Source organism: Pseudomonas sp. MDT1-85 (assembly GCF_054898065.1).
Genome location: NZ_CM142715.1, coordinates 5,958,760 through 6,013,833 on the forward strand (window position 1 = coordinate 5,958,760; position 55,074 = coordinate 6,013,833).

General features: G+C 59.8%; 55 protein-coding genes, 3 pseudogenes and 1 riboswitch (2 of these 59 cut by a window edge). Of the genes and pseudogenes, 30 read left to right on the forward strand and 28 right to left on the reverse strand.

The annotated features are described in order from the left end of the window. Positions 1-43: the start of a c-type cytochrome gene (locus tag ACYZT2_RS26835; RefSeq protein WP_008074839.1), read on the reverse strand. The gene continues 407 nt to the left of window position 1, outside the view; the window shows 43 of its 450 coding nt (coding positions 1-43); it begins with the start codon at positions 41-43; the stop codon falls past the left edge of the window. Between the two features lie 128 nt (positions 44-171). Between ACYZT2_RS26835 and mltA the strand changes: the two genes are divergently transcribed. Continuing rightward, positions 172-1,344, forward strand: coding sequence for a murein transglycosylase A (gene mltA, locus ACYZT2_RS26840; protein ID WP_461968749.1), 1,173 nt, complete (start codon positions 172-174; stop codon positions 1,342-1,344). A gap of 117 nt (positions 1,345-1,461) precedes the next feature. On the opposite strand, the gene ACYZT2_RS26845 is transcribed toward mltA, so the two are convergent. Continuing rightward, complete coding sequence (locus tag ACYZT2_RS26845) at positions 1,462-1,845, reverse strand: MAPEG family protein (protein WP_461968751.1); 384 nt, start codon at positions 1,843-1,845, stop codon at positions 1,462-1,464. Positions 1,846-1,895: 50 nt separating this feature from the next. Next, positions 1,896-2,729 carry an EamA family transporter gene (locus ACYZT2_RS26850; RefSeq protein ID WP_461968753.1) on the reverse strand — a complete coding sequence of 278 codons (834 nt, stop codon included), beginning with the start codon at positions 2,727-2,729 and terminating at the stop codon, positions 1,896-1,898. Between the two features lie 298 nt (positions 2,730-3,027). Here ACYZT2_RS26850 and ACYZT2_RS26855 point away from each other — a divergent pair, with 298 nt between their 5' ends. Further along, a complete protein-coding gene (locus ACYZT2_RS26855; RefSeq protein WP_461968755.1) occupies positions 3,028-4,197 on the forward strand; it encodes an MFS transporter in 1,170 nt (389 codons plus the stop codon). Between the two features lie 22 nt (positions 4,198-4,219). Here ACYZT2_RS26855 and ACYZT2_RS26860 read toward each other — a convergent pair whose 3' ends face one another. Further along, positions 4,220-5,107: a formate/nitrite transporter family protein gene (locus ACYZT2_RS26860; protein ID WP_461968757.1), complete on the reverse strand. Its 888-nt coding sequence runs from the start codon at positions 5,105-5,107 to the stop codon at positions 4,220-4,222. Between the two features lie 195 nt (positions 5,108-5,302). Next, positions 5,303-5,700 (reverse strand): annotated as a pseudogene (locus tag ACYZT2_RS26865) (acyl-CoA thioesterase). A gap of 198 nt (positions 5,701-5,898) precedes the next feature. After that, a riboswitch (S-adenosyl-L-homocysteine riboswitch) is annotated at positions 5,899-5,997 on the forward strand. A gap of 23 nt (positions 5,998-6,020) precedes the next feature. On the opposite strand from ACYZT2_RS26865, the gene ahcY reads away from it, so the two are divergent. The 4 genes from ahcY (at position 6,021) to ACYZT2_RS26885 (ending at position 11,560) form a co-directional block, all read left to right on the forward strand. Then, a complete protein-coding gene (gene ahcY, locus ACYZT2_RS26870; RefSeq protein ID WP_461968759.1) occupies positions 6,021-7,430 on the forward strand; it encodes an adenosylhomocysteinase in 1,410 nt (469 codons plus the stop codon). Positions 7,431-7,623: 193 nt separating this feature from the next. Then, positions 7,624-8,469: a methylenetetrahydrofolate reductase [NAD(P)H] gene (gene metF, locus ACYZT2_RS26875; RefSeq protein ID WP_461968761.1), complete on the forward strand. Its 846-nt coding sequence runs from the start codon at positions 7,624-7,626 to the stop codon at positions 8,467-8,469. 181 nt (positions 8,470-8,650) lie between these two features. Continuing rightward, positions 8,651-9,466, forward strand: coding sequence for a substrate-binding periplasmic protein (locus ACYZT2_RS26880; protein WP_461973280.1), 816 nt, complete (start codon positions 8,651-8,653; stop codon positions 9,464-9,466). Between the two features lie 222 nt (positions 9,467-9,688). Then, positions 9,689-11,560: a DEAD/DEAH box helicase gene (locus ACYZT2_RS26885; protein WP_461968763.1), complete on the forward strand. Its 1,872-nt coding sequence runs from the start codon at positions 9,689-9,691 to the stop codon at positions 11,558-11,560. A gap of 251 nt (positions 11,561-11,811) precedes the next feature. On the opposite strand, the gene ACYZT2_RS26890 is transcribed toward ACYZT2_RS26885, so the two are convergent. Then, positions 11,812-12,405, reverse strand: a complete 594-nt coding sequence (locus tag ACYZT2_RS26890; RefSeq protein ID WP_461968765.1) for a YceI family protein — start codon at positions 12,403-12,405, stop codon at positions 11,812-11,814. A 32-nt stretch (positions 12,406-12,437) separates the two neighbouring features. Then, entirely contained in the window at positions 12,438-12,989 is a 552-nt protein-coding gene (locus ACYZT2_RS26895; protein WP_461968767.1) for a cytochrome b, read from the reverse strand. 285 nt (positions 12,990-13,274) lie between these two features. Between ACYZT2_RS26895 and ACYZT2_RS26900 the strand changes: the two genes are divergently transcribed. Then, positions 13,275-14,204: a YncE family protein gene (locus tag ACYZT2_RS26900; RefSeq protein ID WP_461968769.1), complete on the forward strand. Its 930-nt coding sequence runs from the start codon at positions 13,275-13,277 to the stop codon at positions 14,202-14,204. Between the two features lie 92 nt (positions 14,205-14,296). On the opposite strand, the gene ACYZT2_RS26905 is transcribed toward ACYZT2_RS26900, so the two are convergent. After that, positions 14,297-16,147 carry an FAD-dependent oxidoreductase gene (locus tag ACYZT2_RS26905; RefSeq protein WP_461968771.1) on the reverse strand — a complete coding sequence of 617 codons (1,851 nt, stop codon included), beginning with the start codon at positions 16,145-16,147 and terminating at the stop codon, positions 14,297-14,299. Between the two features lie 222 nt (positions 16,148-16,369). On the opposite strand from ACYZT2_RS26905, the gene ACYZT2_RS26910 reads away from it, so the two are divergent. Continuing rightward, entirely contained in the window at positions 16,370-17,776 is a 1,407-nt protein-coding gene (locus ACYZT2_RS26910; protein ID WP_461968773.1) for an adenosylmethionine--8-amino-7-oxononanoate transaminase, read from the forward strand. Positions 17,777-17,833: 57 nt separating this feature from the next. Then, positions 17,834-18,553 carry a 16S rRNA (uracil(1498)-N(3))-methyltransferase gene (locus ACYZT2_RS26915; RefSeq protein ID WP_095127107.1) on the forward strand — a complete coding sequence of 240 codons (720 nt, stop codon included), beginning with the start codon at positions 17,834-17,836 and terminating at the stop codon, positions 18,551-18,553. Positions 18,554-18,605: 52 nt separating this feature from the next. Here ACYZT2_RS26915 and ACYZT2_RS26920 read toward each other — a convergent pair. Beyond that, positions 18,606-18,698, reverse strand: a pseudogene (locus tag ACYZT2_RS26920) (transporter substrate-binding domain-containing protein); the annotation flags it as partial. Between ACYZT2_RS26920 and ACYZT2_RS26925 the strand changes: the two are divergent. Then, positions 18,690-18,989 (forward strand): annotated as a pseudogene (locus ACYZT2_RS26925) (hypothetical protein); the annotation flags it as partial. The pseudogenes ACYZT2_RS26920 and ACYZT2_RS26925 overlap by 9 nt on opposite strands. A gap of 13 nt (positions 18,990-19,002) precedes the next feature. Here the strand turns inward: ACYZT2_RS26925 and trhA are convergent. The 3 genes from trhA to ACYZT2_RS26940 all read right to left on the reverse strand — a co-directional run bounded on the left by trhA (position 19,003) and on the right by ACYZT2_RS26940 (position 20,928). Further along, positions 19,003-19,620 carry a PAQR family membrane homeostasis protein TrhA gene (gene trhA, locus ACYZT2_RS26930; RefSeq protein ID WP_461968775.1) on the reverse strand — a complete coding sequence of 206 codons (618 nt, stop codon included), beginning with the start codon at positions 19,618-19,620 and terminating at the stop codon, positions 19,003-19,005. A gap of 290 nt (positions 19,621-19,910) precedes the next feature. Next, a complete protein-coding gene (locus ACYZT2_RS26935) occupies positions 19,911-20,336 on the reverse strand; it encodes a hypothetical protein (RefSeq protein ID WP_461968777.1) in 426 nt (141 codons plus the stop codon). Beyond that, entirely contained in the window at positions 20,299-20,928 is a 630-nt protein-coding gene (locus tag ACYZT2_RS26940; RefSeq protein WP_461968779.1) for a nucleotidyltransferase domain-containing protein, read from the reverse strand. Before ACYZT2_RS26940 ends, ACYZT2_RS26935 begins: the two co-directional genes overlap by 38 nt. A gap of 545 nt (positions 20,929-21,473) precedes the next feature. On the opposite strand from ACYZT2_RS26940, the gene ACYZT2_RS26945 reads away from it, so the two are divergent. Beyond that, positions 21,474-21,851, forward strand: a complete 378-nt coding sequence (locus ACYZT2_RS26945; protein ID WP_123357313.1) for a DUF6124 family protein — start codon at positions 21,474-21,476, stop codon at positions 21,849-21,851. A gap of 151 nt (positions 21,852-22,002) precedes the next feature. Here ACYZT2_RS26945 and ACYZT2_RS26950 read toward each other — a convergent pair whose 3' ends face one another. The 6 genes from ACYZT2_RS26950 to pilG form a co-directional block, all read right to left on the reverse strand. Beyond that, a complete protein-coding gene (locus ACYZT2_RS26950) occupies positions 22,003-22,461 on the reverse strand; it encodes a chemotaxis protein CheW (RefSeq protein ID WP_461968781.1) in 459 nt (152 codons plus the stop codon). Further along, complete coding sequence (locus tag ACYZT2_RS26955) at positions 22,454-28,357, reverse strand: Hpt domain-containing protein (RefSeq protein ID WP_461968783.1); 5,904 nt, start codon at positions 28,355-28,357, stop codon at positions 22,454-22,456. The genes ACYZT2_RS26950 and ACYZT2_RS26955 overlap by 8 nt, the downstream gene beginning before the upstream one ends. A 37-nt stretch (positions 28,358-28,394) precedes the next feature. Beyond that, on the reverse strand, positions 28,395-30,443 hold the full coding sequence (locus ACYZT2_RS26960; RefSeq protein ID WP_461968785.1) for a methyl-accepting chemotaxis protein: 2,049 nt from the start codon (positions 30,441-30,443) through the stop codon (positions 28,395-28,397). 141 nt (positions 30,444-30,584) lie between these two features. Beyond that, complete coding sequence (locus tag ACYZT2_RS26965) at positions 30,585-31,139, reverse strand: chemotaxis protein CheW (protein ID WP_461968787.1); 555 nt, start codon at positions 31,137-31,139, stop codon at positions 30,585-30,587. A gap of 10 nt (positions 31,140-31,149) precedes the next feature. After that, positions 31,150-31,515: a twitching motility response regulator PilH gene (pilH, locus tag ACYZT2_RS26970; RefSeq protein ID WP_008068134.1), complete on the reverse strand. Its 366-nt coding sequence runs from the start codon at positions 31,513-31,515 to the stop codon at positions 31,150-31,152. Between the two features lie 57 nt (positions 31,516-31,572). After that, positions 31,573-31,977 carry a twitching motility response regulator PilG gene (pilG, locus tag ACYZT2_RS26975; RefSeq protein ID WP_007939368.1) on the reverse strand — a complete coding sequence of 135 codons (405 nt, stop codon included), beginning with the start codon at positions 31,975-31,977 and terminating at the stop codon, positions 31,573-31,575. 233 nt (positions 31,978-32,210) lie between these two features. Here pilG and gshB point away from each other — a divergent pair, with 233 nt between their 5' ends. From gshB to ACYZT2_RS27010, 7 genes are all read left to right on the forward strand, one after another. Continuing rightward, positions 32,211-33,164: a glutathione synthase gene (gshB, locus tag ACYZT2_RS26980; RefSeq protein ID WP_461968790.1), complete on the forward strand. Its 954-nt coding sequence runs from the start codon at positions 32,211-32,213 to the stop codon at positions 33,162-33,164. A gap of 77 nt (positions 33,165-33,241) precedes the next feature. Then, positions 33,242-34,141: a TonB family protein gene (locus ACYZT2_RS26985; protein WP_461968792.1), complete on the forward strand. Its 900-nt coding sequence runs from the start codon at positions 33,242-33,244 to the stop codon at positions 34,139-34,141. Positions 34,142-34,356: 215 nt separating this feature from the next. Further along, positions 34,357-34,929, forward strand: a complete 573-nt coding sequence (locus ACYZT2_RS26990) for a YqgE/AlgH family protein (RefSeq protein ID WP_461968794.1) — start codon at positions 34,357-34,359, stop codon at positions 34,927-34,929. Then, the gene (ruvX, locus tag ACYZT2_RS26995; protein WP_007897947.1) at positions 34,929-35,366 is read left to right on the forward strand and encodes a Holliday junction resolvase RuvX; all 438 of its coding nucleotides are present in this window, start codon (positions 34,929-34,931) and stop codon (positions 35,364-35,366) included. The genes ACYZT2_RS26990 and ruvX overlap by 1 nt, the downstream gene beginning before the upstream one ends. 99 nt (positions 35,367-35,465) lie before the next feature. Beyond that, positions 35,466-35,969: a bifunctional pyr operon transcriptional regulator/uracil phosphoribosyltransferase PyrR gene (gene pyrR / locus ACYZT2_RS27000; RefSeq protein ID WP_461968796.1), complete on the forward strand. Its 504-nt coding sequence runs from the start codon at positions 35,466-35,468 to the stop codon at positions 35,967-35,969. A gap of 26 nt (positions 35,970-35,995) precedes the next feature. After that, entirely contained in the window at positions 35,996-37,000 is a 1,005-nt protein-coding gene (locus ACYZT2_RS27005) for an aspartate carbamoyltransferase catalytic subunit (RefSeq protein WP_007897943.1), read from the forward strand. Further along, the gene (locus tag ACYZT2_RS27010; protein WP_461968798.1) at positions 36,997-38,268 is read left to right on the forward strand and encodes a dihydroorotase; all 1,272 of its coding nucleotides are present in this window, start codon (positions 36,997-36,999) and stop codon (positions 38,266-38,268) included. Before ACYZT2_RS27005 ends, ACYZT2_RS27010 begins: the two co-directional genes overlap by 4 nt. 112 nt (positions 38,269-38,380) lie before the next feature. On the opposite strand, the gene ACYZT2_RS27015 is transcribed toward ACYZT2_RS27010, so the two are convergent. After that, the gene (locus ACYZT2_RS27015; RefSeq protein WP_461968800.1) at positions 38,381-38,812 is read right to left on the reverse strand and encodes an NINE protein; all 432 of its coding nucleotides are present in this window, start codon (positions 38,810-38,812) and stop codon (positions 38,381-38,383) included. Between the two features lie 250 nt (positions 38,813-39,062). Between ACYZT2_RS27015 and ACYZT2_RS27020 the strand changes: the two genes are divergently transcribed. Next, positions 39,063-39,683, forward strand: a complete 621-nt coding sequence (locus ACYZT2_RS27020; protein ID WP_253546472.1) for a C40 family peptidase — start codon at positions 39,063-39,065, stop codon at positions 39,681-39,683. A gap of 105 nt (positions 39,684-39,788) precedes the next feature. Here the strand turns inward: ACYZT2_RS27020 and ACYZT2_RS27025 are convergent, their stop codons facing one another. After that, on the reverse strand, positions 39,789-40,823 hold the full coding sequence (locus ACYZT2_RS27025) for a type IV pilus twitching motility protein PilT (protein WP_461968803.1): 1,035 nt from the start codon (positions 40,821-40,823) through the stop codon (positions 39,789-39,791). A gap of 57 nt (positions 40,824-40,880) precedes the next feature. On the opposite strand from ACYZT2_RS27025, the gene ACYZT2_RS27030 reads away from it, so the two are divergent. From ACYZT2_RS27030 to ACYZT2_RS27075, 10 genes are all read left to right on the forward strand, one after another. Next, positions 40,881-41,591 carry a YggS family pyridoxal phosphate-dependent enzyme gene (locus ACYZT2_RS27030; protein ID WP_461968805.1) on the forward strand — a complete coding sequence of 237 codons (711 nt, stop codon included), beginning with the start codon at positions 40,881-40,883 and terminating at the stop codon, positions 41,589-41,591. Positions 41,592-41,627: 36 nt separating this feature from the next. Then, the gene (proC, locus tag ACYZT2_RS27035; protein WP_461968807.1) at positions 41,628-42,446 is read left to right on the forward strand and encodes a pyrroline-5-carboxylate reductase; all 819 of its coding nucleotides are present in this window, start codon (positions 41,628-41,630) and stop codon (positions 42,444-42,446) included. A gap of 24 nt (positions 42,447-42,470) precedes the next feature. Beyond that, positions 42,471-43,058, forward strand: a complete 588-nt coding sequence (locus tag ACYZT2_RS27040; RefSeq protein ID WP_367373313.1) for a YggT family protein — start codon at positions 42,471-42,473, stop codon at positions 43,056-43,058. After that, the gene (locus ACYZT2_RS27045; protein ID WP_461968809.1) at positions 43,058-43,354 is read left to right on the forward strand and encodes a DUF167 domain-containing protein; all 297 of its coding nucleotides are present in this window, start codon (positions 43,058-43,060) and stop codon (positions 43,352-43,354) included. The genes ACYZT2_RS27040 and ACYZT2_RS27045 overlap by 1 nt, the downstream gene beginning before the upstream one ends. 182 nt (positions 43,355-43,536) lie before the next feature. Beyond that, positions 43,537-44,676: a homoserine O-succinyltransferase MetX gene (gene metX, locus ACYZT2_RS27050; RefSeq protein ID WP_461968811.1), complete on the forward strand. Its 1,140-nt coding sequence runs from the start codon at positions 43,537-43,539 to the stop codon at positions 44,674-44,676. 7 nt (positions 44,677-44,683) lie between these two features. Beyond that, entirely contained in the window at positions 44,684-45,304 is a 621-nt protein-coding gene (gene metW / locus ACYZT2_RS27055) for a methionine biosynthesis protein MetW (protein ID WP_461968813.1), read from the forward strand. Between the two features lie 26 nt (positions 45,305-45,330). Then, complete coding sequence (locus tag ACYZT2_RS27060; protein ID WP_461968815.1) at positions 45,331-45,765, forward strand: DUF4426 domain-containing protein; 435 nt, start codon at positions 45,331-45,333, stop codon at positions 45,763-45,765. After that, the gene (gene rdgB, locus ACYZT2_RS27065) at positions 45,762-46,358 is read left to right on the forward strand and encodes an RdgB/HAM1 family non-canonical purine NTP pyrophosphatase (RefSeq protein WP_461968817.1); all 597 of its coding nucleotides are present in this window, start codon (positions 45,762-45,764) and stop codon (positions 46,356-46,358) included. The genes ACYZT2_RS27060 and rdgB overlap by 4 nt, the downstream gene beginning before the upstream one ends. Further along, positions 46,355-47,560 (forward strand): radical SAM family heme chaperone HemW, encoded by a 1,206-nt coding sequence (gene hemW, locus ACYZT2_RS27070; RefSeq protein ID WP_448725484.1) that lies wholly within the window; start codon positions 46,355-46,357, stop codon positions 47,558-47,560. The genes rdgB and hemW overlap by 4 nt, the downstream gene beginning before the upstream one ends. 9 nt (positions 47,561-47,569) lie before the next feature. Beyond that, positions 47,570-47,893 carry a DUF3392 domain-containing protein gene (locus tag ACYZT2_RS27075; RefSeq protein ID WP_007897907.1) on the forward strand — a complete coding sequence of 108 codons (324 nt, stop codon included), beginning with the start codon at positions 47,570-47,572 and terminating at the stop codon, positions 47,891-47,893. A gap of 132 nt (positions 47,894-48,025) precedes the next feature. On the opposite strand, the gene trmB is transcribed toward ACYZT2_RS27075, so the two are convergent. The 4 genes from trmB to ACYZT2_RS27095 form a co-directional block, all read right to left on the reverse strand. Further along, the gene (gene trmB / locus ACYZT2_RS27080) at positions 48,026-48,751 is read right to left on the reverse strand and encodes a tRNA (guanosine(46)-N7)-methyltransferase TrmB (protein WP_461968820.1); all 726 of its coding nucleotides are present in this window, start codon (positions 48,749-48,751) and stop codon (positions 48,026-48,028) included. A gap of 9 nt (positions 48,752-48,760) precedes the next feature. Continuing rightward, a complete protein-coding gene (locus ACYZT2_RS27085) occupies positions 48,761-49,555 on the reverse strand; it encodes a thiazole synthase (RefSeq protein ID WP_461968822.1) in 795 nt (264 codons plus the stop codon). Between the two features lie 63 nt (positions 49,556-49,618). Continuing rightward, positions 49,619-49,819: a sulfur carrier protein ThiS gene (gene thiS / locus ACYZT2_RS27090; RefSeq protein WP_461968824.1), complete on the reverse strand. Its 201-nt coding sequence runs from the start codon at positions 49,817-49,819 to the stop codon at positions 49,619-49,621. A gap of 188 nt (positions 49,820-50,007) precedes the next feature. Continuing rightward, positions 50,008-50,376, reverse strand: a complete 369-nt coding sequence (locus ACYZT2_RS27095; RefSeq protein ID WP_461968826.1) for a DUF423 domain-containing protein — start codon at positions 50,374-50,376, stop codon at positions 50,008-50,010. A gap of 73 nt (positions 50,377-50,449) precedes the next feature. Between ACYZT2_RS27095 and mtgA the strand changes: the two genes are divergently transcribed. Next, positions 50,450-51,172 carry a monofunctional biosynthetic peptidoglycan transglycosylase gene (gene mtgA / locus ACYZT2_RS27100; RefSeq protein ID WP_461968828.1) on the forward strand — a complete coding sequence of 241 codons (723 nt, stop codon included), beginning with the start codon at positions 50,450-50,452 and terminating at the stop codon, positions 51,170-51,172. Between the two features lie 181 nt (positions 51,173-51,353). Here the strand turns inward: mtgA and rpoH are convergent, their stop codons facing one another. From rpoH to ftsY, 4 genes are all read right to left on the reverse strand, one after another. Beyond that, positions 51,354-52,208, reverse strand: coding sequence for an RNA polymerase sigma factor RpoH (gene rpoH / locus ACYZT2_RS27105; protein WP_007897890.1), 855 nt, complete (start codon positions 52,206-52,208; stop codon positions 51,354-51,356). A 113-nt stretch (positions 52,209-52,321) separates the two neighbouring features. Next, on the reverse strand, positions 52,322-53,350 hold the full coding sequence (gene ftsX / locus ACYZT2_RS27110) for a permease-like cell division protein FtsX (RefSeq protein WP_461968830.1): 1,029 nt from the start codon (positions 53,348-53,350) through the stop codon (positions 52,322-52,324). Beyond that, the gene (ftsE, locus tag ACYZT2_RS27115) at positions 53,347-54,018 is read right to left on the reverse strand and encodes a cell division ATP-binding protein FtsE (protein ID WP_105340799.1); all 672 of its coding nucleotides are present in this window, start codon (positions 54,016-54,018) and stop codon (positions 53,347-53,349) included. Before ftsE ends, ftsX begins: the two co-directional genes overlap by 4 nt. Beyond that, positions 54,015-55,074 carry the 3' portion of a signal recognition particle-docking protein FtsY gene (ftsY, locus tag ACYZT2_RS27120; protein WP_461968833.1) on the reverse strand. 485 nt of this gene lie beyond the right edge of the window, so only the last 1,060 of its 1,545 coding nucleotides appear in the window; the start codon falls outside the window, past its right edge; its stop codon occupies positions 54,015-54,017. Before ftsY ends, ftsE begins: the two co-directional genes overlap by 4 nt.

The window sequence follows — 55,074 nt, forward strand, 5'->3', positions numbered from 1 at the left end:
TCAGGCAGGCCAGCAATACAACAGAAAGTCTTTTAAGAATCATGGTGGCTTCAGGTCACTGGAAACGGCGGCCAGTATCCTCGCGTCACCGGCAAAGACCAATAGCCCTATTATCAATACGGGTTGTTTGAGCGCATGGAGCACTCAGGCAACCGGCAAAGGAATTACTCCATGAACAGCCGTTTCAAGGCATGGCGTCACAATCTGGCCTGGACCCTTCCGATGGTGGCCGTACTGGCAGGTTGCACCGGCGGCGACAGCAGCAAGCCGAAAACCCACGCACTGGCGACCTACTCCAGCGCTACTTGGGAAGCACTTCCGGCGGTGTCCGACAGCGACCTCGTCGCCGGCTTCGGCTCGTGGCGCAGCGCCTGCACCCGACTCAAGGCCGACCCGGTCTGGGGCGGCACCTGTGCGGCATCCGCCAATGTGCAACCAACCGCCAATGACATCCGCGGCTTTCTCAAACAGAACCTGGACGTCTATGGTCTGCGTGCCGCCAATGACAACCCCAACGGTCTGATTACCGGTTACTACGAACCGGTGTATCCCGGCAGCCTGACCCAGACCGAGGAAGCCAACATCCCGGTGTACGGTGTACCCGAGGATATGATCATCGTCTCGCTGGACAGTATCTACCCGGAACTCAAAGGCAAACGCCTGCGCGGACGGCTCGAGGGTCGCGTACTCAAGCCATACGACGATGCGGCAACCATTGAAACCAAAGGCGTGAAGGCACCGGTGATTGCCTGGCTGACCGACCCGATGAACCTGCAGTTCCTGCAAATCCAGGGCTCGGGCCGCATCCAGCTTGATGACGGCCGTCAATTGCGCATCGGTTATGCCGACCAGAACGGCCACCCCTATCGCCCCATCGGCCGCTGGCTGGTGGACCAGGGTGAGCTGAAGAAAGAAGACGTGACCATGGGTGCGATCAGCACTTGGGCCAAGGCCAATCCGATGCGCATTCCCGAACTGCTCGGCAGCAACCCCAGCTACGTGTTCTTCACCCGCAACCCCGACAGCAACGAAGGGCCGCGTGGTTCACTGAATGTTCCGCTGACCGCAGGTTATAGCGCGGCGGTGGACCGCAAGGTGATTCCGCTCGGCAGTCTGTTGTGGTTATCCACCACACGCCCGGACGGCAGCACATTGGTACGCCCGGTGGCCGCGCAAGACACCGGCGGCGCGATTGCCGGCGAGGTCCGCGCGGACCTGTTCTGGGGCACGGGCGAGGCGGCCGGGCAATTGGCCGGTGACATGAAACAGCAGGGGCAAATCTGGATGCTTTGGCCTAAAGGGGCGGCGTTGCCACAAGTACCGCAGGTGGCTGACAAACTTTAAAAGCAAAAAGATCGCAGGCTTCGCCAGCTCCTACAGGGATTGATGTTCACCCACAATGTTGCGGTGTACGCGGTCAACGTAGGAGCTGCCGAAGGCTGCGATCTTTTGATCTTGCTTTTAAACAGACACAACAAAGAAACTGATGATCAACCCCATCCCCACAAACCACACCAGCGACCGTAACGTTGCCCAGTCCGCCAAGTAGCAAATGATAAAGAGCAGCCGGCTGGTGATGAACAATACCGACAGCACATTGATCGTCACCAGTTCGGCATTGCCGGCCAAGTGAGCCACGATCACTGCCGCCGCAAACGCGGGGGTCACTTCAAAACTGTTCAGTTGCGCCGCATATGCCCGCTTGCCCAAGCCTTCCAGCGAGTCGAGAAACCCCCGAGGGTCACGGTTGTGTCTGAGCCCGTACCCGCCACTGACCTTGGCGATGCCTATGCACAAGTAAGGTAAACAGATCGCAATCAAAATGCACCACAGAGCAACCGTCATAACGCAGTCCCTTCTTCAAGTTATAGAAAATCGAATTCCATCAGGGGCGACTAAAACTTCATCACCAACATGCCGATCAGCACCAGCCCACAGGCCAAGAGCCGGGGCCGGCCGAAAGGCTCTTTCAGATAGCGCATGCCAAACAGCACCACCAGAATCACACTGATCTCGCGCAACGCCGCGGCTTCGGCAATCGAGCCGAGCTGCATGGCCCACAGCACCAGAGCGTAGCTGAACAGCACGCAAAACCCGACCGCCAACCCCAACCGCCACTGCTCGCGCCAGAACAGCATGAACGCCGGCCGCTTACGCACCAGCGCCAGTAATGGGAACGGCCAGGCGCTGAACAAGGTGACCCACACCAGGTAATCCAATGGGTGGGACCAGCGCCGCAAGGCCTGGCCATCGATGAAGGTGTAGCACCCGATACACAACCCGATCAGCGCCACCACCGGCAGCATCGACCACGGCAGACGCACCCCGCCACCGCCCTGCCAGAGCAGGCACAACATGCCGAACGGGATCAGCAAAATCCCGAAGATCTGCTGGGCCGTCAGCACTTCCCCGGCGAAGATCAGCGTCAGTGCCAGCACCACCAGCGGCGACAGGCCGCGCATCAAGGGATAGACCAGACCAAGATCGCCGACCCGATAGGCCTGGATCAACAGGTAGCGATAGAGCAACTCGAATGCCGCTGACGCGAGAATCCACGGCCACATCTCCAGTGGCGGCAGCGCCACGAAGGGCAGCATCAGGGCGACAAACAGCAGCGCCACGCTGTCCATGCAGGCCACCACCAACAGCCGCTCCGCACTGAATTTGATCAGGGTATTCCACGCCGCGTGCAACAGCGCCGCCACCAACACCAGAACCGTCGCAAGCACGGCACACTCCTTATTTAGCCCCCACACTCCCCCGTAGGAGCTGCCGAAGGCTGCGATCTTTTGATTTTGATTTTTAGGATCAAGAGATCGCAGCCTTCGGCAGCTCCTACAAGGGCGGGGGGTAGATAATTGATTCGCCACATGTCCGCAGCTGTTTATACTGCAAGCGACCACGCCGCACTCAGTTGCGCACAGACTAATTCCAATAATTCCTGCCTCTGCCCGCTCTCACCGAGAACGGTCGTCGGCCTGCGTATGCCTGATCAAAGCGTCAAGACTACCGACAGAGACCTTGCGCATGCCACTCGCCTTGCTTGCACTGGCCGTTGCCGCCTTCGGCATCGGCACCACTGAATTCGTCATCATGGGCTTGCTGCCCGATGTCGCCCGCGACCTTGCCGTGAGCATTCCTCACGCGGGCCTGCTCATCACCGGTTACGCCCTGGGCGTGGTGTTCGGCGCGCCGGTCCTCGCGATCGGCACCGCCAACATGCCGCGCAAAGCCACACTGTTGGGCATGACGCTGATGTTCATTCTCGGCAATATCCTCTGCGCCCTGGCGCCGAACTACGCCACTTTGATGGCCGCGCGGGTGATCACCGCGCTGTGCCATGGTGCGTTCTTCGGCATCGGCTCGGTGGTCGCCGCCGGTTTGGTGGCACCGAACAAACGAGCCCAGGCGATTGCCATGATGTTCACCGGCCTGACGCTGGCCAACGTGCTGGGCGTTCCATTGGGCACCGCGCTCGGACAATACGCCGGTTGGCGGTCGACGTTTTGGGCCGTGTCGGTGATTGGCGTGATTGCGGCCATCGCGCAGTGGGTTTGGCTGCCCAAGGAAATCCCCATGGACAAAGCCAACCTGGCCAGCGAGTTCAAAGTGCTGGGCAAGGTCAACGTGCTGCTGGCGCTGGGCATGAGCGTGCTGGCGTCCACCAGTCTGTTCAGCGTGTTCACCTATATCGCGCCGATCCTGCAAGACATCACCGGGGTCAGCCCGCATGGCGTGACGATCATGTTGCTGTTGTTCGGGGTCGGTCTGACGGCGGGCAGCATGCTTGGCGGCCGATTGGCGGACAGTCGTTTGCTGCCTTCTCTGGTGGGTATGGCGCTGGCCGTGGTCGTCGTGCTGGCCGCTTTCAGTCAGACCAGTCATTCAGTGATCCCGGCGGCGATCACGCTAGTGTTGTGGGGCATCTTCGCGTTCGCGCTGTGCCCGATCCTGCAATTGCTGATCATCGATCAGGCCCATGAAGCGCCGAACCTTGGGTCGACGCTGAATCAAAGTGCATTCAATCTCGGCAACGCAGCCGGGGCATGGATTGGCGGGCTGGTGGTGGCCAGCGGCGCGGACCTGGCGGACTTGCCGTGGACCGGCGCACTGGTTAGCGGGTTGACGGTACTGACAGCGCTGTTTTTCATCTACCTGCAGCGTCGCAGTGCTGCCGCGGTCAATGTGTCCGGCTGACAGAATCAGTTTTTGCCACTGATCATTTTTTGATCTTCTGCGGTTCGGGTTCCTGGTCCCGTTCCGCAGAGACCTTCGGCGGCCCGCTTTCGCTGCGAATCTGCGCGTGACTGATCAGCGCGAAGATAAAACTGCCACCGATGATGTTCCCCACCAGCGTGGGACCTGCGAACACCAGCCAGAAATCTTTCCACGGCAACTCGCCTGCAAACACCAGGTACGAGACCTCGACCGATCCGACCACGATGTGGGTGAAATCTCCCAGCGCCATGAAATAGGTGATGAGGATGATGATCCACATCTTGGCGCTTTCCATGGAGGGGATCATCCAGACCATGGTGGCGATCATCCAGCCGGAGATGATGCCTTTGGCGAACATTTTGCTCGCATCGTTCTCCATGACCTTGCGCCCGATGTCGAGGAAGGCCAGATCGGTCTTGGCATCGAAAATCGGCAAGTGCAGCATCACATACGCCACCAGCAAGGTGCCGCAGAGATTGCCCACCAGCACGATCGACCACAGCCGAAACAACCGACCGAAATTACCCAGCGTAGGTTTGCTCATGATTGGCAGCACGGCGGTCAGGGTGTTTTCGGTGAAGAGTTGCTGACGGGCGAGAATCACCGCGAGAAAACCTGCGCAGTAACCGAAGCTGGCGATCACCTTGAAGCCTTCGCCATCCGGCAGACGTGAGTTGAGCAGCCCCATGGCCATCAGTGACAAGCCCATGGTCAGGCCGGCAGCCAGGGCCGACCACCACAGCGCCGCAACGCTACGCTCGAGTTCCTGATTACCTTGGGTGCGAATGATTTCGTGCAGCACCGCCGCGCGCGGTGGCTGGTTCTTGTCGACCTCGCGCTGTTCTTGCGCCGAGAGGTCCGGGGTCTTGCCGTCTTTGGGCGTGTCCATAAAACTCCTGAACCGGTGGCGTGTGGTTTAAGTACGACACGTAGGGTTCGGAGCTGTTCAGTGGTCCGTTAAATCATCTCTGACCGATAGGCCGCTTTCGCGAGCAAGCCCGCTCCACACATGTGACCGAGCTCTTTCATAAGAATGCAGTCGAATGTGGGAGCGGGCTTGCTCGCGAAGGCCGCACCGCCGATTTCACCCGCCGATGTCATCATCCTTGAACTGGTCTTTGACGTACCTGATCTCGGTCCGGCCGTGCGGCGCGGGCAGGCCGTCTTCGCCGAGGTTCACGAAAACCATTTTCTCCACCGTCAGGATGCTCTTGCGAGTGATCTTGTTGCGCAGGTCAGCGTGATCGAGGTGCGACCGAACTCGGTGGCGGTGATGCCCAGTTCGATGATGTCGCCCTGACGCGAGGCGCTGACAAAGTTGATTTCGGAAATGTACTTGGTGACCACGCGCTGATTACCCAGCTGGACGATGGCGTAGATCGCCGCTTCTTCGTCGATCCAGCGCAACAGACTGCCGCCGAACAGTGTGCCGTTGGGGTTGAGGTCTTCGGGTTTTACCCATTTGCGGGTGTGGAAATTCATACTCACTCCTGACCATCTTGCCGATTGATGCCGGCCATCATGGCAGAGCCCGGACTAGAGCTCTATCAAGCATCGACTATGGTCTCGATTACCGTTCGGACATTGACCAACAGAAACGCTTTGGAAGATCAGCATAGCCCGCTATAATCGCCCCCGTTTCAAAACGGTAATGTTCACTTGCTACCGTTTTCCCGCCACCTGTCCGAGGGGCGCTGCAGCAGGTTCGACCTGTCAGGCTCGGATGGGGCGTTGACTGGCCACGGCCAGACACTAAACGCACAACGGCGCCCATTCGCATACATTACGAATGGAGGCTCATCATGAGCGCTGTTATCACGCCTGTAGATTTTAACGATTACAAAGTCGCCGACATGTCCCTGGCTGCCTGGGGCCGTCGCGAAACCATCATCGCCGAATCCGAAATGCCAGCCCTGATGGGCCTGCGCCGCAAATACTCCGCCGAGCAACCGCTCAGAGGCGCGAAGATTCTCGGCTGCATCCACATGACCATTCAGACTGCCGTACTGATCGAAACCCTGGTTGCCCTGGGTGCCGAAGTACGTTGGTCGTCCTGCAACATTTTCTCGACTCAAGACCAGGCCGCTGCCGCTATCGCTGCTGCCGGTATCCCGGTTTTCGCCTGGAAAGGCGAGACTGAAGAAGAGTACGAGTGGTGCCTGGAGCAAACCATCCTCAAAGATGGCGCGCCTTGGGATGCCAACATGATCCTCGACGACGGCGGCGACCTGACCGAGCTGCTGCACAAGAAATACCCGGCGATCCTGGACCGCGTCCACGGCGTCACCGAAGAAACCACCACCGGCGTTCACCGTCTGCTGGACATGCTGGCCAAGGGCGAGCTGAAAATCCCGGCCATCAACGTCAACGACTCGGTGACCAAGAGCAAGAACGACAACAAGTACGGCTGCCGTCACAGCCTGAACGACGCGATCAAGCGCGGCACCGACCATCTGCTGTCCGGCAAGCAAGCGCTGGTCATCGGTTACGGTGACGTGGGCAAGGGCTCGGCCCAGTCCCTGCGTCAGGAAGGCATGATCGTTAAAGTCTCCGAAGTCGACCCGATCTGCGCCATGCAAGCCTGCATGGACGGTTTCGAACTGGTGTCGCCGTTCATCGACGGTATCAACAACGGTACCGAAGCGAGCATCGACAAAGCGCTGCTGGGCAAGATCGACCTGATCGTGACCACCACCGGTAACGTCAATGTTTGCGATGCAAACATGCTCAAAGCCCTGAAGAAGCGCGCTGTGGTCTGCAACATCGGTCACTTCGACAACGAAATCGACACCGCTTTCATGCGCAAGAACTGGGCATGGGAAGAAGTGAAGCCACAGGTTCACAAGGTTCACCGTACCGGCCCGGGCGCATTCGACGCCCAGAACGACGACTACCTGATCCTGCTGGCCGAAGGCCGTCTGGTTAACCTGGGCAACGCCACTGGCCACCCGAGCCGCATCATGGACGGTTCGTTCGCCAACCAGGTTCTGGCTCAGATCTTCCTGTTCGGCCAGAAGTACGCCGACCTGTCGCCAGCCCAGAAAGCCGAGCGCCTGACCGTTGAAGTACTGCCGAAGAAGCTCGACGAAGAAGTGGCCCTGGAAATGGTCCGCGGTTTCGGTGGCGTGGTCACTCAACTGACCAAGACTCAGGCCGACTACATCGGCGTGACCGTCGAAGGCCCGTTCAAGCCGCACGCTTACCGCTACTGATTGGTCCTGCTGTCCGCTCCCCATCGGAGCGGACTTATGCAGGAACCATCCGCTCTCTGTAGGAGCGAAGCTTGCTCGCGAACGCTTCACCACGGCGCCTCTGAAACACCGCGGCGCCTGATTCGCGAGCAAGCTTCGCTCCTACAGAGAACGTAGCGTCCTGCAAGGCTTATACGCTTCCAAGGATATGACCATGTCCCAAGACCGTCGCTACAGCTTCGAGTTCTTCCCTACGAAGACCGATGCTGGGCATGAAAAACTGATCGCCACTGCCCGTCATTTGGCGACCTACAACCCTGACTTCTTCTCCTGCACCTACGGCGCTGGCGGTTCGACCCGTGATCGCACCCTCAACACCGTGTTGCAGCTTGAAAGCGAAGTCAAAGTCCCTGCCGCACCGCATCTGTCTTGCGTGGGCGACAGCAAGGACGACCTGCGCGGCCTGCTGAGCCAGTACAAGGCAGCCGGCATCACGCGTATCGTTGCGCTTCGCGGTGACCTGCCCTCGGGCATGGGCATGGCCAGCGGCGAGATGCGTCACGCCAATGATCTGGTTGAATTCATTCGTGAAGAGACCGGCGATCATTTCCACATCGAAGTCGCCGCTTACCCGGAAATGCATCCGCAAGCGCGCAACTTCGAAGAGGATCTCAACAACTTTGTGCGCAAGGCTAACGCCGGCGCCAACAGTGCGATCACCCAGTATTTCTTCAACGCCGACAGCTACTTCTACTTCGTCGAGCGTGTACGGGCGAAGGGTGTGAACATCCCGATCGTGCCGGGGATCATGCCAATAACCAACTACAGCAAGCTCGCGCGCTTCTCCGATGCTTGCGGTGCGGAGATCCCGCGCTGGATCCGCAAACAACTGGAAGCCTACGGCGACGACACCCAAAGCATTCAAGGCTTTGGTGAACACGTCATCACCGAAATGTGCGAACGCCTGCTGCAGGGTGGTGCGCCAGGGCTGCATTTCTACACGCTGAACCAGGCTGAGCCGAGCCTGGCGGTGTGGAATAACCTGAAGTTGCCGCGTTAATCGTCGTTAAAGCCAGATCAAAAGATCGCAGCCTTCGGCAGCTCCTACGCGTCTGTGGAAGCTGCCGAAGGCTGCGATCTTTTGCTTTCCGGCGCCCCTTTATTGTGCAGTCATATCCTGAGATAGAGCTTCTGGATCCGGTTTCTGGCTCTTTATGATTTCTCGTCGTAATCTCAACCCCATGCCCCTGATCGCTCAGTTACTGACCGTGCTTCTGTTCACTTGCCTGAGCTTCACCGCTCGGGGCGAGAAGTTGCGTATTGTCACCGAGCCTTGGGCACCTTACGTGTATGAGGAAAACGGTAAATCGCTGGGCCTGGACTACGAAACCACGGCCATCGTCTTCAAACGCCTCGGGATCGACGTGGAATGGCAGTTCCTGCCATGGAAACGCTGTCTGTCGATGCTTGAGCAAGGCCAGGCGGATGGCGCGCTGGATATTTTCCACAGTGCTGAACGCGACTCGACCCTGCTCTACCCCAGCGAACCGCTCTCGCAAGTCGAATTCGTAATGTTCTATGCCAACGAGCGACCCTATCCGTTTCGCACCCTGGACGATCTGAAAGGCCTGACCATCGGCACGTCGCCGGGATACCTGTACAGCAAGGACTTCAGCGAGTCGACGCTGTTCACCCAAGAGCCGGCACCCACCCATGAAGCCAACTTCGGCAAACTGGTGCGCGGCCGCATCGACCTGCTGATCACCGATCGCCGGGTCGGCCAGCATTTGCTCGATCAACTGAATATCCGCGACAAGATCACCGAGAACCCGATCATCATCAGCCAGCAAAGCCAGTTTCTGGCGGTACGCCGCAATGCCGGGATGGATTTGTTGGTGCAGCGTTTCGGTGCCGAGCTCAAACGCTTCAAGCGCGAGCCGGCCTACGCTGAACTGAGCGCCCGCTATGGCGCCGGCCCGGCCATCGAAGCACGGGCCGCCAGCGCCACCGCAACCGGCGGAAAAACCGTTGAGCAGCAGGAAAGCGGCGCGCAGTGATTGCTCTGTTATACTCCGGCCTTCCCGCCAGGCTCACGCCCGGACGCTCGGACTTGTTCAAGGCATCTCGATCCCGCTACAGCGCAGCTTTTCAGCCCGCGCGAGCGCTCCAGACGAGCCTTCGAGGCCCAGCAGGACCGGACGGGATTGCGTCCTCTTAAACGCGATTCGCGCCAGGCAAGACTCCCATTGGGCCAAGCCCTAACTAAAACAGGATTACTCATGTCCTTTGCTTCCCTCGGTCTCTCCGAGGCTTTAGTCCGCGCCATCGAGGCAGCGGGCTATACCGAGCCTACTCCGGTGCAACAGCGGGCCATTCCCGCCGTGTTGCAAGGTCGCGACCTGATGGTTGCGGCGCAGACAGGTACTGGTAAAACCGGTGGTTTCGCCCTCCCGATTCTGGAGCGGTTGTTCCCTAACGGTCACCCGGACAAATCCCAGCGTCACGGCCCGCGTCAACCACGCGTACTGGTCCTGACCCCAACCCGCGAACTCGCGGCCCAGGTGCACGAGAGCTTCAAGGTCTATGCCCGTGACCTGAAGTTCGTCAGCGCCTGTATCTTCGGCGGCGTCGGCATGAACCCACAGGTTCAGGCCATGTCCCGCGGTGTCGACGTGCTGGTGGCCTGCCCCGGTCGCCTGCTCGACCTCGCCGGCCAAGGCAGTGTCGATCTGTCCCACGTGGAAATCCTCGTGCTGGACGAAGCCGACCGCATGCTCGACATGGGCTTTGTCCATGACGTGAAAAAGGTCCTCGCCCGCCTGCCGAGCAAGCGCCAGAACCTGCTGTTCTCGGCGACGTTCTCCAAAGACATCACCGACCTCGCCGGCAAGCTGCTGCACAACCCGGAACGCATCGAAGTCACGCCGCCGAACACCACGGTCGAGCGGATCGAACAGCGCGTATTCCGCCTGGCTGCCAGTCACAAGCGTTCATTGCTCGCTCACCTGATCACCGCAGGCGCCTGGGAGCAAGTGCTGGTGTTCACCCGCACCAAGCACGGCGCTAACCGTCTGGCTGAGTACCTGGACAAGCACGGCCTCACCGCCGTCGCCATCCACGGTAACAAGAGCCAGAATGCCCGCACCAAAGCCCTGGCCGACTTCAAGGCCGGTGAAGTGCGCATCCTGGTTGCCACCGACATCGCCGCTCGCGGTCTGGACATCGACCAGTTGCCTCACGTGGTCAACTTCGAACTGCCGAACGTCGACGAAGATTACGTACACCGTATCGGCCGTACTGGCCGTGCCGGTCGCTCGGGCGAGGCGATCTCGCTGGTTGCTCCGGACGAAGAGAAGCTGCTGAAAAGCATCGAGCGCATGACCAAGCAGAAGATTGCCGACGGCAACCTGATGGGCTTCGACTCCAGCGCCGTGGAGGCCGAGAAACCAGAAGTTCGCGAGCGTCCGGATGTGCGTAACCCGCGCACCCCACGTGGCCCGCGCGGTGACGGTCCGAACGGCAGCGGTGGTGGTGGCGGTCGTAAAGACAAAGGCAAGGACAAGGGCGGCAAGGAAAAACCTGCTGCCACTGGCCGTGGCGATCGCCCTGCCCGTGAACACAAACCTCGCGAAGGCACCCCGGCCCGTGAGCAACAGCGCCCGGCACCTCGCGCCACCGCTGACCGTGCTCCGGACGAGTTCCTGGACGACGATGTCGATAACTTCGGCAACCGCGTCGACTACGTGCCACAAGCCAAACCTGCTCAGGGCCGTGGTCGCCGTCCGGGCGCTCCGGCACAAGGCGCAGGCGCAGGTGCAAGTGCTCCGCGCACCGGTCAGCCCCAAGGTCGCCAAAATGGTCCGCGCAGCAGCAGCGGCGCAACCACCGGCACCCCACCGGCCAAGCGCAGCGGCCCACGCAACGGTGCTCCACGTGACGGCCAGGCCCGTCGCGAAGAGTCCCGCAACCGCCGCCCGGCCCTTGACGAACAACCTCGTTCGGAACCGGCCGTGCAGAACCCGCGGGGCCCGGCACCGAAGATCATCCACAAGGAGTCGAAAAGCGATCGCTTCCCGACACCTGAGCAACTGGATCAACTACCAGGCCGTCCACGCGGCGAAAAACCAGCGTTGCTGACACGCAATCGCTGATTTATCGCTGATATGAAAAATGCCCCGGATCGAAAGACCGGGGCATTTTTTATGGCTGACGAAAAAACCTGTGGGAGCGAGCCTGCTCGCGATGGGGCCGTTACATTCAACACGGATATTGAATATTAGTCCGCTATCGCGAGCAGGCTCGCTCCCACAAGGGATTTGCGGTGGCGGCGGCGATGTTGACAGGCAATAAAAAACGCCCCCAATCGTGAGATCGGGGGCGTTTTTTATGTCAGGCGCGAAAGTTACTTCGCTTTCACACCTTCAAACGTCACGTACAGCTCAACCGCGTCGGATGCTGGGCCCAGGTCTTTCTGCTTGCCGAAATCGGAACGCTTGATGCTGGTAGTGCCTTCAAAGCCGGCACGGTAGCCGCCCCATGGATCCTTGCCTTCACCCAGGAAGGTGGCCTTGACCACGATTGGCTTGGTAACACCAGCCAGAGTCAGGTTACCGGTTACGTCGGCAGTGTCTTTGCCAGCGGCGTTTTTGCCGGTGGATTTGACGCTGGTGGAAACGAACTTGGCGTCGGCGAATTTGCCCACATTCAGGAAGTCACCGCTGGCGATGTGCTTGTCGCGTTCGGCATGGTTGGTGAACACACTGGCGGTATTCACATTGAACTCGATCTTGCTGTCTTCAGGCTTGGCAGCGTCGAAGCTGAACTTGCCGTCGATGTCCTTGAAGGTACCGGTGATGTAGCTGTAACCCAGGTGGCTGATCTTGAAGTCAACGAAGGCATGCTGGCCTTCTTTGTCGACAACGTAATCGGCCGCCATCACGTTAGCCGACAGCAGAGCAGAACCGATTGCCAGAGCGGCGAGCGTCTTTTTCAACATGCTTTCTATTCCTTTGGAGTCGAGGTTGAACATCAAGCTTTGCGTCCCAGCATTCGCGTCAGGGTCGCATCACGATCGATAAAGTGGTGTTTCAATGCTGCCAACGCATGGAGGCCGGAAAAAATTACCAGCGCCCATGCCAGGTACAAATGGATCACACCAGCGGTGTCTGCCTGGTCCGGTAGTCCGGAAACCAGTGCAGGAACTTCAAACAGGCCAAACACCGGGATCCCGACACCGTCTGCGGTGGAAATCAGGTAACCGGCAATCATCACAGCGAACAGCCCGAGATAGAGGAAGGCATGGCCGAACACGGCGCCAAGGCGCGTCATGCGGCTATAACTTTGCAGGGGCGGCGGCGGTGGGCTGATGAAGCGCCACATCGCCCGCAGCAACATGACTGCGAACAACACCAGGCCAATGCTTTTGTGCAGATCCGGCGCATCTTTGCGCCAGGAGCTGTAGTAGTCGAGACCAACCATCCACAACCCTAACGCGAACAAACCGAAGACCGCGAGCGCCACCCCCCAGTGCACGAAGATGCTGGCCCCACCGTAGCGGGAAGAAGAGTTACGTAGCTGCATTGCCCAAATCCTGTAAGAACTGCGCCCAAGACTATCGAGTTATCTATCGATTTAAAGCGGAAAATTTCGCTCTGAAATATCGAGAAATACGATCAAGACCTTGGGGTCGAGATGTTAAGAGAGTGTTAACCGGACGAAAAAACCTACAGATGCCGTCCCCGTTCTCACTTCCAAAAAGCCTTTACCACTCATCAGAACTGTCATATCTGACAGTAGCTATCATTGCAGGTCATTGATGAACTTGATCTCGGGCGTTTGTCCGAGCGTCTGAACAGGAGTTCTACCATGAGTCACAACTCGAGTTCATCCCCCCTGATAACACGCAAACGATCCGATTCGATAGCTGTAGGGGAAGGACCGCGAGGGCTAGCCATCAACCAAGATGGATCCCGGGTTTTTGTTTGCAACTATATTTCGGGCAATGTGTCAGTGATCGACACCCGGAACAAAAAGGTAATCCGCACCATCGCCGTCGAGCGTCACCCCCAAAGCATCGTCCTTGCCCATGGGGGGAAAAGAGCCTACGTGACCAACTACGGTTCAAGTTCGGTTTCGGTTATTGATACCAAAACCTGCGAGGTGGGTCACGTCAGGGTGGGAAGGCATCCTTGGGGAGTCGTAGTAAGCCGGGACGGGAAGCATGTTTACGTCACCGTTAGACAAGATAAAGAGTGGCTGGCAATTATTGACACCCGAACTTATGCGGTGAGCAGAGTGCGAGGATTACCCTCTCCCTCCATCAGTGTGGATATCAGCCAGGACAATTCGCGTCTGTATATTTCCAGCACCAACGCCCCTGACGGCCCTTATCAGGACGCGCTCACGGTCATCAGCAGCAAGACTTTCGAAGTCATAAACATCATCAAAACCGAAAGGTATCCGTCAGCGGTTAGCGTCAGTCCCGATGGCTGGAAAGTCTATATCGTGGGACTGGACGCTCGAAAACTCACCGTGTTGGACACCCGGTCATCGACAACCAGGCATTTCGATTTTGTGAATTGCGAAGGAAAAATAGTGTTCGGCGAAAAAAATGCTTATGCCGTTGATCAAACTAAAAAAGAGGTCGTGGAAGTTAATACCGACACTGATGAGATTGTCCGCAGGACGCCTATTCCTGGTGCTTTCGAACCGTATGACATGGTTCTTGATCAACATAACCGTGCCTATATCAGCGACTATCAAAGCGACGAAGTACATATTCTCGATCTGGCTTAGCGTCAAAGCACACAGCAACCGGCGTTGGGGCGACATACGCAAGACATAAAAAAAGCGCGGCATCACTGCCGCGCTTTTTTTGATTCCAGAACTTACTGCGTCTTGGTTTCAGCCGCCACAGGAGTCTTTGCAGCAGTACTGACCGCTGGTTTCTTCACCGGCTCAGCCTTCTTCGCCGTCGCCTTGACCTGGGCTTTTTTTGCCTCGGTTTTGGCAGCAGGCTTTTTCACCGGAGCTTTTTTGACCGGCTCAGCCTTCACCGGCACCACTGGCTTCGGCGCCTCAACCGGCGCTGGGGCCAGCGCAGGTACTGGCGCGGGGGTTGGAGCAACCGGTGCCACTGGCTCTGGCGCCTTGGCCGGAGCCTTGTCGTCACCGCCACCGAACATGCGCGAGAAGAAGCCAGGTTTGGACGCTTCAGCTTTCGCATCAACCTTGGCCGGTTCTGGTTTGTCGGCCGCTTTATCGGACGAGCCACCGAACATGTTGCTGAAGAAGTTGCCTTTCTTCGCCGCCACTGCACCTGCAGCTGCTGCGGTCGCCGCCGGAACAACTTTCGCCGGCTCAAATGACTTGCCCGCCGCCAGGTCTTCTACCTGACTGGCCGCACGCTGACCGGTGCGCAATGCGCCTTCCAGCGTGCCCGGGTACAAAGTGTCGGTGTGTTCGCCGGCAAAGGCTACACGTTGCAGCGGACGCTCCCACAGGCGCCAGTACTTGCTGATCTGACCCGGACCGAAGGCCAGGTAGGCGCCCCCCATCGACGGGTCGGTGCTGTAGCGACGGATTTCATATCCGGTGAATGAGCCGCGTGCCTGTGGATAAAAGGCGTGCAGACGAATCAGTACCTGATCGACTATCTGTTTGTCGCCGAAGGCCTGCATCACGCGCGCGTTGTCGCCGGACAGGTTGATCACCACGTTGGCGCCACCCTTCAGGGCCGGCTCAACCCACAACATGCCCAGGCCGGTGTTGCTGTAGATCTCGCCAGACATGCGCGCCTTGCTTTCCCATACCGGCGTCTTGAACTTCAGCATGATCTGATCACGCCAGCCGTAGTTGGTGCCTTTGATGGCGCCCGCGTGCTGGGCATCCAGCGCCGGGGTCATCTGGATCTTGTTCAGTGCACGCAACGGCACGGCCAGCACGACGTAGTCTGCCTGATAGCCAACGCTGCCGACTTTGACGGTCACGCCGTCCTTGTCCTGAGTAATGGCCGACACCGGGGAGCTGGTCTTGATGGTTTTCAGTTGTTTGACGAAAGCCTGGGCCAGCACCGGGCTGCCACCCGGCAGACGCGAGGCGCGCAGGTCACGGTCGGCAACGCCACGGTAGACGCGACTCTGTTGTGCGAAGTACAGCAGCGACAGGCGCGAAGGTTCGTCATAGCGGGTACGAATCTGCTGATTCACCAACTGACGCGCAGTGGTTGGCAGATTCAGACGATCGAGCCAGTTGGACACATTGATCTGGTCCAGGGCGAACAGCGTGCTGTTGGCGGCCGGGTTCTGCGGGTCTTCGATCGACCGCGCCAGATCATCCAAAGTCTTTTCGTAGCGTTTCAGCGCTTCGGCGGTGGCCGGCTGTTTAGTCGCCAGATCGGCGGCGGTGAAATATTCACCGTCGATCAGGTAGCCAGGAGTCCGCACGAATTCAGGGGCTGGCGTGGTGGACAGCTTGAACGTCGAGACGTACTTGTTCAGCACCGGTTGGGTCTTGTCGTTGCCGATCCACTCACTGGTGGCCATGCCGGAGCGACCGCCCAACGTCGGCTTGGCTTCCAGCAGGGTGACCTGCCAGCCTTTGTTCTGCAGCTCGTACGCCGCGGTGAGGCCCGAAAGCCCGCCGCCGACTACGATCACCGTTTTATCCTTGGCCAGCGCCGAAACGCTGAACAGCCCCAACATCACCAGCGCACAGGCGCGCAGCCAACCAGCAGACATTCAGCGAACTCCGGAAATACACGAGGAAATAGCGGTTTTACGAGTCAGACGACTCAAAGAACCGCGAAGAATACGTCAGCCATCAAAACGCCGCCAGCGACGTCTATAGCCTTATACAAAGTAGCTCAATTGACACAATGGGTTGTCCCGATGACGCGCATTGCATAGGCTTGCGCGATTGTTTGCCCGCGCACCAAGCGAGCCGCCTCGAGGAGACTGAACATGGGCCTGAATAATCAGTGGATGCAACGCGACCTCGCAGTGTTGTGGCATCCCTGCACCCAGATGAAAGACCACGAACAGCTGCCGCTGATCCCGATCAAACGCGGCGAAGGCGTCTGGCTGGAAGACTTCGAAGGCAAACGCTACCTCGACGCAGTCAGCTCCTGGTGGGTCAACGTGTTCGGGCACGCCAACCCGCGAATCAACCAGCGCATCAAGGATCAGGTCGATCAGCTGGAGCACGTGATCCTCGCCGGTTTCAGCCATCAGCCGGTGATCGAACTGTCGGAGCGTCTGGTGAAGATGACGCCCGAAGGCCTGACCCGGTGTTTCTATGCCGATAACGGTTCGTCGTGCATCGAAGTCGCGCTGAAAATGAGCTTTCACTACTGGCTCAACCGCGGCCAGCCGAACAAGAAGCGCTTCGTCACCCTCACCAACGGTTACCACGGCGAGACCATGGCGGCGATGGCGGTGGGCGACGTGCCGCTGTTCACCGAAACCTACAAAGCCCTGCTGATGGACACCATCAAGGTGCCGAGCCCCGATTGCTACCTGCGCCCCGAGGGCATGAGCTGGGAAGAACACTCGCGCAATATGTTTGCCGCCATGGAGCAGACGCTGGCCGACAACCACGACACCGTGGCCGCCGTGATTCTGGAGCCGCTGATTCAGGGCGCCGGCGGGATGCGCATGTATCACCCGGTGTACCTCAAGCTGCTGCGCGAGGCCTGTGATCGTTATGGCGTGCACCTGATCCACGATGAAATCGCCGTCGGCTTCGGCCGCACCGGAACGATGTTCGCCTGCGAACAGGCCGGCATCCGCCCGGACTTCCTCTGCCTGTCCAAGGCCCTGACCGGCGGTTACCTGCCGTTGGCGGCCTGCGTGACCACGGAAGATGTCTACAGCGCCTTCTATGACGACTACCCGACCCTGCGCGCCTTCCTGCATTCACACAGCTACACCGGCAATCCGCTGGCGTGCGCGGCGGCATTGGCGACGCTGGATATCTTCGAAGAAGACAACGTCATCGAGAACAACAAGGCCCTGGCCCAACGCATGGCCTCCTCCACCGCGCACCTGGTCGATCACCCGAACGTTGCCGAAGTGCGCCAGACCGGCATGGTGCTGGCCATCGAGATGGTCAAGGACAAGGCCAGCAAGACTGCTTATCCGTGGCAGGAACGTCGTGGCTTGAGAGTGTTCCAGCATGCACTGGAGCGTGGTGCTTTATTGCGGCCGTTGGGCAGCGTGGTGTATTTCCTGCCGCCGTACGTGATTACCCCGGAGCAAATCGATTTTCTGGCCGAAGTGGCCAGCGAAGGCATCGACATCGCGACTCGTGACAGCGTTAGCGTGGCGGTGCCGAAGGACTTTCATCCGGGCTTCCGAGATCCGGGCTGACTGGCAACGCTTATTCCGACGCTCTGCGTGGGAACGATCAAACTAAAGAGACCCCGCATGAGACTGTCCCGCTTCTTTATCGATGCCCCCTTGAGCACTGGCGAACACGAGTTGCCCGAGGCCCAGGCCCATTACATCAGCCGCGTGTTGCGCATGGCCGAGGGTGATGCGCTGCAACTGTTCGACGGTTCGGGCCATGAGTTTCGCGCCACGCTGGTGGAGGTCGGCAAGAAGCGCGTCGTGGTGCAGATCGATGAAAGCTTCGCTGGGCAGGTTGAGTCGCCATTGTCGATCCATCTCGGCCAGGGCTTGTCCCGTGGCGAGCGGATGGATTGGGCGATTCAGAAAGCCACCGAACTGGGGGTGACTGAAATCACCCCGATCTTCAGCGACCGCTGTGAAGTCCGGCTGAAGGATGAGCGCGCCGACAAACGCCTGATGCACTGGCGTCAGGTGGCGATCAGCGCCTGCGAGCAATGCGGGCGTTCACGGGTGCCGGTGATTCATCCGCCGCTGTTGTTGGCCGATTGGCTGAAGCAGACGGAAGCCGAATTGAAGCTGGTGCTGCACCCGGTGGCCGAGCCACTGGTGAGCCATGCGAAACCGGCGACACTGGCTTTTTTGATTGGCCCGGAAGGCGGATTGTCCGACGCTGAAGTCGAGCAGGCCAAGGCTGGCGGCTTTCATGCCGCCCGCCTCGGCCCTCGCGTGCTGCGCACCGAAACCGCGCCGGTGGTGGCATTGGCCGTTGCCCAACAGCTTTGGGGTGACTTCTAGGGCCTGCTCGCGAAGGCCGGCGACGCGGTCTACAAGACATAAAAAACAGAAACTATTGCACCGGATCACTCACCGGTTTAGCGATGATTGCCTTCAGCTCGCTGGTCATCGGGAATTCCAGGTTCAGGCCTTTGGGGGTGCTGGGCTAGCAGTAATCGACCCGTTTACCGCGCTCGGCGCGTCCCCTGCCGCCACGGCGATTCGACCTCTGGCGCCAGCGTTACCGATCACGTTGTATGCGGTCACCCGCGCCGACGAACCGCCGCCACACACCTTGAGCGACTTGTTGCAGGTGTTCAGCCGACGGGCGCAGGCGCAATTGGATCACCTGTGTCCCACCTTGGAGCGAGGCTTGCCCACGAAGAACGAAAACGCGGTGTACCTGATATACCGCGGGGCCTTGTTCGCGGGCAAGCCTCGCTCCTACAGATTTTGAGCTGCAATGCGCTCTACAAGACATAAAACAGAATCGCCACAAAGTGCAGCAAGCTCCCGGCGATCACGAACAGATGCCAGATCCCATGGGCATGGCGCAAACGACTATCCAGCGCAAAAAAGACAATGCCCACGGTGTACAGCACGCCGCCCGACGCCAGCCAGGCGAAACCTGTACTGCCCAACGCCGCCAGTAACGGCTTGACCGCCACCAGCACGATCCAGCCCATCACCGCGTAGATCACGATCGACAGAATCCGCGCTTCCGAGCGGGGTTTGATCTCTTGCAGAATGCCGATCAGCGCCAGCCCCCAGACAATCCCGAACAGCGTCCAGCCCCACGGCCCACGCAGGGTGACCAGGCAGAACGGCGTGTAACTGCCAGCAATCAGCAGGTAGATCGAAAAATGATCGACCTTCTGCATGATCTCTTTTTTCCGGCCGCGCACGCTGTGGTACACGGTCGAGGCACTGTAGAGCACCAACAACGTGAAACCGTAAATCGCCACGCTGACAATCTTCCACGGACTGCCGTCCATACTGGCGATCACCAGCAGCCACACACCCCCGACAAACGCCGCCACCGCCCCAACCAAATGCGTCCAGGCGTTCAATCTTTCCCCGTGATACATGTGTTGCTCACCTCAACGTTCGTTGCAACAGCGCGTAAGGCTCAGGCTTGAAGGTTAAAAGCGCAATGTTTCAAAACACAAATTCCACTGTAGGAGCTGCCGAAGGCAGCGATCTTTTGATCTTGATTTTCGGCCATGTCGCCTGCATCGCGGGCAAGCCTCGCTCCTACGGGTATATGTCGTTCACAGAAACCGCATTTCACACCAATCCGTAGGAGCGAGCGGTGCGGCGATCCGACTTGCCCGCGAAGAGGCAAGAAATAATCCCTGCAGTTTTCAATGACGGAGCATTACACTCCGGTCATCTGCTGCTGTACGTGAATAAATAGCTGCTCGGTGCTTTCCAATAGCTGCGCCAACAACGCCGGATCTTCATCCATATAGCCTTCGTACTCCGCCAAGTTTCGTCGTTCATGACACAGGGCGAATAGCCGAACCTGTACTTTGCCAATATCAGCGGTATAAATCAGGCACTGAAACACCAGATATCGCTTGTCTGAACGGTAGCCGCACAAGCGAAGAGCCGTCAGTGCAAGGGCATGGGCAGCGTTGTAAGCCAGGTCGAAACGACTCGCGAAGGAAAGCGAAGACGTTTGCGCGTCTTTCAATCGATCCACAGCCGAACGCATGAGCCCTTCGCATTCCTTGCGATCCAGCGGCTCAGCTTTCAGTCCACCGCTACGTAACAGATTCTCCAGGTTCTCGTTGCTGCCCATCCTTGGACTCCAAAGGGTTTCCCCCCATCAGATTGATCTTGTCCTGCTGCGCTACCCGCACGACAAAACTGTTTTCAGCCGCCAGTTTCGCGACCCAGTCGTCGGGGGTGTAGAGCGTCGGGTTGAGGACGCGGCCCAACTGCTCTTCCATCGGTATAAGCCGCTCCATCACTTCACTGTAGTGAAGGCCCTCGCCGATCAGCATGAGATCAATGTCACTGGATGCGTTTGCCTGATCCTTGGCGATAGAGCCGTACACAAATGCCCAAGTGATCTGTTCGACAAAGGGTTGGAGCGCCTGACGCAGAGGCTCGGCAATACCAAAGGTTTTGCGGGCGATGCCCAGCAGTTCGGCATAGATCGGGCAGTCGGGATTGGCTTGATAGTGGGTCTGGTTGCCCTGACGGGTCATGGTCAGCACGCCTGCCCGCTGCAACCGATCCAGTTCGCGCATGAGGCTGCCTTTACCCACTTGAGCCCAGCGGGCGATCTCGTTGGCATAAAAACTTCGGTCGGGTTTACCAAACAGCAGGCCGAGCACTTTTTGCTGGGTGGTGGTGAACAAGGCTTCGCTTAGTGACAGGTTTTTCACGGCAACGACCGATAAGTCCCAAAAAAGGAACGATAGGTCCCTTTTTGGGAATCTTCAACCTGACGCAGCGTAAACCATTGTTCTCGGTGTACCTGATACACCTCGGTTGCAGGTTTTGGGGCTGCTTCGCAACCCAGCGGGAGCAAGCTCCCTCGCCACAGGGGAGGTCCGACCGCTTGGGGTTTTGTGTTTAAAAGTTTGTCCGCTGGAACGGTGAGAGGCTACGCAATCTGGCGTCGCTGCCTACAGCAATGCCGGAACCCGCTGACTGGTGCGGTTTTGCGTTGATCTTTATCGTTTGTGTGTCGCTGACAACCTCAGCGACCGGGTTTGGAACCCCGAGGTGTAGACGGCGTAAAAGCGCCTTTCATAACGTATGCTTGCGCACCTTTAATGTGTGCACTCCGTTATGGCGGCTGTGCGCGGGAGACCTTCGTGTCTGCCGGGTTTTGTCCGTTTACCCCGGGTTCCAACCTGCGTACAGCTGCCACCCCTTCGATTGGAACCCGAGGGAGCAGCTGAAACTCATTAAATGGAGCTTCACTATGTTCAAAGCTACTCCCAACCCGCCAGAATCCGGGACCGATTCCCAAGCATCCCTCGATGCAGAAAAAATGAAGGAAGCCGCTGACCGCGCCTTCTCCCATTACTTCCCGTCACCCCACGAAAAACCCGCCAAACGCCGTAAGTCCCAGCTCTTCACCGTCTCCCCCGATATCGACACCGAAGCCCTTCTGGCCAACGCCTCCGAAGACCTGCTGTCCATCAGCGCCATTGCTGCCGATCTGGCGGACGATGTGGAAGGCTCACGCCGCTCTGTAGCCTTGGCGCTCAGTCGTTTGGCAGATGGCGTGCAGTTGTTGGTGGAGCGGGTGCTGGATCATCATGAGTCGTTGCAGATGAAAGCCCAGGCCGGGGTTTAACGCAGAAACCTTTGTTCATGATCGTTCCCACGCTCTGCGTGGGAATGCAGCCCGGGACGCTCTGCGTCCCTTTCGCGAGATGGAACGCGGAGCGTCCCTTGAGGCATGCCTTTGCTGCGCGTGGGAACGATCAGTTGGGGCCAGTCAACGATCAGCTGGCTAAACCGGCCTTTACGAGCAGCTCCTCCAGCGCCAACAAATCCGGCACCTTGGCCACTTGCTCCCCCACCTGTACCGCCGCCTGCTCCAGCGCACACAACGGCACATCGACATAACTCAACTGACTGTCGAGCTTGTAAGAGCGCGGAATCCCCTGTACCAGCAGCGCAATGAACTTCAGCTCAGGCCGCCCGCCGAGGGCGTTGAGGATGACGATCCGTGCTCGCTCACCGATCACCACTTTGTTGCCACACGCCGACTCGAAACTGAGCAACGGAATCTGCCGATCCCGCCACTTCACCAACCCCAGATACCACGGCGGTGTGTCGAGGTCGAAGGCGCCGGGTTGGTAATCGATGAGTTCAGCGACAGCGACGTTGGGCAGGATCAGGTTGCGGTCAGCCAAGGGCAATAAAAGCCCAGTGAGATTGCTGGAGCGATGCTCATACATGGGTTTTGCTCCATCGGGCGATGCTGTCGAGCAGCACCGATTCCTGGTATGGCTTGCCGAGGTAGTCGTTGACGCCGATGGCCATGGCGCGGTCGCGGTGTTTCTGGCCGGTACGGGAGGTGATCATGATGATCGGCAGATGCTGCAAGCGCTCGTCGGCGCGAATCTGGGTGGCCACTTCGAAGCCATCCATGCGCGGCATTTCGATGTCCAGCAGCATCAGGTCGGGCATGTGTTCTTCGAGCAGCAACATGGCGTCGACCCCGTCCTTGGCGGTCAGCACGTTCATGCCGTGGCGCTCCAGCAGACGGCTGGTGACCTTGCGCACGGTGACCGAATCGTCGACCACCAGCACCAGCAACGGCCGTTGCGACTCGGGCTCTACGTCCTGCGTCACCGGTCGTTGCGGCACCCGCGTTTGCATGGCGCGGATCGGCGACAGCAAGTCGAGAATCAGCACCACCCGGCCATCGCCGAGAATCGTCGCGCCGGACAAATTTTGCACCGCGGCGAACTGCGGGCCAAGGCTTTTGACCACGATTTCCCGGGTGCCGGCCATGGCATCCACCTGCACCGCGACATGCCGTTCGTTGCACTGCACCAGCAACACCGGCAACGGCAGGCTCTGGCCCAGCAGCTTCGGGCGGGTGCTGGTTTTCAGCAGCTCGCCGAGATAGCACAATTCATAACGTTGCCCGGCATATTCGTAGGTCGGCGGATCGAGCCGGTAATGCCCTTCGAGTTCGTTGGGCAACACACGAACGATGCCGTCGATGGTGTTCAGCGGGATCGCGTATTGATCCTCCCCGCATTGCACCATTAGCGCGCGGTTGACCGACACGGTGAACGGCAGGCGAATCCGGAAATGCACGCCCTGCCCAGGCACAGAGTCGATGATCATGCTGCCGCCGAGCTGCCGGACTTCTTCGTGAACCACGTCCATGCCCACGCCACGCCCAGAGATCTGAGTGATTTTTTCGGCGGTGGAAAACCCCGGTTGCAAGATGAATTGCAGCACGTCGCGGTCGCTGATGTCGCTGTCCGGGTCGAGCAACCCGCGCTTGATCGCCTTGCGCCGCACGGCGTCCAGCGGCACGCCGGCACCGTCGTCGCGGATGTCGAAAATGATGTCGCCACCCTCTCGCGACAGGTCGAGGGTGATCTTGCCTTGGGCCGGTTTGCCGGCCGCAATACGCACCTCGGTCGATTCCAGCCCATGGTCGACGGCGTTGCGCAGCATGTGTTCCAGCGGCGCGGCCATGCGTTCGAGGACGTTGCGGTCCATCTCGCCTTCGGCGTTGCCAACGACGAAGTCCACGTCCTTGCCCAGTTCGCTGGCGACCTGCCGAACGATGCGTTTCAAACGCGGCAGCATTCGTTCGAACGGCACCATGCGCGTACGCATCAGGCCTTCTTGCAATTCGGTGTTGATGCGGCCCTGCTGTTGCAGCAGGTTTTCCGCGTCATGATTGCGCCGTTCGAGGGTTTCCTTGAGGTCGAGCAGGTCGGAAGCAGACTCGAACAGCGCCCGCGACAGCTGTTGCAGCTGCGAGTGACGGTCCATCTCCAGCGGGTCGAACTCTTCGTAGCCCAGGCGCTCGGCTTCGACTTGCTGACGGCTGAGAATCCGCCCCTGGGTTTCGGTATCGAGACGGCGCAACTGGTCGCGCATACGCTCGATGGTGGTTTCCATCTCGCTCAGCGCCACCCGTGCATCGTTGACCTGTTGTTCGATGCGGCCACGGAAGATTGAAGTTTCCCCGGCCAGGTTGACCAGGTCGTCGAGCAATTCTGCCGAGACCTTGACCGTGTCAGTGCCTTCAGGTTGGGGTGCGGCTGGCTCGGCTTTGGGCGCTATGGGCAGCGTCACGGGTGCCGATGTTTCGGTCACCGCCGGATGGCTGAAATTCTGGATCGCGTCGATCAGCCGATCGGCCGGCGGCAATGGCTGACCGGCGCGGGCGGCGTCGAGCATCTGCGCCAGTCGGTCATGGCTGCGTTGCAACAACGAGAATAACTCGGTGGTGGGTTGCAGCACGCCCGCCGACAAGCCTTCGTAGAGGAATTCCAGTTCATGGGCCAAGTCGCCAATCGGCACAATCTCCACCATCCGTGCGCCACCCTTGAGGGTGTGCAGGTCGCGCAGCAGGGTTTCCACTTCCTGGCGATTCGACGGCTCGGCTTCCCAGCGCAACAGTGCCGCGCCGGAGTTTTCGATGATGTCGAAACCTTCCTCGAGGAAGATTTCCAGAAGCTCGGGATCATGGCCGGCCGAGTCATCGCTGACCGCTGGCTCGATCACCCCGGCGCTGCCGGCATTGCCCTGACGAAACTCACGAATGGCTTCGATCAATTCGCCCGGGTCACCCAACGGACGATTGTGCTGCAACTGATCAAGGAACATGGCCAGTCGGTCATGGCTCTGTTGCAGCAACTGCGCCAGCGCTTCGCTGTGGCTGTAACGGCGGTCCACCAGACCTTCGTAAAGGCTTTCCAGTTCATGAGCCAGATCGCCGACCGGCCCGACCTCGGCCATCCGCGCACCGCCCTTGAGGGTGTGCAGGTCGCGCTGCAAGGACGACAGCGGGGCGGCGTTGTCCGGATCACTCAGCCAACGCTGCAAGGCCTGGCCGGCGCTTTCGAGGATATCCACCGCCTCTTCAAGGAAGATCGAAACGATTTCGTCGTCCAGCTCCACCTGCGTCGCGCTTTGCTCCAACTCGGCGGTGGCACTGCCCAGTTCCCGGATGCTCAGGGTGCGACTGCCGTCGCTGCGGATCAGGCCCATGGACGAGGGATCGAGACTCTCGTCGAGCAAGCCGCGCAAGGCCCGAATGCGCTCCGGTTGCGCAGTGACTTCCTGGCCGGCGGCCAGCTCGTCGAGCATGTTGATCAGCGCTTCATGGGCACTTTGCGCCTCGTGGAAAAACCTGTCGCTGACCGCCAGGCTGCTTTCTTCCACCGCGCCATAAAGGTCGAGCAACGCTTCGCAGAGCTCATCTACCGGATGCAGATCGGCCAGCTGCGCGCCTTCGCCGAGGGTGGTCAATTCGTCCAGCAGCGCACTGAGTTCCTGCCGCTCGCCGGGATGCTGCTGCCAGCGCTGCAACAGGCTTTCGGCGTCCAGCAGGATGTCCATGCCCTGGGCGAGGAAGTTGTTGATCAGTTGCGGATCGCGTTTGATGCGCAGCTCCGTATCGGGCGCACTCAACAGGCTTTGCAGACGCTCGGCCAGCAATGCGTGGGTTCGCTCGATCAACGAGCGGGCGTCGGGGATTTCAGCCAGCGGATCGCTCTTGAGCTGGCGCAGCCCAAGGCGGAACAGCCCTTCGGCTTCCAGCAGCAATTCGACTTCGTCCAGATCAAGGGCAATTCGGTGGGCCTTGTACTCCCGGGCCAGTTGATCCAGCGACGCCGCCAATTCGGCAATCGGCAGCACGCCGGCCATCGAGGCGCTGCCCTTGAGCGTGTGCAACGCCCGTTGCAACTCGTCGCTGGCCTGAAGCGGTACGTGCTCGGAGGCTTGGTCGAGGAAGCGGTTGAGGCTGCTCAAATGGGTTTCGGCTTCGTTGCGGAAGATCTCCAGCAACAGTGGATCGAGCGCCGCGACATCCTGCACGTCCTCATCGGACACAGGCTTATCACCCTTGGCCAAGGCATGGGCGCGGGCGGCCAATTGATCGACATCGTTGCGTTGGCGCTGGGCATTGGCGGCGAATTCGGTCACCAATTCCGGCAGCAGCTTCAGCGCATCGCCCACCAGTTGTTGCACCGCCGGCCCTGGGGCGACGCTGTGTTCCAGCACGCGATTGAGTAGGTTTTCCACCGCCCAGGCCAACTCACCCAGCACCAGCGCACGGACCATACGGCCACTGCCTTTGAGGGTGTGGAAGGCACGGCGCAATTCACTCAAGACCGATGTACTGTCGGGGTTGGCCGACCAGCGCGGCAGATACTCTTTGAGGATTTCCAGCACCTCGTCAGTTTCTTCGAGGAAGACTTCCCGCAATTCATCGTCCACCGGTTCTTCACCGGCGGGCGGCGGCAACAGGCTACCTGGCGTCGTCAGCGCAGGCGGGTTGACGGACGATACGGGGCTGGCCAACACATCGGCCAGAGACTGAACGGTTTCAGGGTCGTCCAGTTCCTGCATGTCTTGCATGACCAGGGCTTCACTGGGGCTGAGCACATCCTTGAGCATCGGCACCTGCTGTTCACTGGGGAAGAAGCCGAGTGAGGCCAGGCCTTTTTCCGCGATGTCGAGCAGGTGTTCCCCCGGTGCTTCGGGGTCGTCGCCGAGGCGTTCCAGGTAATATTCGATGCTGGTGATGACGTCGGCCAGGCTGTCCAGTTGCTGCCAGCCAGGCTGGCCCGGGTCCACCAGCAGATGCTCGCGGATGAAGCCGTTGCAGGTCTCGACCAGGCTCGCCGCGCGAGCCAACGGAATCATCGACAATGCGCCACGCACTTGGGTCAGCAACGCCGGCAAGGGTTGCAGATGCTGGCGGTCCCAGTCGGCGTCGATGTAGTCGACGATCATGTCCTTGGCCTGTTGCAGGCAAATGCGCGCTTCCTTGATCACGATCTGATGGATCTGCGTCAGATCGGTGGTCGGCAGACGGCTGTCTTCCTGGCTTTCCGGCTCCACGGTACCGACCATGCCGGCCAGGGTCGCTTCGACGTAGAGCAAGGCGCCGGCGACATCCATGAGGGTCGCGTCGTTAGGTTCACGCTGGCCTTGGGCGAGGCTCAGCACCACCGCCAATTGATCGATGATGACTTTGCGCGGCTGGCCGAAACCGAGCACCGCCAAGGTGTCGGCGATTTGCCGCAGGGGCGCCAGCAGGCTTTCGAGGTCGGAGGTGTGCTGGCGGTCGCTGCGCACGAACAAGTCCAGGCGCTCCTTGACCCGCACCAGCTCTTCGCACAGCGCCGACAATACCGAGCGCATGGCGTCGCGGTCAGGGCCGGCCAGCCTTGCTCGTTCTTCATCGACCGTCGCGCCGTCGGGTAGCGCGTCGTCAAGGGAGTAGCGATCTTTCATGGTCAGCATCTGCCCGGTGGGGTGTTCGGCCTTGGCAATATAGAACAACAAACTCTTGAGCAGCTCCGGCAGTGCCGGTTGATTGATGCCGGGCATGCCCTGTTCGAGCAAACGCTTGAGCTCTTTGTCGGCGTCCTTGAACAGGCTGCGCAACGCCGGGCTGTTGACGATCGAGCCATTGCGCATGCCCTCGACCAGTGCCGAAGCGACTTGCCATAACGGGCTCAGCGGCGCGTTGTCGCATAGCGCCTCGAGGCGCGCAAACACCTTGGCCAAATAACCGAAGTGGGTTTCGTCATCCTGCTCGCGCAACAAACCGACCAGCGCCATCTGCAACATCTGCCGCAACTTGCGCAGCACATTCGGCAAGTCGGACGGTTCAAGCAGTGCCAGCGCTTCCGGGCTCAGGGGCGGCAGCTCCGGCAGTTGCGGGCTGAACAAACTGGTTTCCGACAACAGGCTTTCGCCGCGAGCGCTACGCAGGTCGTTGATCAGCGGCAACAGCACCAGCGGTAAGTCACGACGGGCGCCTTGCACTCGGTCGAGGTAAGTCGGCAATTGCCCCAACGCGTGCAGCAACAGATGGATCGCCTCGTCACAATGGCTGACGCGGTTCTGCTGCAAGGCGCTGGTCAGCTGCTCGATTTCTTCGGCGAGCAGGGCCGCGCCGTAAAACTCGACCATCTGCAAACTGCCGTGAACCTGATGGACACAGGCCAGACACTCGCTCAGCGCGTGCGTCGCCTGCGGGTCGTCGATCAGGGCTTCGATTGCCTGATGAGCCTGCTTCAGCGTTTCGGCAATCTCGCCTTTGACCCACTCAAGGGCCACATAGTCGTGCCGATCACCCATAACCACTCCAATCAAGATGCATCCGCCCAGAGGCGGTTCAAGCGTTGTCCGCAGACTTGGCCGGCAAGGTGAAACCCGACACCGAACGTCGCAGCTGGCTGGCCATTTTCGCCAGGTTGCCAATGCTCTCGGCGGTGGCAGTGGAGCCGGACGAGGTCTGCGTGGTGATCTGCTGGATCACGTTCATCGTCAGGGAAATCTGGCCGGCCGACGAAGTCTGTTGCTGCGCGGCGTTGGAAATACTCTGGATCAGTGCCGCGAGGGTCTTCGATACACCTTCGATTTCTTCCAGGGCCACCCCGGCATCCTGCGCCAGACGCGCGCCGCGCACCACTTCGGTGGTGGTCTGTTCCATGGAAATCACCGCCTCGTTGGTGTCGGTCTGAATCGCCCGCACCAGCGTTTCGATCTGCCGGGTGGCCGCGGACGAACGCTCGGCCAGACGCTGCACCTCGTCGGCCACCACCGCAAAACCGCGTCCGGCATCACCGGCCATGGACGCCTGAATCGCCGCGTTGAGGGCGAGGATGTTGGTCTGATCGGCAATGTCATCGATCAGGCTGACAATGTCGCCGATTTCCTGAGAAGACTCCCCCAGCCGTTTGATGCGCTTGGCGGTGTCCTGAATCTGTTCGCGAATATTGTCCATGCCATGGATGGTGTTGTGCACCACTTCGTTGCCCTTGTTGGCGATCTCCACCGAACGTTCGGCCACCGCAGAGGATTCGGCGGCGTTGGCCGAGACCTGATCGATGGACTGGGCCATGTCGTTGATGGCCATGGAGGCTTCGGAAATCTGCTGCGCCTGATGCTCCGAGGCTTGGGCCAGGTGCATGGCGGTGGCCTGGGTTTCCTGCACGGCGGCGGCGACCTGGCCGGCGGTGAGGTTGATGGTTGCTACCAGATCGCGCAGCTGGTCGACGGAATAGTTGATCGAGTCCGCAATGGTGCCGGTGAAGTCCTCGGTCACCGAGGCGGTCACGGTCAGGTCGCCGTCGGCGAGGTCTTCGATTTCGTCCAGCAAACGCATGATCGCATTTTGGTTGCGCTCGTTCTTCTCGGCGGTTTCACGCAGTTGACGGTTGGTTTCGCGCACCATCACCAGGCCGATGAGAATGATCGACATCAGCGCCAACAAGCCCAGCACATAGCCACCGATGGTATCGGTGTTGCGCCCGCCGGCGAGGTTTTCGAAACGGCTGGCCAGTTGCGAGGCTTCATCGAGCAGGGTTTGCGACAGGGTAAAGATGTTGGTGGCCGATTCGCGGACCTTGAACAGCTGCGGCGAGGTTTCGAGGATTTCGTCCACCGAACCCGACACGAATTCGAACAGTTCGGAAATCTCGGTCAACCGGGCGCGCGCATCACGGTCTTCGACCTGGCTGATTTTCAGTGCCGCATTGCCTTGAAGCATGCCGTTGAGCACCAGGCCGAAACGCGCCGCGTCGCGACCGAAAGCGTCGGCCGCCTGCTGCGAATTTTCATCGCCGGACAGCACGGTGTTCACTGCACCGAGAATTCGCTCGGCCAGCAGCGACTGACGCTGGGCCATCGCCACCTGAGTGGCCGGGGCGCCACGTTGCAGAAGGGTTTCGACGACCTTTTCGTATTCGACCTGCAACTGCGGCACCGTTTCGGCCAGGGTCGCGGCGACTTGATGCAAGGACAACACGGTCTGTTCACTGGAGAGGATGGCGTCGGTGTTTTTCAGCAGACGCTCCCAATCCAGCTGCACGGCGCGCATTTCCGGGCGCACGTCGGACGGTGCCGGCGGCAGGCCGGTGGAAGGATCGCCTTTCTTCAGATAGCCCCAACGCTGGGCGAAGTCGTTGCGCGCATCGCTGAGCAACTTGAACGCCGCGGCCTTGCCGGCGGCGGCTTCGGTGGCGTTCTTGGCAATGCGTTGAGACAGCACGCGCAGCTCACCGGCGTGGCCGATGTACTGTTTGTCGTAATTCGCCTGGGTGTTGAGGTACGCGAAATTGGCAAACAGCAGCATGATGAAGACGATCAGCGCGATAAACAGCACGATGATCTGCGACCGACTGCGCGACCCTTCTGGCTTGCCTGTTTTTGCTTTTATCATCGGTCCTCGCCTGTTAACCAACACCCTGTAAAGCTTGCCGAAGAACCTGTGGGAGCGAGCCTGCTCACGATTCAGGCGCCGCGGTGTATCAGGAAGCACCGCGTTATCGTTCAATCGCGAGCAGGCTCGCTCCCACAGGGTTTACAGCGCCACGTTCATGAATCCTTGCGACTGCGCCAACGCAAACGGGCTGAATACCTGCCACTTCTGTTCACGCTGAAACCGGCCTTTGACGAACGCCGACATCGGCCCTTGCAAGTCATCGACCGGCACCGGCTCCAGACTGTCCTGGGCAAAGTGCTGAAGGCCGAAGACCTCGTCGACCATCAACCCTGCAAACACGTCTTTGTGCTCCACCACCAATATCCGCCGCTGCTTGCGCAAGGCAGGCAGTTCATGGCCAGGCTCATAACCATAAAAAAAGCCATACAAGTCCATGATCGGCAGCAGGCGCCCGCGCAGGTTAGCCACGCCCTTGACCCAAGGCTTGACCCCCGGCAATTGGGTAACGCGCGGTTCGTGCAGGACTTCGCTGACTTCGCGCATGGGCGCGACGTACCAATGCTCGCCCAAGCGAAAGCCGATGCCGCTCCAGCTGTCCTGTCGGGTCGGCTGGGACGGCAGGTCCGCGGCCAGCAGACGACAGCGCTGGTCAATCTGCAGCAGCAGTTCGAAAGCCGTCAGCGACTCGGCCATGACCGGACGATCAACCGGCCAGCACGTTGTTCAGGGTCTTGATCAGTGTTTCTTCGTCGACCGGTTTGGTCAGGTAGTCCTTGGCGCCCTGGCGTGTGCCCCAGACTTTGTCGGTTTCCTGATCCTTGGTGGTGATGATGATCACCGGAATGTGCCCGGTTTCCGGGTCTTTGGTCAGCTGACGGGTCGCCTGGAAACCATTGAGGCCGGGCATGACGATGTCCATCAGCACTGCGTCGGGTTTTTCCTGACGGGCCAGGGCCACGCCGTCGGCGCCGTTTTCGGCTTTCAACACCTCATGACCGTGCTTTTCGAGCATGCCGGTCAATTTGTACATTTCGGTCGGCGAGTCATCGACGATCAGAATACGTGCCATGGTCTTCCCCATTCTTGTCGACACCGGGCCCCATGGCCGAGCGTCACTGTGCGTGTCCTACTGCGGCGAAACGGCGGCGAAGCCCGGTACATGGGCCTGAATCGCGTTCAGCAGTTCTTCCTTGCTGAAAGGCTTGGTCAAAAACTGGTCGGAACCGACGATCCGACCCTTGGCCTTGTCGAACAACCCGTCCCTGGACGACAGCATAATCACTGGCGTGGACTTGAACGCACTGTTGTTCTTGATTAAAGCGCAGGTCTGATAACCATCCAGACGCGGCATCATGATGTCGACAAAGATGATGCCGGGGTGATTGTCGGCAATCTTGGCCAGGGCATCGAAACCATCGATTGCGGTGATGACTTCACAGCCCACATTTTTCAACAGCGTTTCGGCGGTGCGACGAATCGTTTTCGAATCATCGATCACCATGACCTTCAAGGCGCTGGAATGCTGTTCCATAGTGGCTCTACCGTCGCCTTTGTGAATCAAATTGTCCGTTTACCGCTCATCGGCGACTCGAAACCCTTGATACTCAAGGGCTAGCCCGACATGGCAGTCTTTTTAGCACAGTCTCCCCCTCCAATCTATCGGGCGACCCTGGCGGTGGTTTTTCCTTGACCGGGAACACACTCAGCGCCACTCTGACGCCACTTTTTCACAACACTTTCCACCCCAATTTCGAGGAAAACCCCATGAGCGTTCGCGTCGGGATTGTCATGGATCCTATCGCCAGCATCTCCTATAAAAAGGATAGCTCGCTGGCCATGCTGCTGGCCGCGCAAAAGCGTGGCTGGGAACTGTTCTATATGGAACAGCGCGATTTGTATCAGGCCGAAGGCGAGGCTCGCGGGCGGATGCGTCCGCTGAAGGTGTTCGCCAACCCGGAAAAATGGTTTGAGCTGGGCGCTGAAAGCGACGCGTTGCTGAGCGACCTGGACGTGATCCTGATGCGCAAGGATCCCCCGTTCGACATGGAATTCGTCTATTCCACGTATTTGCTGGAACAAGCGGAAAATGCCGGCGTACTGGTGGTGAACAAACCGCAAAGCCTGCGTGACTGCAACGAAAAGCTGTTCGCCACGCTGTTCCCGCAGTGCACGCCGCCGACTATCGTCAGCCGGCGCCCGGACGTGTTGCGTGAATTCGCCGACCATCACGGTGACGTGATCCTCAAGCCGCTGGACGGCATGGGCGGCTCGTCGATCTTCCGTCACACCGCTGGCCATCCGAACCTGTCGGTGATTCTCGAAACCCTGACCTTGCATGGCCGTCAACAGATCATGATCCAGGGCTACCTGCCGGCGATCGTTGATGGCGACAAACGCATCCTGATGATCGACGGCGAGCCGGTGGATTACTGCCTGGCCCGGATTCCCGCGCTCGGTGAAACCCGTGGCAACCTCGCCGCCGGTGGCCGTGGCGAAGCCCGACCGCTGACAGAGAAAGATCGCTGGATCGCCGAGCAAGTCGGCCCGACCCTGCGTGAGAAGGGCTTGCTGTTCGTCGGTCTCGACGTGATCGGTGAGCATCTGACTGAAATCAACGTCACCAGCCCGACGTGCATTCGTGAGATCGATAACGCGTTCGGCACCGACATTGGTGGCCTTTTGATGGATGCCATCGATCAGAAGCTCAAGACTCGTTGATCGAGAACAGCCAAGAAGCAACCAACATTGCGTTATCATCCCCGGCCTGTAAAAAACGCGATGTTGGTTTTCTTGTTATGACACTCCCGTCCGATCTGCCCCCTGAACTCGCCCACCGTGGCGTGCGTCCGGCTGATCGCCTCGGTTTTACCCTGTTTCTCGCGGCGCTGATTCACCTGGCCTTGCTGTTGGGCGTTGGCTTTTCCATGGTCGAACCCAAGCAAATCAGTAAAACCCTGGAAATTACGCTCGCCACTTTCAAAAGCGAGAAGAAGCCTGAGAAAGCTGATTTTCTCGCCCAGGAAAATCAGGAAGGCAGCGGCACCCTGGAGAAAAAGGCGATTCCCAAGACCACCGAGGTCGCGCCATTCCAGGACAACAAGGTGCAGCAAGTCACCCCACCGCCGGCGGCCAAGCCTCAAGTGCAGGAAGCCGCGCCCAAGGCGTCTGTGACCACCGTCGCGTCGAAGCCGAAAAAAGCCGCAACCAAGACTGAAGAACCCAAGCCCCTGACCAAACCCCAAGTGGCGGCACCGACGTTCGACAGCGCGCAGCTGTCCAGCGACATCGCCAGCCTGGAAGCGGAACTGGCCAGCGAACAACAGCTGTACGCCAAGCGTCCGCGCATCCACCGCTTGAGCGCCGCATCGACCATGCGCGACAAGGGTGCCTGGTACAAAGATGAATGGCGCAAGAAGGTCGAGCGCATCGGCAACCTCAACTACCCCGACGAGGCCCGGCGCAAACAGATTTACGGCAATTTGCGACTGGTGGTCTCGATCAACCGCGACGGCTCGTTGTATGAAGTGCTGGTGCTGGAATCTTCCGGCCAGCCGCTGCTGGATCAGGCGGCGCAACGCATCGTAAGGCTCGCGGCGCCGTTTGCGCCGTTTACCGGGGATCTGTCAGACATCGACCGTCTGGAAATCATCCGTACCTGGAAGTTTGCGCGTGGGGACCGGTTGTCCAGTAATTGACCGATTGATTTGTGGTGATTGAGCCGACGCCTTCGCGGGCAAGCCTCGCTCCTACAGGTTTGGTATGCACCACAAAAATGGCGCATGACCTGTAGGAGCGAGGCTTGCCCGCGAAGAGGCCCTCAAGCAAAACCCCATCAAAAAGACATTCACGCAAGCATTTCCTGTGCATCCTCGGCTTGTCAGTTCGCCCCTCCAACGCCACACTAGCGCTCATGAAGAACGTCAGCCCCAGCTACCTCAAGCATCACTTCCTGATCGCCATGCCTCATATGGCCGACCCGAACTTTGCGCACACCTTGACCTACATCGTCGAGCACACGGCCAATGGTGCCATGGGGCTGGTGGTCAACCGCCCGCAGGACCTGAACCTGGCCGATATCCTCGAGCAATTGCGCCCCGATATCGAACCGCCCGTACTCTGCCAGCACGTGCCAATCTTTATCGGTGGCCCGGTGCAAACCGATCGCGGTTTTGTCCTGCACCCATCGGGAAAAACCTATCAGGCGACCGTTGATCTGGAAGGCGAGTTGTCCCTGTCGACCTCCCAGGACGTGCTGTTCGCCATCGCTGACGGCGTCGGCCCCGCGAAAAGCCTGATCACCCTCGGCTACGCCGGTTGGGAAGCCGGGCAATTGGAAGCCGAGCTGGCCGACAACGCCTGGCTGACCTGCCCGTTCGATGCCGACATCCTGTTCAACACCAGCAGCGAATTACGTCTTGAAGCGGCGGCCAAGCACCTGGGCGTCAATCTCAGCCTGCTCACCAGCCAGGCGGGGCACGCCTGATGGCCCTGCGGTTGATTTTGGGTTTCGACTATGGCACCAAACAGATCGGCGTTGCGGTCGGCCAGGTGATTACCGGTCAGGCCCGCGAGCTGTGCACCTTGAAGGCGCAAAACGGTATTCCCGACTGGAATCAGGTCGAAGCCCTGATTAAAGAGTGGAAACCCGACGCTGTGGTGGTCGGCCTGCCGCTGAACATGGATGGCACACCGAGCGATATGTGCCTGCGGGCCGAGAAATTCGCCCGACGCCTGAACGGCCGCTACAACCTGCCCTTCTATACGCATGACGAGCGCCTGACCACTTTCGAGGCCAAGGGCGAACGCCTGGTGCGGGGCGGCCAGAAAGGCAGTTACCGCGATAACCCGGTCGATGCCATCGCCGCCGCCCTGCTGCTGCAAGGCTGGCTCGACGAAAACACCGCACTGTTCGAATCCTGACCGCACCTGATTCTGAAGAGCCGCTGCGGCGTCTCCCTTAGCTACAACCCGAGCCACCACTCAAGCTGCATTCGGCTCGGGACAAAGAAGGAGCAAACCATGAGCCTGCCCAATCCCGCCGAACTGATCAGCCAGATGGCGATCCGTCTTGACTCTTATCTGGCCAAACGGGGCATCAGCGAACCGCGCTATATCGGCATTCGGAGCGGTGGCGTCTGGGTCGCGCAGGCGTTGCTCGATGAATTGGGCAGCGATTCGCCCTTGGGCACCCTGGACGTTTCGTTCTACCGCGACGACTTCAGCCAGAACGGCCTGCACCCACAAGTACGCCCATCGGCGCTGCCGTTCGAGATCGAAGGCCAGCACCTGGTGCTGATCGATGACGTGCTGATGAGCGGTCGGACTATCCGCGCCGCCCTCAATGAGCTGTTCGACTACGGTCGCCCGGCCAGTGTGACGCTGGTATGCCTGCTGGACCTGGACGCCGGTGAGCTGCCGATCCGCCCGAACGTGGTTGGCGCGACCCTGTCGCTGGCGGCCCACGAACGAGTAAAACTGTCCGGCCCGGAACTCAAGCTCGAACTGCAAGACCTCGCCCTTTAATTTGCCCTATTGAGAGTCCCCTCGCGATGACGCCTCTAGAAACCAAGCGCCCGCTGCAGCTCAATGATCAGGGCCAGCTGCGCCACTTCCTCTCGCTCGACGGTTTGCGCCGCGAGCTGCTGACGGAAATCCTCGACACCGCCGACTCGTTCCTCGAAGTCGGCGCCCGGGCGGTGAAGAAAGTCCCGTTGCTGCGCGGCAAGACCGTGTGCAACGTGTTCTTCGAGAACTCCACCCGCACCCGCACCACCTTCGAACTGGCGGCCCAGCGGCTGTCGGCGGACGTGATCACCCTGAACGTGTCCACGTCGTCGGCGAGCAAGGGCGAAACCCTGCTCGACACCCTGCGCAACCTGGAAGCCATGGCCGCCGACATGTTCGTTGTGCGTCACGGTGATTCCGGCGCGGCGCACTTCATCGCCGAGCATGTCTGCCCGCAAGTGGCGATTATCAATGGCGGCGACGGCCGTCACGCCCACCCGACCCAGGGCATGCTCGACATGCTCACGATTCGTCGGCACAAGGGCGGCTTCGAAAACCTTTCGGTGGCCATTGTCGGCGACATCCTGCACTCGCGGGTAGCGCGCTCGAACATGCTGGCCCTGAAAACCCTCGGCTGCCCGGACATCCGCGTGATCGCGCCGAAAACCCTGCTGCCTATCGGCATCGAGCAGTACGGCGTGAAGGTCTACACCGACATGACCGAAGGCCTGAAAGACGTCGACGTGGTGATCATGCTGCGTCTGCAGCGTGAACGCATGACTGGCGGCTTGCTGCCGAGCGAAGGCGAGTTCTACCGCCTGTTCGGCCTGACCACCGCGCGCCTGGCCGGGGCCAAACCGGATTGCATCGTCATGCACCCGGGGCCGATCAACCGTGGAGTGGAAATTGAGTCGGCGGTGGCCGACGGTCCGCACTCGGTGATTCTCAATCAGGTGACCTACGGCATCGCGATTCGTATGGCCGTGCTGTCCATGGCCATGAGCGGGCAAACAGCCCAGCGCCAATTCGAGCAGGAGAACGCCCAGTGAAGCTCAGCATTCTCGGCGCACGCGTTATCGATCCGGCCAGTGGCCTGGATCAAGTGACTGATATCCACGTTGAAGCCTGCAAGATCGTCGCCCTCGGCGCCGCTCCGGCCGGTTTCGTTGCATTAGACACCATCGACGCCAAAGGTCTGATTGCCGCCCCCGGCCTGGTTGACCTGAACGTCGCCCTGCGCGAGCCGGGCTACAGCCGCAAAGGCTCGATCGCCAGCGAAACCCGCGCCGCCGCTGCCGGTGGCGTGACCAGCCTGTGCTGCCCACCGAAAACCAGACCGGTGCTGGACACCTCGGCTGTGGCCGAACTGATCCTCGACCGCGCTCGCGAAGCCGGCAACACCAAAGTCTTCCCGATCGGCGCTCTGAGCAAAGGTCTGGATGGCGAGCAGCTGGCCGAACTGGTCGCCTTGCGCGATGCCGGCTGCGTGGCCTTCGGCAACGGTCTGGAGAGTTTCCGCAACACCCGCACCCTGTGCCGGGCACTGGAATACGCGGCGACGTTCGACCTGACGGTGATTTTCAATTCGCAGGACCATGATCTGGCCGAAGGTGGCTTGGCCCATGAAGGCCCGACTGCGAGTTTCCTCGGTTTGCCGGGCATTCCGGAAACCGCTGAAACCGTGGCCCTGGCCCGGGATCTGCTGCTGGTCGAGCAAAGCGGCGTGCGTGCGCACTTCAGCCAGCTCACCAGCGCCCGCGGTGTGGCGCTGATCGCCCAGGCCCAAGCCCGTGGCCTGAAGGTCACGGCGGACGTGGCGTTGTATCAGCTGATTCTCACCGACGAAGCGTTGATCGACTTCAACAGCCTTTACCACGTCCAGCCGCCACTGCGCACCCGCGCCGACCGCGACGGCCTGCGGGCAGCGGTGAAATCCGGTGTGGTGTCAGCCATTTCCAGCCATCACCAGCCCCATGAACGCGATGCCAAACTGGCGCCGTTCGGTGCCACCGAACCAGGCATCAGCAGTGTTGAACTGCTGCTGCCGCTGGCGATGACCTTGGTGGAAGACGGTTTGCTGGATCTGCCAACGCTGCTCGCACGCTTGGGCGCCGGTCCTGCCGAAGCGTTGCGTTTACCAGCAGGAAAATTGGCGGTAGGCGGCCCAGCGGACATCGTGCTATTCGATCCGGCAGCCTCGACCGTGGCCGGTGAGACCTGGCTGTCCAAGGGCGAAAACTGCCCGTTCATTGGTCATAGCTTGCCGGGAGTGGTGCGTTACACACTGGTGGATGGACGGATCAGCCACCAGGTGTAAAACCGCGTTGCCTGCATTCGCGAGCAAGCCCGCTCCCACATGAGATTTCGGTCGTACACAAATTCTGTGTTCGCTGAAGGTCAAATGTGGGAGCGGGCTTGCTCGCGAAGGCTTATTGGAAGGCGCCTCTATTCTGCGCGTTGCGAATCGACACTTGGTCATTCAACGTCCAGAAGTCATACAACACCCCCAGAAAGAACAACCCGCCTGTCACCAGGTACAGCAACCCGCTGATCCACTTCCCCTGATACATCCGATGCACACCGAATACCCCGAGAAACGTCAGCAGAATCCACGCAACGTTGTATTCGATGGGCCCGGGGGTAAAACGCAAGTCCGCTTCACGATCCATGGCCGGGATCAGAAACAGGTCGATCAACCAGCCGATACCCAGCAAACCGAAGGTAAAAAACCAGATCGTCCCGGTCACCGGCTTGCCGTAATAGAAGCGGTGAGCCCCGGTAAAACCAAAAATCCACAACAGGTAACCAATCACTTTGCTGTGTGTATCTTGCTCTGAAACGGGGTGTCGATAGGTGTTCATGAATGACCTCGATTCACACGATAGAGAAATATGCTTGAATTCTTTGTGACTTTTTTACAGGCGGCCGACATACGGCAAATGCTACCTTCATTTCTGTCAAAGTCTTGTAATACCTGACTTTTTGTCCAACAACCGCGTCAGCTTTGCGCTTATTTAGTTCCGTGGCACGACGTTTGAATCGACCAATGGCCTCGGAAGGGCGAAAAAAGCTGTTATAAAGTTGCGCGTTCACCCATATGAGCCTTGCCTAATGCGTCCATTTTTCAAGACATGGCTAACCATTTGCCTATTATTGCCCCTGGCCGCCCACGCCACCAATCGTGAGCAACGCCTTCCCAACGTCAATGGTTACACCCCGAAATCTCATGTTTCCGCTCCATCGAGCAAAAACAAACAGACTGTAAAACGCTCTCCTCAACTGAGCAGCGCCAACCGCAAGCTGATCCCGCCGATGGCGACCAAAGAAAGCAGCAACGTGTTGAGCCGCGCGGTAAACGTGCTCGGTACGCCTTATCGTTGGGGCGGCAGCAGCCCAAGTAAAGGGTTCGATTGTAGTGGGCTGGTAAAATACGCGTTCAACGACGCCACGTTTGACCTGCCACGTACCTCCAACGCCATGGCCAGCGGTCATGGCGAGAAGGTCGATCGCAACGATCTGAAGCCAGGCGACCTGATTTTCTTCAAACTCAAGAGCCGCCGGGTCAATCATGTTGCCATTTACCTGGGCAACGACCGCTTCATCCACGCGCCGCGCCGTGGCAAGTCGGTGAGCATCGACACCCTGAAGAAACCGTACTGGGAAAGCCACTACGTGGTTGCCAAGCGGGTTCTGCCGAAAGAACAGAATGCATTGCGGGTTGTTCAGCGCTGATTTAAAGCAAGATCAAAAGATCGCAGCCTGCGGCAGCTCCTACATGGAAACGCGTATTCCTGTGTAGGAGCTGCCGAAGGCTGCGATCTTTGCTTTTAAAGGCACTCAGAAGTTATCCGGCGACCGCGCCTTCTCCCGCGCATGCTCGCGGCTGATCACGCCCTTGGTCACCAGCTCCTTCAGGTTCATATCCAGCGTCTGCATCCCCAGCGACCCTCCGGTCTGAATCGACGAGTACATCTGCGCCACCTTGTCTTCGCGGATCAGGTTACGGATCGCCGCGGTGCCGAGCATGATTTCGTGGGCGGCAACTCGCCCGCCGCCGATTTTCTTGATCAATGTCTGCGACACCACCGCCAGCAACGACTCGGAGAGCATCGAGCGCACCATCGATTTCTCGTCGCCCGGAAACACGTCCACGACCCGGTCGATGGTTTTCGCCGCCGACGTGGTGTGCAGCGTGCCAAACACCAAGTGACCGGTCTCGGCGGCAGTCAAAGCCAGCCGAATAGTCTCCAGATCACGCATCTCCCCCACCAGAATTACATCCGGGTCTTCGCGCAGGGCCGAGCGCAGCGCCGTGGCGAAGCTGCGGGTATCGCGATGGACTTCGCGCTGATTGATCAGGCATTTGCGCGATTCGTGGACGAACTCGATGGGGTCTTCAATGGTGAGGATGTGGTGATGGCGATGGTTGTTCAGGTAATCGATCATCGCCGCCAGCGTGGTGGACTTGCCCGAACCGGTCGGGCCGGTCACCAGCACCAGCCCCCGGGGCGCTTCGGTAATCTTGCGAAATACTTCCCCCATGCCCAAGTCGTCCATGCTCAGAACCTTGGACGGAATGGTCCGAAATACCGCGCCAGCACCACGATTCTGGTTGAAGGCATTGACCCGAAAACGCGCCACGCCAGGCACTTCGAAGGAAAAGTCGGTTTCAAGATGCTTCTCGAAGTCCACCCGCTGGAGGTCGTTCATGATGTCGTAGATCAGCTCATGCACTTCCTTGTGGTCCAGGGCCGGCAGGTTGATGCGTCGCACATCGCCGTCGACACGGATCATCGGTGGCAGGCCGGCGGACAGGTGCAGGTCAGACGCGCCTTGTTTGGCGCTGAAAGCCAGCAGCTCAGTGATATCCATAGCGCTCCTCAATTCCAGTAGAATGCCGCGAACCTCAGACCCGCTGGCGCCTCTTGAATGTCCACGATAGCAGACAACATCACTCAGGTTAGTTCACGCATCGGTGCTGCCGCCCTCGCCGCCGGGCGCGACGAGCACAGCATCCAGCTGCTGGCCGTGAGCAAGACCAAGCCCGCCGAGGCCTTGCGCGAAGCCTATACCGCCGGGGTCCGCGACTTTGGTGAAAACTACCTGCAGGAAGCCTTGAGCAAACAACTCGAATTGGCCGACTTGCCCTTGATCTGGCATTTCATCGGCCCCATTCAATCGAACAAGACTCGCGCTATCGCCGAGCATTTCGACTGGGTGCATTCCGTGGATCGCTTGAAAATCGCACAACGCCTGTCCGAACAACGTCCTGCCGATTTGCCTCCATTGAACATTTGCATCCAGGTCAACGTCAGCGGTGAAGCCAGCAAGTCCGGCTGCACCCCGGCCGACCTGCCCGCCCTGGCCGATGCCATCAGCGCTCTACCGCATCTGAAATTGCGCGGGCTGATGGCGATTCCCGAGCCGACTGAAGATCGCGCCGCCCAAGACGCAGCCTTTGCTGCCGTGCGCGACTTAATCAAAAGCATGCAAGCCAGCCTGAACCTGCCACTCGACACACTTTCCATGGGCATGAGCCACGACCTTGAGTCGGCCATTGCTATGGGCGCCACTTGGGTCCGCATCGGCACCGCTCTGTTCGGCGCCCGTGGCTCTCCACAAATGCATAGCCGGCCTTGAATATGGCCGACTCACCTCTCTCTATAAGGACCTGACATGAGCAAGACTCGTATTGCCTTTATTGGAGCCGGCAACATGGCCGCCAGCCTGATCGGCGGCCTGCGCGCCAAAGGTCTGGACGCCGCGCAGATCCGCGCCAGCGACCCCGGTGAAGAAACCCGTGCCCGCGTGAGCGCCGAACACGGCATCGAAGTGTTTGCCGACAACGCCGACGCCATTCAGGGCGTGGACGTGATCGTGCTGGCGGTCAAACCCCAGGCGATGAAAGCCGTTTGCGAAGCCATTCACCCGAGCCTCAAGCCGAATCAACTGGTGGTCTCGATTGCAGCCGGCATCACCTGCGCCAGCATGAACAACTGGCTTGGCGCCCAGCCCATCGTGCGCTGCATGCCTAACACCCCGGCGCTGCTGCGTCAGGGCGTGAGCGGTTTGTTCGCCACCAGCGAAGTGAGCACCGAACAACGCCAGCAAGCTGAAGAGCTGCTGTCGGCGGTTGGCATTGCCCTGTGGCTGAACGAAGAACAGCAACTGGACGCGGTCACCGCCGTTTCCGGCTCAGGCCCTGCGTATTTCTTCCTGCTGATCGAAGCCATGACCGCTGCAGGCGTAAAGCTCGGCCTGCCAGCGGACATCGCCGCACAACTGACCGTGCAAACCGCTTTGGGCGCTGCACACATGGCGGTCGCCAGTGATGTCGACGCGGCTGAACTGCGTCGCCGCGTGACGTCGCCTGCGGGCACCACCGAAGCGGCGATCAAGTCGTTCCAGGCCGGCGGCTTCGAAGCCCTGGTAGAAAAAGCACTCGGCGCCGCTGCGCACCGCTCGGCCGAGATGGCTGAGCAACTCGGTCGCTAATCAGCTCTTACAAAGGAATCAATGATGCTCGGACTCAATGACGCTGCCATTTTTGTGATTCAAACCCTGAGCAGCCTGTATCTGCTGATCGTGCTGCTGCGCTTCATCCTGCAACTGGTGCGAGCGAACTTCTACAACCCGCTCTGCCAGTTCGCCGTGAAAGCCACTCAACCGCTGCTCAAGCCGTTGCGTCGGGTTATCCCGAGCATGTTCGGGCTGGACATGTCGTCGCTGGTTTTGGCGCTGATCGTGCAAATGGCGCTGTACGCGGTCATTCTGCTGCTCAGTGGCTACGAGGTCGACGTGCTGTTTCTGGCGCCGTGGGCATTGATTGGTATCTTCGCGCTGTTTTTGAAGATCCTGTTCTGGGCGATGATCATCAGTGTGATTCTGTCCTGGGTTGCTCCGGGCAGCCACAACCCGGGCGCAGAACTGGTCCAGCAGATCACTGAACCGGTACTCGCGCCGTTCCGCCGGATCGTGCCGAACCTGGGTGGCCTCGACATCTCGCCGATCTTCGCGTTTATCGCGCTGCAGTTGTTGCAAAGCTGGCTGATTCCACGCCTTGCGTACTACGCCCTCATGCCGAAGGAACTGTTCGGCCTGATCTGATGAGCTACTTTCGCTGGGACGGTGATGATCTGATTCTGGAATGTCACCTGCAACCTGCGGCCCGCAGCGATGATTTCTGCGGGCTGCATGGCGATCGCCTGAAGATCCGCCTGACCGCACCGCCCGTTGAAGGCAAGGCCAATGCGTACCTGATGGCGTTTCTGGCCAAGACGTTCGGGGTTTCCAAGCGTCAGTTGAGTTTGATCAGCGGGGAGCTGAACCGGCAGAAACGGGTGCGGATCTGTTCGCCGAAGAAGCTGCCGGATTTGCCGGATCTGGTGCGACAGCCTGGCTGACCGTGTCATCGTTCATCGCGAGCAGGCTCGCTCCCACATTGGAATGCGTTCCCCTGTGGGAGCGAGCCTGCTCGCGATTGCCGCGCCTCGGTCTACCTGGGAAAAAATCAGGCCCGGCCTTTGCTTGCCGCTAGCCACAGCGGTCTTTAGACTTACGCCTCATTTCAATGAGAGCAGGGTCGATGCCAGCTGCCTTCCCCCCCGATTCTGTTGGTCTGGTGACGCCGCAAGTGGCGCACTTCAGTGAACCCCTGGCCTTGGCCTGCGGACGTTCGCTGCCCGCTTATGACCTGATCTACGAAACCTACGGCACGCTGAACGCTACGGCGAGCAATGCCGTGCTGATCTGCCACGCCTTGTCCGGTCACCATCACGCTGCCGGCTTCCACAGCCCCGACGACCGCAAACCCGGTTGGTGGGACAGCTGCATCGGCCCCGGCAAGCCGATCGATACCAACAAGTTCTTCGTGGTCAGCCTGAATAATCTCGGCGGGTGCAACGGTTCCACCGGCCCCAGCAGCATCAATCCGGAAACCGGCAAGCCATTCGGCGCCGATTTCCCGGTACTGACCGTGGAAGACTGGGTCCACAGCCAGGCGCGTCTCGCTGATCTGCTCGGCATCCGCCAATGGGCGGCGGTGATCGGCGGCAGCCTCGGCGGCATGCAGGCCTTGCAGTGGACCATCACCTACCCGGACCGCGTGCGGCACTGCCTGGCGATTGCCTCGGCACCGAAACTGTCGGCGCAGAACATCGCGTTCAACGAAGTCGCACGTCAGGCGATCCTCACCGACCCGGAGTTCCATGGCGGTTCGTTCCAGGAAGCGGGCGTGATCCCCAAGCGCGGGCTGATGCTGGCGCGGATGGTCGGGCACATCACGTACCTGTCCGACGACTCCATGGGCGAGAAATTCGGTCGCGGCCTCAAGAGCGAAAAGCTCAACTACGACTTCCACAGTGTCGAGTTCCAGGTCGAAAGCTACCTGCGCTATCAGGGCGAGGAGTTTTCCGGGCGTTTCGACGCCAACACCTACCTGCTGATGACCAAGGCACTGGACTACTTCGACCCGGCGGCAAACTTCGACGATGACTTGGCGAAAACCTTCGCCAATGCCCAGGCCAGGTTCTGCGTGATGTCCTTCACTACCGACTGGCGCTTCTCCCCTGCCCGCTCGCGGGAGCTGGTGGACGCGCTGATGGCGGCCAGGAAAGACGTCTGCTACCTGGAGATCGACGCTCCGCAAGGCCATGATGCCTTCCTGATCCCGATCCCGCGTTATTTGCAGGCCTTCAGCAATTACATGAACCGTATAGCGCTTTGAGGAAGACATGAGAGCCGATCTGGAAATCATCCAGGAATGGATCCCCGCCGGCAGCCGCGTGCTCGACCTCGGTTGCGGTGACGGCGAGTTGCTGACCTGGCTGCGTAACCACAAACAGGTCACCGGCTATGGCCTGGAAAACGACCCGGACAACATTGCCGAGTGCGTGGCCAAGGGCATCAACGTCATCGAGCAGGACCTGGACAAGGGCCTGGGCAACTTTGCCAGCAACAGCTTCGACATCGTGGTCATGACCCAGGCCCTGCAAGCTGTGCACTACCCGGACAGGATCCTCGATGAAATGCTGCGGGTCGGTCGCCAGTGCATCATCACCTTCCCCAACTTCGGTCACTGGCGCTGCCGCTGGTACCTGGCAAGCAAGGGCCGGATGCCGGTTTCGGAGTTTCTGCCGTACACCTGGTACAACACGCCGAACATTCACTTCTGCACCTTCGAAGACTTTGAAGCACTGTGTCGCGAACGTGAAGCCAAGGTCATTGATCGGCTTGCCGTGGATCAACAGCACCGGCATGGGTGGGCCAGTAAGCTATGGCCTAATCTGTTAGGTGAGATCGGCATCTACCGCGTCAGCAGCCCCGGTCTGCCGGACCACAAGGTCGCGGTCTGAATCACGACACTTCGAGGAGAACGATCATGGGTCGTCTAGCACTGTTTTTACTTACTGCCTGCCTGAGCGTCACCGCCATGGCCGCCGACGTCATCAAGGGCGAGCGCAAGGAAACCTTTGGCGACGTGACGGTGCATTACAACACCTTCAATTCCACTTTCCTGACACCGGATATCGCCAAGGCGGCCGAGCTGAACCGCAGCAAGAATCAGGGCGTGATCAACGTCTCGGTACTCAAGGAAGGTAAACCACAGACGGCTCAGGTCAGCGGCACGGTCAAAGACCTGACCAGCCAAAGCATCCCGCTGAAGTTCAAACAGATCACTGAAACAGGCGCGGTCTACTACATCGCCCAGTTCCCGGTGGATCAGCAGGAAATCCGCACCTTCAAGATCGATGTTAAAACCGGCGACAAAACCAACACCATCAATTTCCAGCAAGAGCTTTTCCCCGGCCAATGATGAATTTCACGCAACTCGTACTGGCCAGCCATAACGCCGGCAAGCTCAAGGAACTCCAGGCCATGCTCGGCGAATCGGTGCATTTGCGCTCGATCGGCGAGTTCAGCAGCGTCGAGCCTGAAGAAACCGGCCTGTCGTTCGTCGAGAACGCCATTCTCAAGGCCCGCAATGCCTCGCGCATTTCCGGTCTGCCGGCCTTGGCCGACGATTCGGGGCTGGCGGTGGATTTCCTCGGCGGTGCGCCGGGTATCTATTCGGCCCGTTACGCTGACGGCAAGGGTGATGCGGCGAACAACGCCAAACTGCTCGACGTTTTGAAAGATGTGCCTGAAGCCGAGCGCGGCGCACAATTCGTCTGTGTGCTGGCGCTGGTGCGTCATGCCGACGATCCGTTGCCGATCCTCTGCGAAGGCCTGTGGCATGGGCGCATCCTGACCGAGGCCAGCGGCGAGCACGGTTTTGGCTACGATCCGCTGTTCTGGGTGCCGGAGCGCAATTGTTCCAGCGCCGAGTTGAGCCCGAGCGACAAGAACCTCATCAGTCACCGCGCCCGTGCAATGGATCTGCTGCGCCAGCGTCTGGGCCTGAAATGACCCATGACTCGTCCGCGTCGCCGCTGATCTTCGGCGGCGCCGCACAATCGCCTCGAGCGGCCCTGCCCGTGCTGCCGCCCCTGGCGTTGTACATCCACATCCCGTGGTGTGTACGCAAATGCCCTTATTGCGACTTCAACTCCCACACCGCCAGCCCCGTGTTGCCGGAAGAAGAATATGTCGACGCCTTGCTGGCCGACCTCGATCAGGACCTGCATGCGGTCTATGGCCGCGAGCTGAGCTCGATCTTCTTCGGTGGCGGCACGCCGAGCCTGTTCAGTGCCGAGGCTTTGGGCCGTTTGCTCAAGGGTGTCGAGCAACGTATTCCGTTTGCCAGCGACATCGAAATCACCCTGGAAGCCAACCCCGGAACGTTCGAGCAGGAGAAATTCCGCGCCTACCGGGCGCTGGGCATCAATCGCCTGTCGATCGGCATCCAGAGTTTTCAGGAAGAGAAGCTCAAGGCCCTGGGACGGATTCACAATGGTGATGAAGCCGTGCGAGCCGCCGGCATGGCCCGTCAGGCCGGCTTCGACAACTTCAATCTGGACCTGATGCACGGTTTGCCCGATCAATCCCTGGACGACGCCCTGAACGACCTGCGCCAGGCCATTGCCCTGAAGCCGACCCACCTGTCCTGGTATCAGCTGACGCTGGAACCGAACACGGTGTTCTGGAACCAGCCGCCGACGCTGCCGGAAGACGATACCCTGTGGGATATTCAGGAGGCCGGTCAGGCGCTGTTGGCCGAACACGGTTACGCGCAATACGAAGTTTCGGCCTATGCCCAGCCCGGTCGTCCGGCGCGGCATAACCTCAATTACTGGAGTTTCGGCGACTTCATCGGCATCGGCGCCGGAGCCCACGGCAAGCTCAGTCACCCGGACGGGCGCATTGTGCGCACATGGAAGACTCGCCTGCCGAAGGACTACCTCAACCCGGCCAAAAGCTTTCAGGCCGGCGAGAAAGCCCTGACCAACGAAGAGCTGCCGTTCGAGTTCCTGATGAACGCCTTGCGCCTGACCGAGGGCGTCGAAGCGCGGTTGTATCCAGAGCGCACCGGGCTGCCCCTGGAAAGCCTCGCCGAAGGCCGTCGCGAGGCCGAACAAAGTGGCTTGTTGCAGGTCGAACCGTCACGTCTGGCGGCCACGCTGCGCGGACAACTCTTTCTCAATGACTTGCTGCAGAATTTTCTGACATAAGGAAATCGAATGGATCTGGTACTCGACCTGCTCGCCACCGTGTCCCGCTGGAGCCGTAGCAACCTGTCGGAAATCTCTCTGGCGCTGGTGGGCTGTTTGCTGGTGCTGTTTGGCGCCGACATCAAAGGCTGGGTCGACCAACGCCTGGGCAGCATCGCCGGCGCCTTGCGCGTCCCGCTGATGGCCTTGCTGTGCATGGTCGGCAGCGGCGTGGCGCTGATCTATGCAACGCCATGGATCATCAAAGGCCTGAGCCAGTTCAACAACTACAGCCTGGCGCCGGTGTTGTTGGTGGTGCTGGTGCTCATTGGCGTCGTCGCCGATCGCCGCTGATCCCAGAACAGCACACAAAACAACTGTGGGAGCGAGCCTGCTCGCGATGAGGGCCTGACATTCAACATCTTCGTTGACTGTCAGACCGCTATCGCGAGCAGGCTCGCTCCCACAGTTTTTACAGCGTTGTACTTAAGCCTGTTTTTCGAACTTCAGATCCCACACGCCATGCCCAAGACGTTCGCCACGGCGTTCGAACTTGGTGATCGGGCGCTCGGCCGGGCGCGGGACGCATTTGCCGTCTTCGGCGAGGTTGCGATAGCCCGGGGCGACGCTCATCACTTCCAGCATGTACTCGGCGTACGGTTCCCAGTCGGTGGCCATGTGCAACACACCGCCGACCTTCAACTTGCTGCGCACCAGCTCGGCGAACGATGCCTGAACGATACGACGCTTGTGGTGACGGCTCTTGTGCCACGGGTCCGGGAAAAACAGCATCAGGCGATCGAGGCTGTTGTCGGCGATGCAACGGTTGAGCACTTCGATCGCATCGCAATCGTAGACGCGCAGGTTGGTCAGGCCCTGAGTCAACACGCCATTGAGCAGCGCGCCGACACCCGGACGGTGAACCTCAACGCCAATGAAATCCTGCTCCGGCGAGGCCGCGGCCATCTCCAGCAGCGAATGGCCCATGCCGAAGCCGATTTCCAGGGAACGCGGCGCCGAACGGCCGAACACCTGATCAAAATCCACCGGCGCATCAGCCAGCGGCAGTACGAACAGCGGCGTACCTTGGTCCAGACCGCGCTGTTGGCCTTCGGTCATGCGCCCGGCGCGCATCACGAAACTCTTGATGCGGCGGTGTTGGCGCTCTTCGCCTTCTTCCGTCTGGATAGGCGTGTCGTTTGATTCAGTCATCAATGGCTCTTACTTGATCAGACCATCCAGCGGCGAGGAGGCGCTGGCATAGAGTTTTTTCGGCATGCGGCCGGCGAGGTAGGCCAGACGGCCCGCGACAATGGCGTGTTTCATGGCTTCGGCCATCATGATCGGCTGCTGGGCGTTGGCGATGGCCGAGTTCATCAGCACCGCTTCACAGCCCAGTTCCATGGCGATGGTGGCGTCAGAGGCAGTACCGACACCGGCATCCACCAGCACCGGAATTTTCGCTTCTTCCAGGATGATCTGCAGGTTGTACGGGTTGCAGATCCCCAGGCCGGTGCCGATCAGCCCGGCCAGCGGCATCACCGCGATGCAGCCGATTTCCGCCAGTTGACGGGCAATGATCGGGTCATCGCTGGTGTACACCATTACGTCGAAGCCTTCCTTGACCAGCACTTCGGCGGCCTTGAGGGTTTCGATCACGTTAGGGAACAGGGTTTTCTGATCCGCCAGCACTTCCAACTTCACCAGGTTGTGACCGTCGAGCAGCTCACGGGCCAGGCGGCAAGTGCGCACGGCTTCGATGGCGTCGTAGCAACCGGCAGTGTTCGGCAGGAAGGTGTAGCGATCCGGCGACAGGACTTCGAGCAGGTTCGGTTCGCCCGGGTTCTGGCCGAGGTTGGTGCGGCGCACGGCGAAGGTGACGATCTCGGCACCCGAGGCTTCGATGGCCAGGCGGGTTTCTTCCATGTCACGGTACTTGCCGGTGCCTACCAGCAAACGCGACTGGTAAGTACGACCGGCCAGGACGAAAGGCTTGTCGCTACGAACGATGCTCATGGGAAATCCTCTGTAGGGGTGAGGTTCTTGCAGAATAATTCTGTGGCCGGTCGGGCCGGAGGGCTAGCCGCCGCCGATGGCGTGCACCACTTCGACCGAATCGCCGTCGTTCAGCGTGGTTTCTGCATGCTGGCTGCGCGGGACGATATCCAGATTGAGCTCGACCGCCACCCGGCGCCCGGTCAATTCCAGACGGGTCAGCAGGGCCGCAACGGTTTCGCCGTCGGGCAGTTCTAGGGAATCGCCGTTCAATTGAATGCGCATACCGAATGCCGCCATCTTTTTTAGGGGCTGGCATTCTAGCCCGATCAGACTTGGCGACCCAAGCCATTCGTCTTGAAACACGGTCCCGTAGGAGCGAGCGGTGCGGCGATCCGACTTGCCCGCGAAGGCATGGTGTCAGTCAACGAAGAAGGTGACTGATACGACGCCTTCGCGGGCAAGCCTCGCTCCTACAGCCGCCAAGCGGCAAGCCCCAGGCAAACCCAGCCGACCAGGAATGCCAGGCCACCGAAGGGCGTAACGATCCCGAGCTTGCTGATACCCGTTATCGTCAGCAGGTACAGGCTGCCGGAAAACAACAGAATGCCAATAGCAAATGATGCGCCGGCCCATGTAATCAGTCGACCGGGAATTTGCGTGGCGAGCAGCGCTACGCCCAGCAACGCCAGGGTGTGCACCAGTTGATAGGTGACGCCCGTATGGAAAATCGCCAGGTACTCGGCGCTCAGGCGGCTTTTCAGGCCATGGGCGGCGAATGCGCCCAAGGCAACACCGGTGAAGCCGAAAAAAGCAACCAGCATCAGGAAGCCACGCAACATGAGAACTCCAGTCAGACTCGATCAACAGGGTCTGTATAATGGCCGGCTCAACGGGTTCGGCCAAGCCATCTCTATGCTGCAGTTAATTTTCCGTCGTTTCACGAAGGCCCTGCTCTGGTTCGCGGGCGGCAGCGTATTGCTGGTGTTGCTGTTTCGGGTGGTGCCGCCACCGGGAACGGCGCTGATGGTCGAGCGCAAGATCGAATCCTGGATCGATGGCGAGCCCATAGACCTGCAACGCACCTGGAAACCCTGGGATGAAATCTCCGACGACCTGAAAGTCGCAGTGATTGCCGGTGAGGATCAGATGTTTCCCGAGCATTGGGGCTTTGATATCGGCGCGATTCAGGCGGCGTTTGCGCATAACGAACGCGGCGGCTCGATTCGTGGCGCCAGCACCCTGAGCCAGCAAGTGTCGAAGAACCTGTTTCTGTGGTCTGGCCGCAGCTGGCTGCGCAAGGGCCTGGAAGCCTGGTTTACCGGGCTGATCGAGGTGTTGTGGCCCAAGCAACGGATTCTTGAGGTGTACCTCAACAGCGTCGAGTGGGACGAAGGCGTGTTTGGCGCCGAAGCGGCGGCCCGGCATCACTTTGGTGTGGGCGCTCGTTCGCTGTCCCGGCAGCAGGCGAGTCTGCTGGCCGCGGTACTGCCGAACCCGCGGGTGTGGAGTGCCAGCCATCCAACGAACTACGTTGCACGGCGGGCGGGCTGGATTCGGCAGCAGATGAGTCAGTTGGGCGGGGACAGTTATCTGCTCGGGCTCAACGATTCGCGCCGGGCACCTTGGTCTCAATAACTTGACGCAAATCCTGTAGGAGCGAGGCTTGCCCGCGAAGGCGGTGCGTCATTCAGCAATGATGTGTCTGACACACCGCCTTCGCGGGCAAGCCTCGCTCCTACAGGGGTTCGGTGCAAGCGGTCACCAACAAAAACGCCCCGATCAATGATCGGGGCGTTTTTTATTACCGGCGCGCAGGTTAGGCGGCAATCGACAACTTGAGTTTGTTCATCGCGCTCTTCTCAAGCTGACGAATACGCTCGGCCGACACGTTGTACTTCTGCGCCAGGTCGTGCAGCGTGGCTTTTTCTTCTGCCAGCCAGCGCTGGTAGAGGATGTCGCGGCTGCGGTCGTCCAGCACTTCAAGCGCTTCGTGCAGGTTATGGTTGGAGTTGTCGCTCCAGTCGGCGTCTTCCAGTTGACGGGCCGGATCGTACCGGTGGTCTTCCAGATAGTTGGCCGGCGACTGGAATGCACTGTCGTCGTCCGCTTCCGCGGCCGGGTCGAAAGCCATGTCATGGCCGGTCAGGCGACTTTCCATCTCGCGCACTTCCCGCGGCTCTACGCCGAGGCTTTCCGCCACGCGATGGACTTCCTCGTTGTTCAGCCAGGCCAGACGTTTCTTCTGGCTGCGCAGATTGAAGAACAGCTTGCGCTGAGCCTTGGTGGTCGCGACTTTCACGATCCGCCAGTTGCGCAGGATGAACTCGTGGATTTCCGCCTTGATCCAGTGCACTGCGAAGGACACCAGACGTACACCCATTTCCGGGTTGAAACGCTTGACCGCTTTCATCAGGCCGACGTTGCCTTCCTGGATCAGGTCAGCCTGGGCCAGGCCGTAGCCGGAATAGCTACGGGCAATGTGTACGACAAAACGCAGGTGGGCGAGCACCATCTGCCGAGCCGCCCCCAAATCCTGCTCATAATAGAGACTCTCGGCCAGTTCACGCTCCTGCTCCGGCGTCAGCAATGGAATGCTGTTCACCGTGTGCACATAGGCCTCCAGGTTCGCACCCGGGACCAGAGCATATGCAGGTTGCAAAGAATTGGTCATACGAAAAAACCTCCGACTTACATAACTCGTGCAGTTCAGCACTGCGAAAATTGACCGGAAACCAAAAGACAAGTTCCCATAAACGCTGAAAGGTCAATACGAGCAAAATGATATTACTTTGGCGCAAGCTCCCGCAGGTGGCGTGCGACTGCAATCCATGCACCGATATACCCCAACAGCACCGCGCCAAGCAAGAGCGATAGACCGTCGGCAACTGGCACTCCGGCCAGCGCAAAATCACTGCCGTACAAACCGGCCAGTCCAACTACCGCGTCGTTCAGCCAGTTCAGGCCGAACGCCAATACACCCCAGGAAAGAATCCCCGCACCGAAGCCATAAAGCGCGCCCATATACAGAAAGGGCCTGCGCACATAGCTGTCCGTGCCGCCGACGAGTTTAATCACTTCTATCTCTGTGCGGCGGTTTTCAATATGAAGACGAATGGTATTGCCTATCACCAAAAGTAATGCAGAAACCAAAAGCACGGTCAGACCGAAGACAAATCGGTCGCCCAGCTTGAGGATGGCTGCCAGACGCTCGACCCAGACTAGATCAAGTTGCGCCTGTTGTACCTTCGGCAATTCGGAAAGTTTTTGTCTCAATGCTTCAAGCGCAGGCTTGTCGACCTTGTCCGGGGTCACCAGGACCACCCCCGGCAGCGGGTTTTCCGCAAGTTCCTTAAGCGCTTCGCCCAGGCCGGACTGCTGCTGAAACTCTTCCAGCGCCTGATCGCGACCTACGTATTCGGCCTCGGCCACGCCTGGCATGCCCTTGATCTGCTCACGCAACGACTCGCCCTGCTCAGGGCTGGCGTCGAGTTGCAGGTACAGGGAAATCTGCGCCGCACGCTGCCAGGAACCGCCGAGACGCTCGACATTACTTAGCAAAAGTGACAGGCCCATTGGCAGGCTGAGGGCAACCGCCATCACCATGCAGGTGAAAAAACTACCGATCGGGTGTTTGCCCAAGCGGCGCAAGCTGTCCAGCAAACTCGCGCGATGGCTTTCGACCCAGGCGCGGCACAGCGTGGCGAAATCCGGGCCATCGTCATCGTCGCGCTTTTTCTTCTGCGGCTGCGGTTGCGGATCGGCGGCCTTCGGGGCCACGCGCTCGGAAACCTTGGGGCTACGTGTTGCACTCATACGCCAGCCTCCCCGTCGCCGATCAATCGGCCACGCTGCAGGGTGAGCATGCGATGACGCATGCGGGCAATCAGTGCCAGGTCGTGACTGGCGATCAGCACGCTGGTGCCCAGACGGTTGATGTCTTCGAACACGCCCATGATTTCTGCTGCCAGACGCGGGTCGAGGTTACCGGTGGGTTCGTCCGCCAGCAGCAAGGCCGGACGGTGAACGATGGCGCGAGCGATGCCGACGCGTTGTTGCTGACCGGTGGACAGGTCGCCGGGGTAGAGATCGGTTTTGTCCGAGAGCGCCACACGCTCCAGGGCCGAGTCCACACGCTTGGCGACTTCGGCCTTGGACAGGCCAAGGATCTGCAGCGGCAACGCGACGTTGTTGAACACCGTGCGATCGAACAGCAACTGGTGGTTCTGGAACACCACGCCGATCTGCCGGCGCAGGAACGGAATCTGCGCATTGCTGATAGTGCCCAGGTCTTGCCCTGCCAGCAGCAATTTGCCGGTGGTCGGACGTTCCATGGCCAGCAACAGCCGCAACAAAGTGCTTTTACCAGCGCCGGAATGGCCGGTGACAAACAAGAATTCGCCCCGACGGACTCGGAAGCTCAGCTCATGCAAGCCGACGTGACCATTCGGGTAGCGCTTACCGACCTGCTCGAAACGAATCATGAACGCTCCCGCTCGGCAAATAATGCCTGGACAAAGGGTTCTGCTTCAAAAGTACGCAAATCGTCGATGCCTTCGCCGACGCCGATGTAACGAATCGGCAAGCCAAACTGCTTGGCCAGGGCGAAAATCACCCCGCCCTTGGCGGTGCCGTCGAGTTTGGTCAGCGCCAGGCCGGTCAGTTCGACGGTCTGGTTGAATTGCTTGGCCTGGTTGATGGCGTTCTGGCCGGTGCCGGCGTCGAGCACCAACAGCACCTCGTGCGGCGCATCGGCGTCGAGCTTGCCGATCACCCGGCGAACCTTTTTCAGCTCTTCCATCAGGTTGTCTTTGGTGTGCAAACGACCCGCGGTGTCGGCGATCAGCACGTCAATGCCACGGGCCTTGGCGGCCTGCACGGCATCGAAGATGACCGAGGCCGAGTCGGCGCCGGTGTGCTGGGCGATGACCGGAATCTTGTTGCGCTCACCCCAGACCTGCAATTGCTCGACCGCTGCGGCGCGGAAGGTATCACCGGCGGCGAGCATGACTTTCTTGCCTTCCAGTTGCAGTTTCTTCGCCAGTTTGCCGATGGTGGTGGTCTTGCCGGCGCCGTTGACGCCCACCACCAGAATCACGAACGGCTTGTTCTGCGAGGTGATTTTCAGCGGCTGCTCGACCGGTTTGAGCATCGCTGCCAGTTCGGCTTGCAGGGATTTGTACAACGCATCGGCATCGGCCAGTTCTTTGCGGGCGACTTTCTGAGTCAGGCGCTGAATGATCACCGAGGTCGCTTCGACGCCGACATCGGCAGTCAGCAGGCGGGTTTCGATGTCTTCGAGCAACTCGTCATCGATGATTTTCTTGCCGAGGAACAGGCTGGCCATGCCCTCGCCAATGCTGGCGCTGGTCTTGGACAGGCCTTGCTTGAGACGGGCGAAGAAGCCGGCTTTGGACTCTTCGGTGTGCACCGGCTCGACCGGAGTTTCCACTGGAGCAACAGGCGTGGCGACAACAGGAACGATGACCGGTGCAGGTGCAGGTGCAGGTGCAGGTGCAGGAGCTTGAACGACCGGAGCA

What these genes read in the sequence shown, in the direction of transcription:
- mltA (WP_461968749.1), top strand. Translation starts at nt 172, where the DNA reads ATGAACAGCCGTTTCAAGGCATGGCGTCACAATCTGGCCTGGACCCTT.
- ACYZT2_RS26845 (WP_461968751.1), bottom strand. Translation starts at nt 1,845, where the DNA reads ATGACGGTTGCTCTGTGGTGCATTTTGATTGCGATCTGTTTACCTTAC.
- ACYZT2_RS26855 (WP_461968755.1), top strand. Translation starts at nt 3,028, where the DNA reads ATGCCACTCGCCTTGCTTGCACTGGCCGTTGCCGCCTTCGGCATCGGC.
- ACYZT2_RS26860 (WP_461968757.1), bottom strand. Translation starts at nt 5,107, where the DNA reads ATGGACACGCCCAAAGACGGCAAGACCCCGGACCTCTCGGCGCAAGAA.
- ahcY (WP_461968759.1), top strand. Translation starts at nt 6,021, where the DNA reads ATGAGCGCTGTTATCACGCCTGTAGATTTTAACGATTACAAAGTCGCC.
- metF (WP_461968761.1), top strand. Translation starts at nt 7,624, where the DNA reads ATGTCCCAAGACCGTCGCTACAGCTTCGAGTTCTTCCCTACGAAGACC.
- ACYZT2_RS26880 (WP_461973280.1), top strand. Translation starts at nt 8,651, where the DNA reads ATGCCCCTGATCGCTCAGTTACTGACCGTGCTTCTGTTCACTTGCCTG.
- ACYZT2_RS26885 (WP_461968763.1), top strand. Translation starts at nt 9,689, where the DNA reads ATGTCCTTTGCTTCCCTCGGTCTCTCCGAGGCTTTAGTCCGCGCCATC.
- ACYZT2_RS26890 (WP_461968765.1), bottom strand. Translation starts at nt 12,405, where the DNA reads ATGTTGAAAAAGACGCTCGCCGCTCTGGCAATCGGTTCTGCTCTGCTG.
- ACYZT2_RS26895 (WP_461968767.1), bottom strand. Translation starts at nt 12,989, where the DNA reads ATGCAGCTACGTAACTCTTCTTCCCGCTACGGTGGGGCCAGCATCTTC.
- ACYZT2_RS26900 (WP_461968769.1), top strand. Translation starts at nt 13,275, where the DNA reads ATGAGTCACAACTCGAGTTCATCCCCCCTGATAACACGCAAACGATCC.
- ACYZT2_RS26905 (WP_461968771.1), bottom strand. Translation starts at nt 16,147, where the DNA reads ATGTCTGCTGGTTGGCTGCGCGCCTGTGCGCTGGTGATGTTGGGGCTG.
- ACYZT2_RS26910 (WP_461968773.1), top strand. Translation starts at nt 16,370, where the DNA reads ATGGGCCTGAATAATCAGTGGATGCAACGCGACCTCGCAGTGTTGTGG.
- ACYZT2_RS26915 (WP_095127107.1), top strand. Translation starts at nt 17,834, where the DNA reads ATGAGACTGTCCCGCTTCTTTATCGATGCCCCCTTGAGCACTGGCGAA.
- trhA (WP_461968775.1), bottom strand. Translation starts at nt 19,620, where the DNA reads ATGTATCACGGGGAAAGATTGAACGCCTGGACGCATTTGGTTGGGGCG.
- ACYZT2_RS26935 (WP_461968777.1), bottom strand. Translation starts at nt 20,336, where the DNA reads ATGGGCAGCAACGAGAACCTGGAGAATCTGTTACGTAGCGGTGGACTG.
- ACYZT2_RS26945 (WP_123357313.1), top strand. Translation starts at nt 21,474, where the DNA reads ATGTTCAAAGCTACTCCCAACCCGCCAGAATCCGGGACCGATTCCCAA.
- ACYZT2_RS26950 (WP_461968781.1), bottom strand. Translation starts at nt 22,461, where the DNA reads ATGTATGAGCATCGCTCCAGCAATCTCACTGGGCTTTTATTGCCCTTG.
- ACYZT2_RS26955 (WP_461968783.1), bottom strand. Translation starts at nt 28,357, where the DNA reads ATGGGTGATCGGCACGACTATGTGGCCCTTGAGTGGGTCAAAGGCGAG.
- ACYZT2_RS26960 (WP_461968785.1), bottom strand. Translation starts at nt 30,443, where the DNA reads ATGATAAAAGCAAAAACAGGCAAGCCAGAAGGGTCGCGCAGTCGGTCG.
- ACYZT2_RS26965 (WP_461968787.1), bottom strand. Translation starts at nt 31,139, where the DNA reads ATGGCCGAGTCGCTGACGGCTTTCGAACTGCTGCTGCAGATTGACCAG.
- pilH (WP_008068134.1), bottom strand. Translation starts at nt 31,515, where the DNA reads ATGGCACGTATTCTGATCGTCGATGACTCGCCGACCGAAATGTACAAA.
- pilG (WP_007939368.1), bottom strand. Translation starts at nt 31,977, where the DNA reads ATGGAACAGCATTCCAGCGCCTTGAAGGTCATGGTGATCGATGATTCG.
- gshB (WP_461968790.1), top strand. Translation starts at nt 32,211, where the DNA reads ATGAGCGTTCGCGTCGGGATTGTCATGGATCCTATCGCCAGCATCTCC.
- ACYZT2_RS26985 (WP_461968792.1), top strand. Translation starts at nt 33,242, where the DNA reads ATGACACTCCCGTCCGATCTGCCCCCTGAACTCGCCCACCGTGGCGTG.
- ACYZT2_RS26990 (WP_461968794.1), top strand. Translation starts at nt 34,357, where the DNA reads ATGAAGAACGTCAGCCCCAGCTACCTCAAGCATCACTTCCTGATCGCC.
- ruvX (WP_007897947.1), top strand. Translation starts at nt 34,929, where the DNA reads ATGGCCCTGCGGTTGATTTTGGGTTTCGACTATGGCACCAAACAGATC.
- pyrR (WP_461968796.1), top strand. Translation starts at nt 35,466, where the DNA reads ATGAGCCTGCCCAATCCCGCCGAACTGATCAGCCAGATGGCGATCCGT.
- ACYZT2_RS27005 (WP_007897943.1), top strand. Translation starts at nt 35,996, where the DNA reads ATGACGCCTCTAGAAACCAAGCGCCCGCTGCAGCTCAATGATCAGGGC.
- ACYZT2_RS27015 (WP_461968800.1), bottom strand. Translation starts at nt 38,812, where the DNA reads ATGAACACCTATCGACACCCCGTTTCAGAGCAAGATACACACAGCAAA.
- ACYZT2_RS27020 (WP_253546472.1), top strand. Translation starts at nt 39,063, where the DNA reads ATGCGTCCATTTTTCAAGACATGGCTAACCATTTGCCTATTATTGCCC.
- ACYZT2_RS27025 (WP_461968803.1), bottom strand. Translation starts at nt 40,823, where the DNA reads ATGGATATCACTGAGCTGCTGGCTTTCAGCGCCAAACAAGGCGCGTCT.
- ACYZT2_RS27030 (WP_461968805.1), top strand. Translation starts at nt 40,881, where the DNA reads ATGTCCACGATAGCAGACAACATCACTCAGGTTAGTTCACGCATCGGT.
- proC (WP_461968807.1), top strand. Translation starts at nt 41,628, where the DNA reads ATGAGCAAGACTCGTATTGCCTTTATTGGAGCCGGCAACATGGCCGCC.
- ACYZT2_RS27040 (WP_367373313.1), top strand. Translation starts at nt 42,471, where the DNA reads ATGCTCGGACTCAATGACGCTGCCATTTTTGTGATTCAAACCCTGAGC.
- ACYZT2_RS27045 (WP_461968809.1), top strand. Translation starts at nt 43,058, where the DNA reads ATGAGCTACTTTCGCTGGGACGGTGATGATCTGATTCTGGAATGTCAC.
- metX (WP_461968811.1), top strand. Translation starts at nt 43,537, where the DNA reads ATGCCAGCTGCCTTCCCCCCCGATTCTGTTGGTCTGGTGACGCCGCAA.
- metW (WP_461968813.1), top strand. Translation starts at nt 44,684, where the DNA reads ATGAGAGCCGATCTGGAAATCATCCAGGAATGGATCCCCGCCGGCAGC.
- ACYZT2_RS27060 (WP_461968815.1), top strand. Translation starts at nt 45,331, where the DNA reads ATGGGTCGTCTAGCACTGTTTTTACTTACTGCCTGCCTGAGCGTCACC.
- rdgB (WP_461968817.1), top strand. Translation starts at nt 45,762, where the DNA reads ATGATGAATTTCACGCAACTCGTACTGGCCAGCCATAACGCCGGCAAG.
- hemW (WP_448725484.1), top strand. Translation starts at nt 46,355, where the DNA reads ATGACCCATGACTCGTCCGCGTCGCCGCTGATCTTCGGCGGCGCCGCA.
- ACYZT2_RS27075 (WP_007897907.1), top strand. Translation starts at nt 47,570, where the DNA reads ATGGATCTGGTACTCGACCTGCTCGCCACCGTGTCCCGCTGGAGCCGT.
- trmB (WP_461968820.1), bottom strand. Translation starts at nt 48,751, where the DNA reads ATGACTGAATCAAACGACACGCCTATCCAGACGGAAGAAGGCGAAGAG.
- ACYZT2_RS27085 (WP_461968822.1), bottom strand. Translation starts at nt 49,555, where the DNA reads ATGAGCATCGTTCGTAGCGACAAGCCTTTCGTCCTGGCCGGTCGTACT.
- thiS (WP_461968824.1), bottom strand. Translation starts at nt 49,819, where the DNA reads ATGCGCATTCAATTGAACGGCGATTCCCTAGAACTGCCCGACGGCGAA.
- ACYZT2_RS27095 (WP_461968826.1), bottom strand. Translation starts at nt 50,376, where the DNA reads ATGTTGCGTGGCTTCCTGATGCTGGTTGCTTTTTTCGGCTTCACCGGT.
- mtgA (WP_461968828.1), top strand. Translation starts at nt 50,450, where the DNA reads ATGCTGCAGTTAATTTTCCGTCGTTTCACGAAGGCCCTGCTCTGGTTC.
- rpoH (WP_007897890.1), bottom strand. Translation starts at nt 52,208, where the DNA reads ATGACCAATTCTTTGCAACCTGCATATGCTCTGGTCCCGGGTGCGAAC.
- ftsX (WP_461968830.1), bottom strand. Translation starts at nt 53,350, where the DNA reads ATGAGTGCAACACGTAGCCCCAAGGTTTCCGAGCGCGTGGCCCCGAAG.
- ftsE (WP_105340799.1), bottom strand. Translation starts at nt 54,018, where the DNA reads ATGATTCGTTTCGAGCAGGTCGGTAAGCGCTACCCGAATGGTCACGTC.